General features: G+C 53.6%; 52 protein-coding genes, 2 tRNA genes, 2 rRNA genes and 1 riboswitch (1 of these 57 running past the window's edge). Of the genes, 36 read left to right on the forward strand and 20 right to left on the reverse strand.

Annotation, left to right across the window (positions count from 1 at the left end; genetic code table 11):
- The 12 genes from VFA_RS01970 to thiH all read left to right on the forward strand — a co-directional run.
- Positions 1-901 (forward strand): 23S ribosomal RNA (locus VFA_RS01970); the annotation flags it as partial.
- A gap of 93 nt (positions 902-994) precedes the next feature.
- Positions 995-1,110, forward strand: a 5S ribosomal RNA gene (gene rrf / locus VFA_RS01975).
- A gap of 32 nt (positions 1,111-1,142) precedes the next feature.
- Positions 1,143-1,219, forward strand: a tRNA-Asp gene (locus VFA_RS01980).
- Between the two features lie 57 nt (positions 1,220-1,276).
- Positions 1,277-1,353 (forward strand) — tRNA-Trp (locus tag VFA_RS01985).
- 278 nt (positions 1,354-1,631) lie between these two features.
- Entirely contained in the window at positions 1,632-3,014 is a 1,383-nt protein-coding gene (locus VFA_RS01990) for a multicopper oxidase family protein (protein ID WP_004724279.1), read from the forward strand.
- 138 nt (positions 3,015-3,152) lie between these two features.
- Positions 3,153-3,536 carry a fluoride efflux transporter CrcB gene (crcB, locus tag VFA_RS01995; RefSeq protein WP_004724280.1) on the forward strand — a complete coding sequence of 128 codons (384 nt, stop codon included), beginning with the start codon at positions 3,153-3,155 and terminating at the stop codon, positions 3,534-3,536.
- 51 nt (positions 3,537-3,587) lie between these two features.
- A riboswitch (TPP riboswitch) is annotated at positions 3,588-3,686 on the forward strand.
- Positions 3,687-3,796: 110 nt separating this feature from the next.
- Positions 3,797-5,746, forward strand: a complete 1,950-nt coding sequence (thiC, locus tag VFA_RS02000) for a phosphomethylpyrimidine synthase ThiC (RefSeq protein ID WP_004724281.1) — start codon at positions 3,797-3,799, stop codon at positions 5,744-5,746.
- A gap of 3 nt (positions 5,747-5,749) precedes the next feature.
- The gene (locus VFA_RS02005; RefSeq protein WP_004724282.1) at positions 5,750-6,952 is read left to right on the forward strand and encodes a thiamine phosphate synthase; all 1,203 of its coding nucleotides are present in this window, start codon (positions 5,750-5,752) and stop codon (positions 6,950-6,952) included.
- Entirely contained in the window at positions 6,939-7,748 is an 810-nt protein-coding gene (locus VFA_RS02010) for a HesA/MoeB/ThiF family protein (protein WP_004724283.1), read from the forward strand. Before VFA_RS02005 ends, VFA_RS02010 begins: the two co-directional genes overlap by 14 nt.
- A complete protein-coding gene (gene thiS / locus VFA_RS02015) occupies positions 7,745-7,951 on the forward strand; it encodes a sulfur carrier protein ThiS (protein ID WP_004724284.1) in 207 nt (68 codons plus the stop codon). Before VFA_RS02010 ends, thiS begins: the two co-directional genes overlap by 4 nt.
- Positions 7,952-7,956: 5 nt before the next feature.
- Positions 7,957-8,727 (forward strand): thiazole synthase, encoded by a 771-nt coding sequence (locus tag VFA_RS02020; RefSeq protein ID WP_004724285.1) that lies wholly within the window; start codon positions 7,957-7,959, stop codon positions 8,725-8,727.
- On the forward strand, positions 8,724-9,836 hold the full coding sequence (thiH, locus tag VFA_RS02025) for a 2-iminoacetate synthase ThiH (protein ID WP_004724286.1): 1,113 nt from the start codon (positions 8,724-8,726) through the stop codon (positions 9,834-9,836). Before VFA_RS02020 ends, thiH begins: the two co-directional genes overlap by 4 nt.
- A 122-nt stretch (positions 9,837-9,958) precedes the next feature.
- Here the strand turns inward: thiH and choV are convergent, their stop codons facing one another.
- From choV to VFA_RS02065, 8 genes are all read right to left on the reverse strand, one after another.
- Positions 9,959-11,143 carry a choline ABC transporter ATP-binding protein gene (gene choV / locus VFA_RS02030; protein WP_004724287.1) on the reverse strand — a complete coding sequence of 395 codons (1,185 nt, stop codon included), beginning with the start codon at positions 11,141-11,143 and terminating at the stop codon, positions 9,959-9,961.
- A complete protein-coding gene (choW, locus tag VFA_RS02035; protein ID WP_004724288.1) occupies positions 11,140-11,982 on the reverse strand; it encodes a choline ABC transporter permease subunit in 843 nt (280 codons plus the stop codon). Before choW ends, choV begins: the two co-directional genes overlap by 4 nt.
- A 51-nt stretch (positions 11,983-12,033) precedes the next feature.
- Positions 12,034-12,963 (reverse strand): choline ABC transporter substrate-binding protein, encoded by a 930-nt coding sequence (locus tag VFA_RS02040; RefSeq protein WP_004724289.1) that lies wholly within the window; start codon positions 12,961-12,963, stop codon positions 12,034-12,036.
- Positions 12,964-12,973: 10 nt separating this feature from the next.
- On the reverse strand, positions 12,974-14,695 hold the full coding sequence (betA, locus tag VFA_RS02045) for a choline dehydrogenase (protein WP_004724290.1): 1,722 nt from the start codon (positions 14,693-14,695) through the stop codon (positions 12,974-12,976).
- 9 nt (positions 14,696-14,704) lie between these two features.
- Positions 14,705-16,165 (reverse strand): betaine-aldehyde dehydrogenase, encoded by a 1,461-nt coding sequence (gene betB, locus VFA_RS02050; protein ID WP_004724291.1) that lies wholly within the window; start codon positions 16,163-16,165, stop codon positions 14,705-14,707.
- Between the two features lie 8 nt (positions 16,166-16,173).
- Positions 16,174-16,776 (reverse strand): transcriptional regulator BetI, encoded by a 603-nt coding sequence (gene betI / locus VFA_RS02055; protein WP_004724292.1) that lies wholly within the window; start codon positions 16,774-16,776, stop codon positions 16,174-16,176.
- A gap of 267 nt (positions 16,777-17,043) precedes the next feature.
- The gene (locus VFA_RS02060) at positions 17,044-18,834 is read right to left on the reverse strand and encodes an aminopeptidase P family protein (RefSeq protein WP_004724293.1); all 1,791 of its coding nucleotides are present in this window, start codon (positions 18,832-18,834) and stop codon (positions 17,044-17,046) included.
- A 116-nt stretch (positions 18,835-18,950) separates the two neighbouring features.
- Positions 18,951-19,892 carry a LysR family transcriptional regulator gene (locus tag VFA_RS02065; RefSeq protein WP_004724294.1) on the reverse strand — a complete coding sequence of 314 codons (942 nt, stop codon included), beginning with the start codon at positions 19,890-19,892 and terminating at the stop codon, positions 18,951-18,953.
- A gap of 144 nt (positions 19,893-20,036) precedes the next feature.
- Between VFA_RS02065 and VFA_RS02070 the strand changes: the two genes are divergently transcribed.
- Together VFA_RS02070 and tsrA are read left to right on the forward strand one after the other, a co-directional pair.
- A complete protein-coding gene (locus VFA_RS02070) occupies positions 20,037-21,197 on the forward strand; it encodes a multidrug effflux MFS transporter (protein ID WP_004724295.1) in 1,161 nt (386 codons plus the stop codon).
- A 106-nt stretch (positions 21,198-21,303) separates the two neighbouring features.
- Entirely contained in the window at positions 21,304-21,585 is a 282-nt protein-coding gene (gene tsrA, locus VFA_RS02075) for an H-NS-like global regulator TsrA (RefSeq protein WP_004724296.1), read from the forward strand.
- Between the two features lie 42 nt (positions 21,586-21,627).
- Here tsrA and asnC read toward each other — a convergent pair whose 3' ends face one another.
- Positions 21,628-22,092 (reverse strand): transcriptional regulator AsnC, encoded by a 465-nt coding sequence (gene asnC / locus VFA_RS02080; RefSeq protein WP_004724297.1) that lies wholly within the window; start codon positions 22,090-22,092, stop codon positions 21,628-21,630.
- A gap of 121 nt (positions 22,093-22,213) precedes the next feature.
- Here asnC and VFA_RS02085 point away from each other — a divergent pair, with 121 nt between their 5' ends.
- The 3 genes from VFA_RS02085 (at position 22,214) to VFA_RS02095 (ending at position 25,817) form a co-directional block, all read left to right on the forward strand.
- Entirely contained in the window at positions 22,214-24,478 is a 2,265-nt protein-coding gene (locus VFA_RS02085) for an EAL domain-containing protein (RefSeq protein WP_274613713.1), read from the forward strand.
- 65 nt (positions 24,479-24,543) lie between these two features.
- Positions 24,544-25,332 carry a class I SAM-dependent methyltransferase gene (locus VFA_RS02090; protein WP_004724299.1) on the forward strand — a complete coding sequence of 263 codons (789 nt, stop codon included), beginning with the start codon at positions 24,544-24,546 and terminating at the stop codon, positions 25,330-25,332.
- Between the two features lie 77 nt (positions 25,333-25,409).
- The gene (locus VFA_RS02095; protein ID WP_004724300.1) at positions 25,410-25,817 is read left to right on the forward strand and encodes a hypothetical protein; all 408 of its coding nucleotides are present in this window, start codon (positions 25,410-25,412) and stop codon (positions 25,815-25,817) included.
- An 81-nt stretch (positions 25,818-25,898) separates the two neighbouring features.
- Here VFA_RS02095 and VFA_RS02100 read toward each other — a convergent pair whose 3' ends face one another.
- Positions 25,899-26,783 carry a carboxylate/amino acid/amine transporter gene (locus tag VFA_RS02100; protein WP_004724301.1) on the reverse strand — a complete coding sequence of 295 codons (885 nt, stop codon included), beginning with the start codon at positions 26,781-26,783 and terminating at the stop codon, positions 25,899-25,901.
- Positions 26,784-26,839: 56 nt separating this feature from the next.
- Complete coding sequence (gene uspA, locus VFA_RS02105; RefSeq protein WP_004724302.1) at positions 26,840-27,265, reverse strand: universal stress protein UspA; 426 nt, start codon at positions 27,263-27,265, stop codon at positions 26,840-26,842.
- Between the two features lie 162 nt (positions 27,266-27,427).
- Between uspA and ftnA the strand changes: the two genes are divergently transcribed.
- From ftnA to VFA_RS02120, 3 genes are all read left to right on the forward strand, one after another.
- On the forward strand, positions 27,428-27,955 hold the full coding sequence (gene ftnA / locus VFA_RS02110) for a non-heme ferritin (RefSeq protein WP_004724303.1): 528 nt from the start codon (positions 27,428-27,430) through the stop codon (positions 27,953-27,955).
- Between the two features lie 74 nt (positions 27,956-28,029).
- A complete protein-coding gene (uspB, locus tag VFA_RS02115) occupies positions 28,030-28,353 on the forward strand; it encodes a universal stress protein UspB (protein ID WP_004724304.1) in 324 nt (107 codons plus the stop codon).
- A gap of 105 nt (positions 28,354-28,458) precedes the next feature.
- A complete protein-coding gene (locus VFA_RS02120) occupies positions 28,459-29,646 on the forward strand; it encodes a BaiN/RdsA family NAD(P)/FAD-dependent oxidoreductase (RefSeq protein WP_004724305.1) in 1,188 nt (395 codons plus the stop codon).
- 13 nt (positions 29,647-29,659) lie between these two features.
- On the opposite strand, the gene yjfF is transcribed toward VFA_RS02120, so the two are convergent.
- From yjfF to VFA_RS02155, 7 genes are all read right to left on the reverse strand, one after another.
- The gene (gene yjfF / locus VFA_RS02125) at positions 29,660-30,658 is read right to left on the reverse strand and encodes a galactofuranose ABC transporter, permease protein YjfF (protein WP_004724306.1); all 999 of its coding nucleotides are present in this window, start codon (positions 30,656-30,658) and stop codon (positions 29,660-29,662) included.
- Positions 30,645-31,673 (reverse strand): galactofuranose ABC transporter, ATP-binding protein YtfT, encoded by a 1,029-nt coding sequence (gene ytfT / locus VFA_RS02130; RefSeq protein WP_038150715.1) that lies wholly within the window; start codon positions 31,671-31,673, stop codon positions 30,645-30,647. The genes yjfF and ytfT overlap by 14 nt, the downstream gene beginning before the upstream one ends.
- 10 nt (positions 31,674-31,683) lie before the next feature.
- Complete coding sequence (gene ytfR, locus VFA_RS02135) at positions 31,684-33,189, reverse strand: galactofuranose ABC transporter, ATP-binding protein YtfR (protein WP_004724308.1); 1,506 nt, start codon at positions 33,187-33,189, stop codon at positions 31,684-31,686.
- 64 nt (positions 33,190-33,253) lie between these two features.
- Positions 33,254-34,213, reverse strand: coding sequence for a galactofuranose ABC transporter, galactofuranose-binding protein YtfQ (gene ytfQ / locus VFA_RS02140; protein ID WP_004724309.1), 960 nt, complete (start codon positions 34,211-34,213; stop codon positions 33,254-33,256).
- A 335-nt stretch (positions 34,214-34,548) separates the two neighbouring features.
- Positions 34,549-35,535: an L-arabinose ABC transporter permease AraH gene (araH, locus tag VFA_RS02145; protein WP_004724310.1), complete on the reverse strand. Its 987-nt coding sequence runs from the start codon at positions 35,533-35,535 to the stop codon at positions 34,549-34,551.
- 17 nt (positions 35,536-35,552) lie between these two features.
- Complete coding sequence (gene araG, locus VFA_RS02150; RefSeq protein WP_004724311.1) at positions 35,553-37,067, reverse strand: L-arabinose ABC transporter ATP-binding protein AraG; 1,515 nt, start codon at positions 37,065-37,067, stop codon at positions 35,553-35,555.
- A gap of 60 nt (positions 37,068-37,127) precedes the next feature.
- Positions 37,128-38,129 (reverse strand): arabinose ABC transporter substrate-binding protein, encoded by a 1,002-nt coding sequence (locus VFA_RS02155; protein ID WP_004724312.1) that lies wholly within the window; start codon positions 38,127-38,129, stop codon positions 37,128-37,130.
- Positions 38,130-38,491: 362 nt separating this feature from the next.
- Between VFA_RS02155 and VFA_RS02160 the strand changes: the two genes are divergently transcribed.
- The 6 genes from VFA_RS02160 (at position 38,492) to VFA_RS02185 (ending at position 44,843) form a co-directional block, all read left to right on the forward strand.
- Positions 38,492-40,204, forward strand: a complete 1,713-nt coding sequence (locus VFA_RS02160; protein WP_004724313.1) for a ribulokinase — start codon at positions 38,492-38,494, stop codon at positions 40,202-40,204.
- Complete coding sequence (gene araD, locus VFA_RS02165) at positions 40,201-40,950, forward strand: L-ribulose-5-phosphate 4-epimerase (protein ID WP_004724314.1); 750 nt, start codon at positions 40,201-40,203, stop codon at positions 40,948-40,950. The genes VFA_RS02160 and araD overlap by 4 nt, the downstream gene beginning before the upstream one ends.
- A 13-nt stretch (positions 40,951-40,963) precedes the next feature.
- The gene (gene araA / locus VFA_RS02170; protein WP_004724315.1) at positions 40,964-42,466 is read left to right on the forward strand and encodes an L-arabinose isomerase; all 1,503 of its coding nucleotides are present in this window, start codon (positions 40,964-40,966) and stop codon (positions 42,464-42,466) included.
- A 45-nt stretch (positions 42,467-42,511) separates the two neighbouring features.
- Complete coding sequence (locus VFA_RS02175) at positions 42,512-43,027, forward strand: hypothetical protein (protein ID WP_004724316.1); 516 nt, start codon at positions 42,512-42,514, stop codon at positions 43,025-43,027.
- Positions 43,028-43,092: 65 nt separating this feature from the next.
- Positions 43,093-43,932, forward strand: coding sequence for an arabinose operon transcriptional regulator AraC (araC, locus tag VFA_RS02180; protein ID WP_004724317.1), 840 nt, complete (start codon positions 43,093-43,095; stop codon positions 43,930-43,932).
- 80 nt (positions 43,933-44,012) lie between these two features.
- On the forward strand, positions 44,013-44,843 hold the full coding sequence (locus VFA_RS02185; protein ID WP_004724318.1) for an HDOD domain-containing protein: 831 nt from the start codon (positions 44,013-44,015) through the stop codon (positions 44,841-44,843).
- A gap of 62 nt (positions 44,844-44,905) precedes the next feature.
- Here VFA_RS02185 and VFA_RS02190 read toward each other — a convergent pair whose 3' ends face one another.
- The gene (locus VFA_RS02190; protein WP_004724319.1) at positions 44,906-45,811 is read right to left on the reverse strand and encodes a DMT family transporter; all 906 of its coding nucleotides are present in this window, start codon (positions 45,809-45,811) and stop codon (positions 44,906-44,908) included.
- Positions 45,812-45,958: 147 nt separating this feature from the next.
- On the opposite strand from VFA_RS02190, the gene rmuC reads away from it, so the two are divergent.
- The 7 genes from rmuC to tatC all read left to right on the forward strand — a co-directional run bounded on the left by rmuC (position 45,959) and on the right by tatC (position 52,107).
- A complete protein-coding gene (gene rmuC / locus VFA_RS02195; RefSeq protein ID WP_004724320.1) occupies positions 45,959-47,491 on the forward strand; it encodes a DNA recombination protein RmuC in 1,533 nt (510 codons plus the stop codon).
- Between the two features lie 49 nt (positions 47,492-47,540).
- Positions 47,541-48,323, forward strand: a complete 783-nt coding sequence (gene ubiE, locus VFA_RS02200) for a bifunctional demethylmenaquinone methyltransferase/2-methoxy-6-polyprenyl-1,4-benzoquinol methylase UbiE (protein WP_004724321.1) — start codon at positions 47,541-47,543, stop codon at positions 48,321-48,323.
- Positions 48,324-48,333: 10 nt separating this feature from the next.
- Positions 48,334-48,972 carry a ubiquinone biosynthesis accessory factor UbiJ gene (locus tag VFA_RS02205; RefSeq protein ID WP_004724322.1) on the forward strand — a complete coding sequence of 213 codons (639 nt, stop codon included), beginning with the start codon at positions 48,334-48,336 and terminating at the stop codon, positions 48,970-48,972.
- Positions 48,969-50,603, forward strand: a complete 1,635-nt coding sequence (ubiB, locus tag VFA_RS02210; protein WP_004724323.1) for a ubiquinone biosynthesis regulatory protein kinase UbiB — start codon at positions 48,969-48,971, stop codon at positions 50,601-50,603. The genes VFA_RS02205 and ubiB overlap by 4 nt, the downstream gene beginning before the upstream one ends.
- Before the next feature lie 50 nt (positions 50,604-50,653).
- Positions 50,654-50,896, forward strand: coding sequence for a Sec-independent protein translocase subunit TatA (gene tatA / locus VFA_RS02215; RefSeq protein WP_004724324.1), 243 nt, complete (start codon positions 50,654-50,656; stop codon positions 50,894-50,896).
- Between the two features lie 3 nt (positions 50,897-50,899).
- Positions 50,900-51,301 carry a Sec-independent protein translocase protein TatB gene (tatB, locus tag VFA_RS02220; protein ID WP_004724325.1) on the forward strand — a complete coding sequence of 134 codons (402 nt, stop codon included), beginning with the start codon at positions 50,900-50,902 and terminating at the stop codon, positions 51,299-51,301.
- A gap of 62 nt (positions 51,302-51,363) precedes the next feature.
- The gene (gene tatC / locus VFA_RS02225; RefSeq protein WP_004724326.1) at positions 51,364-52,107 is read left to right on the forward strand and encodes a twin-arginine translocase subunit TatC; all 744 of its coding nucleotides are present in this window, start codon (positions 51,364-51,366) and stop codon (positions 52,105-52,107) included.
- A 345-nt stretch (positions 52,108-52,452) separates the two neighbouring features.
- Here the strand turns inward: tatC and VFA_RS02230 are convergent, their stop codons facing one another.
- Complete coding sequence (locus VFA_RS02230; RefSeq protein ID WP_004724328.1) at positions 52,453-53,214, reverse strand: TatD family hydrolase; 762 nt, start codon at positions 53,212-53,214, stop codon at positions 52,453-52,455.
- 184 nt (positions 53,215-53,398) lie between these two features.
- On the opposite strand from VFA_RS02230, the gene hemB reads away from it, so the two are divergent.
- From hemB to polA, 3 genes are all read left to right on the forward strand, one after another.
- Positions 53,399-54,442: a porphobilinogen synthase gene (gene hemB, locus VFA_RS02235; RefSeq protein WP_004724330.1), complete on the forward strand. Its 1,044-nt coding sequence runs from the start codon at positions 53,399-53,401 to the stop codon at positions 54,440-54,442.
- Between the two features lie 128 nt (positions 54,443-54,570).
- Positions 54,571-54,999: a GNAT family N-acetyltransferase gene (locus tag VFA_RS02240; protein ID WP_004724331.1), complete on the forward strand. Its 429-nt coding sequence runs from the start codon at positions 54,571-54,573 to the stop codon at positions 54,997-54,999.
- Positions 55,000-55,694: 695 nt separating this feature from the next.
- Positions 55,695-57,671, forward strand: partial view of a DNA polymerase I gene (polA, locus tag VFA_RS02245; RefSeq protein ID WP_004724332.1) — the 5' portion only. It continues 822 nt past the right edge of the window; the window shows 1,977 of its 2,799 coding nt (coding positions 1-1,977); the start codon lies at positions 55,695-55,697; the stop codon falls past the right edge of the window.

Genomic DNA, 57,671 nt, shown 5'->3' on the forward strand with positions numbered 1-57,671 from the left:
GACTCAGTGAAATTGAAATCGCTGTGAAGATGCAGTGTACCCGCGGCTAGACGGAAAGACCCCGTGAACCTTTACTACAGCTTGGCACTGAACATTGAACCTACATGTGTAGGATAGGTGGGAGGCTTTGAAGACGTGACGCCAGTTGCGTTGGAGCCGACCTTGAAATACCACCCTTGTATGTTTGATGTTCTAACTTAGACCCGTTATCCGGGTTGAGGACAGTGCCTGGTGGGTAGTTTGACTGGGGCGGTCTCCTCCCAAAGAGTAACGGAGGAGCACGAAGGTGGGCTAATCACGGTTGGACATCGTGAGGTTAGTGCAATGGCATAAGCCCGCTTAACTGCGAGAATGACGGTTCGAGCAGGTGCGAAAGCAGGTCATAGTGATCCGGTGGTTCTGAATGGAAGGGCCATCGCTCAACGGATAAAAGGTACTCCGGGGATAACAGGCTGATACCGCCCAAGAGTTCATATCGACGGCGGTGTTTGGCACCTCGATGTCGGCTCATCACATCCTGGGGCTGAAGTCGGTCCCAAGGGTATGGCTGTTCGCCATTTAAAGTGGTACGCGAGCTGGGTTTAGAACGTCGTGAGACAGTTCGGTCCCTATCTGCCGTGGGCGTTGGAAGATTGAAGGGGGCTGCTCCTAGTACGAGAGGACCGGAGTGGACGAACCTCTGGTGTTCGGGTTGTGTCGCCAGACGCATTGCCCGGTAGCTAAGTTCGGAATCGATAACCGCTGAAAGCATCTAAGCGGGAAGCGAGCCCTGAGATGAGTCTTCCCTGACAGTTTAACTGTCCTAAAGGGTTGTTCGAGACTAGAACGTTGATAGGCAGGGTGTGTAAGCGTTGTGAGGCGTTGAGCTAACCTGTACTAATTGCCCGTGAGGCTTAACCATACAACACCCAAGGGGTTTTGTACTGGACTCAAAGCTAAGCGCATAAGAATGTGTTGAGAGAACGAAAACAGCTTTCCGAATTTTAAGAATTTGCTTGGCGACCATAGCGTTTTGGACCCACCTGATTCCATTCCGAACTCAGAAGTGAAACGAAACAGCGTCGATGGTAGTGTGGGGTCTCCCCATGTGAGAGTAGAACATCGCCAGGCTTTAAATTTAGACTCTTGAGTCTAACCAGTGCGGAGCGGTAGTTCAGTTGGTTAGAATACCGGCCTGTCACGCCGGGGGTCGCGGGTTCGAGTCCCGTCCGCTCCGCCACTTATTTAGACCTCAGCAGCAATGCTGGGGTTTTCTTCAATCTGGAAGACTAAATTTAGGGGTGTAGCTCCAATTGGCAGAGCAGCGGATTCCAAATCCGCGTGTTGGGAGTTCGAATCTCTCCACCCCTGCCATCATTATAAAGCCTCAGCGAAAGCTGGGGCTTTTTTGTTTGTGGCTTTTGAAACAACTCGTATTGGGTGTTGCCGCGTCAGCTCAGTCGTTTCTTTTACCCCAGCCATTCATCGCTTCCTGTATCGATTGACTCCTTGGAGTTACCCACCACCTTAAAACCTCGCAGTGAATCTGAATTTGCTCAATTTTTCTTTCAGATTTCAACGGCTCATCATTTACATTTTGTTGCGAATCAGTTTTATTACCAATCCAGAAAACATTGTTATTAGGACTGGTTATGGATATCTCGCGTCGTCACTTTTTAAAAATTGGGTCAGCTTTCGGTCTCACCGCTGCATTACCAGCGTGTTCGTTGATTCGATTGGTCTCAAGCCCGGACGAATATGTTTATCAACTGACCGCTGAACCGGCGAACGCCACGTTAGTACCAGATTATTCGACACCCGTTCTCGGGTTCAACGGTTCCATCCCAGCTCCTATCATTCGTTGTCGCCAAGGACAGAAGGTGACGATCCACTTTACCAACAAGTTGGATGAACCGACGACTATACATTGGCACGGTCTACGCATTCCCATTGCCATGGATGGGGTGCCTTTTCTGAGTCAGCCTCCCATTCTACCCGGTGAGACGTTTACCTATGAGTTTACACCGCCGGATGCGGGTACGTTTTGGTACCACCCACACATGAATAGTGTCAAACAGCTCGGGATGGGCTTAGTGGGCTTGATCATTGTTGATGAGGCCGAACCTGTGGCCTTTGATCATGAATACCCACTCATGCTGAAACATTGGCATTTGGACAAAAAAGGTCAGTGGAAAGATTTAATGATCCCACGCTACAGTGCGCGGATGGGAACGCCCGGCGAGTGGGGGACTGTGAACGGTAAACACAATCCGCAATACACGATTAAACAGAATGCGACGGTGAGAGCTCGTATTGCCAACGTGGATAACACGATCACTTATCCAATCGCTGTCGAAGGTGCAGAGGCGTGGATCATTGCGATTGATGGCAACCCGGTCGAAACGCCATATCTGCTAACGCAACATAAAATTGGCCCTGGCATGCGTTTAGACATTGCCTTTATCGCGCCCAAAGTGGGTGAAACGGTTTATGTTCGGCAAATGAAAGGGAAGTTCGCTTTTCCGTTGTGTGAGTTCCTCTGTGAGGAGTCTTGGCTGGCCAATGGGAAATCCATCCCTCGATTACCATTGAATCCGATCGCCCCTGTAAAGCTGTATCAAGCGCAAGAAATCGATTTTGTATTTGAATGGGAAGGTGCAGTGACACCTGCGGATAAGCGTGGTCACGCTGTGCCCAACTTCTGGTTGGTGAATAAACGTGCGTGGGAAGGGATGAGTGCCGAGCACATTCCTGAACCCTTGGCAAAACTGGAATTGGGAAAAACCTATATTTTCAATTTACGCAATGTCACGCAGTACCATCATCCTATTCACCTACATGGTCACACGTTTACAGTGTTGGAGCTTGATGGTCAAGTTCTGGAAAAACCGTTTCATACCGATACCGTACTGCTAGGCAAAAATGGCAGTGCCAAGGCAGCGTTTGTTGCCGACAACCCTGGACGATGGATGTATCACTGCCACGTGATCGAGCATATGAAAACCGGATTGATGGGGTTTATCGAAGTTGCTTAAATAAGTGACTCCTGTAACTTTTGTATTTCTTCGCACTTTGGCTATCTAGTGCTGTTATTGAAAACTATTTTTTTACCCGTACTGGCTCATTTTTCATCAATGAACCAGTACAATGATGGCAATACATTTGGAGGGCACATGGGACAATTTGCAATTTTAGGTTTGATTGCCATCGGTGGTGCAGTGGGTGCCTGTTCGCGTTATTTGGTTTCGGAATGGTGTGTAACACTCTTTGGGCGCAATTTCCCCTACGGCACGTTAACCGTCAACATCGTCGGTTCGTTCATTATGGGATTGCTCATTGCATCTTTTGAAAATGAATGGTTAGCGCCATACCCTTGGCGTCAGATCATCGGGTTGGGCTTTTTGGGCGCATTGACCACATTTTCCACCTTTTCGATGGATAACGTACTACTTATGCAACAAGGAGCGTTTTTTAAAATGGGTTTAAACGTGCTGCTCAACGTGTTGCTGAGTATCTCGGCCGCTTGGGTCGCGTACCAGTGGCTGGTCCGTGGTTGATTAAAAACTCTACTTTTCTGCTTGTTTAGCAATATCACTGCTCTATAATGATTTCACTTGTCGGAGTGCCATAAGGCTGAGACCGTTTATTCGGGATCCGTTGAACCTGATCAGGTTAGAACCTGCGAAGGGAACAAGAGAAGACAATCTCTGGCGATCTGTGGATCGTCGTATCTTCAGTTCCAAGATCTGTCTGATCACCTCTTGTCGCATCTTTCCGCCAAGCATTTATCCCTAAAATCCTCATCAAGGAAAATGCTATGTCGAGTCGCAAACAAGCGAGACTGGAAGCCAAACAGTTTATTGAAACCCTCTCGGTACAGCCGTACCCCAATTCAAAGAAAACCTATCTGACTGGGTCGCGTGACGATATCCGCGTACCAATGCGCGAAATTTCGCTCGCCGACAGCTTGATCGGTGGTACGAAAGACGCACCCGTCTATGAACCGAACGAAGCGGTGTGTGTGTACGATACTTCAGGTGTATACACCGACCCAAATTACACTATCGATCTCTATCAGGGGTTGCCCAAACTGCGTGAACACTGGGTTATGGAGCGCGAGGATACCGAAGTTCTCGAGGGCATGAGTTCAGCGTACGCGCGTGAACGCCTCGCCGACCAGACTCTGGATGAATTGCGTTATGGCAACCTTCCTGTAATTCGCCGTGCGAAAGCTGGTCGTCGTGTGACGCAGCTGCATTACGCCCGTCAGGGGATCATTACACCGGAAATGGAATACATTGCGCTGCGTGAAAATATGGGGCGCCACCACTATCAAGATGAGCAGTTAAACCGCCAACATCCGGGGCAACACTTTGGTGCTCATTTGCCAAAAACAATCACCCCTGAATTTGTTCGTCAGGAAGTGGCGGAAGGCCGTGCCATCATTCCATGTAACATTAACCACCCCGAATCGGAACCGATGATTATTGGCCGCAATTTCCTCGTGAAGGTCAATGCGAACATTGGTAACTCCTCCGTGAGTTCGTCGATTGAAGAAGAAGTTGAAAAGCTGGTGTGGGCCACCCGTTGGGGCGGCGATACCGTGATGGATCTGTCGACCGGACGGAATATTCACGAAACACGAGAATGGATTCTACGCAATAGTCCGGTACCGATTGGGACCGTGCCGATGTATCAAGCGCTGGAAAAAGTGAACGGTATTGCAGAGAACCTGACTTGGGAAGTGATGCGCGATACGTTGTTAGAACAGGCAGAGCAGGGGGTGGATTACTTCACCATTCATGCCGGTTTGCTATTGCGTTATGTGCCGATGACCGCGAAGCGTGTCACTGGCATTGTGTCACGCGGTGGCTCGATCATTGCCAAATGGTGTCTGGCTCATCATCAGGAAAACTTCCTTTATACGAACTTCCGCGAGATCTGTGAGATTTGTGCTAAGTACGATGTGGCGCTGTCATTGGGCGATGGTTTGCGTCCGGGTTCGATTGCTGATGCCAACGATGAAGCGCAGTTTGCTGAATTGAGAACATTGGGCGAGCTGACTCAAGTGGCGTGGGAATACGACGTGCAAGTGATGATTGAAGGCCCAGGACACGTGCCCATGCATCTGATCAAAGCCAATATGGACGAGCAGTTGGAACATTGTCATGAAGCGCCGTTTTACACCTTGGGTCCACTGACGACCGATGTCGCGCCGGGTTATGACCATATCACCTCGGGCATTGGTGCTGCGATGATCGGTTGGTTTGGTTGTGCCATGTTGTGTTACGTGACGCCCAAAGAGCACCTGGGATTGCCGAATAAAGAAGATGTCAAAACCGGTCTGATTACCTACAAGCTGGCTGCCCATGCGGCTGATTTGGCCAAAGGGCATCCTGGCGCGCAGATTCGCGACAACGCGTTATCGAAAGCGCGTTTTGAATTCCGTTGGGAAGACCAATTCAACCTGTCGCTGGATCCAGTCACGGCGCGCGCATTCCACGATGAAACGTTGCCGCAGGAGTCAGGCAAGGTCGCGCACTTCTGTTCGATGTGTGGCCCGAAATTCTGTTCAATGAAAATCTCGCAGGAAGTGCGCCGTACATACGCCAATGCTGACAAGATGACTGGTGAACAATCGGTTGAGGTGAAAGTTATCGACGATCCGCTGGAAGGCATGCGTCAGAAATCTGAGGAGTTCTTAGCCACGGGATCGGAACTGTATCACCCCGCGGTTGCGTCTGCCGAGACGGTGACAGAGGAATAAATCGTGAAATTACTTATCCCATCTCAATGCATTGAACTGACGGGAGACGTGCAGCGGGTGCTATTGCTCGCTGAACAACAAGGTTTTGCGATTGGACATATCGAGTTGGGCGTGAGCCCAACGCCTGATTTGCAACTTGTTGGTGACACGACTCTCCGTTTGTCTTGCAATTGGTTCCCCCATGTTCAGCCAGATGCTGATTGGGTGTTGCACTATGGTGCTGTGGCTGATGATTATGCGTCCACAGCAATGCATGACCGTTGGATTTTTATTGGCGACGAGCATCAGGGGCGCGTGACCGACCATTGGCAACATTCTGATGAAGTCCGTTACTTGCTTCAAGTCACCCCCTTGGAACCTCGTGACTATGGGCGTCATTTGGCATGGGTGCTGGCGTGTCTGAGTCTCGATTTTCCCATCGAAGATGCGTTGGTTTTGAGCAGAGCGGCATTGAATGTTTCACGTGAAACATGGCCAAGCGACTACCGACACTTTCCTCAACCACGCACCCAAGCTGAATTTTCTGCGTTTCCAACCCTGAAGCCGGCGTCATTGGGTGTGTACCCAGTGGTGGATGATGTCCGTTGGATTGCGCAATTATTGCCGCTGGGGATCTCCACCATTCAACTGCGCATCAAAGACTCGCATCAAGCTGATTTGGAACAGCAGGTGATGGAAGCCATTCGTCTTGGTCGCCAGTTCGGGGCGCAGGTGTTTATTAATGACTACTGGCAGCTGGCGGTAAAGCATGGCGCTTATGGCGTGCACCTTGGGCAGGAAGATCTGCAGGCGGTCGATTTGAAGGTGCTATCGGACAATAACCTTCGTCTGGGTTTATCCACTCACGGTTATTTTGAATTGCTGCGCATTCACCAATTGGCGCCGAGTTACATTGCCTTGGGGCATATTTTTCCGACCACCACCAAACAAATGCCGTCCAAACCGCAGGGGCTGGTGCGCTTGGCGTTGTATCAACAACTGCTTGATTCGATGCCTTATGGTGACACCACGGGGGTGCCCAGTGTGGCGATAGGCGGGATTGATGCGCTTAACGCCGAGCACGTTCTGGCGTGCGGCGTCACCAGTATTGCCGTGGTGAGAGCCATTACTGAGGCAAAGGATGTGGCTGTTGCTACCCACACGTTGCAGCAGATTTTCACGCTGTCGCTGGCATCGACGAAGGAGCGCAACCATGTTGTCGGATGAACAATTTGTTCGCTATCAACGCCAAGTCGCGTTGCCTGATGTAGGTGAATGTGGTCAACACAAGCTCCTCAATGGCCGAATCTTGATCGTCGGTTGCGGCGGTTTAGGTACGGCTGCAGCGCAATATTTGGCGGCAGCCGGTGTCGGTTCTCTGGTGATTGCCGATGACGATTGTGTCGAGTTGTCCAACTTGCATCGCCAATTGGCATATCGCATGACGCAGTTGACGCTGCCGAAAGTCGCAGCCTTGGCACAAACACTGGCAAGCATCAATCCTGACTGCCGGGTCCGCACTGTGCAGCGCAAAATGGCGGGCAGCGTGCTGGACTTGGAAGTTGCGCACGCCGATATCGTACTCGATTGCAGTGACAATCTAGAGACACGTCATGCGATCAACGCAGCGTGTTTTGCTGCGCGCAAGCCTCTGATCGCCGGTTCGGCGATTGGCTGGGAAGGCCAATTGGTGGCGTTTGATTTTGCCAATCAGCCCCAAGGCTGTTATCGCTGCTTGGTGCCGGATGATGTCACTCCTACCTCGGGACGTTGCACCGATCTCGGTGTGATGGGGCCTGTGGTGGGTTCCATCGGTAACCTGCAAGCATTGATGGCGATGCAGTGGTTGCTGCAACTCAACCATTTCCAATCCCATCAGGTGATGCGGTTTGACGGACTGAACATGCAGTGGCAAAAATGGCACTTGCTGAATGATCCCGATTGTTCGGTATGCTGCGCGTCTCCGTCCAAACCTCATTCAACCACCAATCTAGCATCCCCAATCAACGAGGACGAGTCATGACGATGACGATTCACATCAACGCGCAACCGCACATCACCCAAATTGGCAGCACCTTGGCGAGCGTGCAAGCGCAACTTGAACTGCCAGTACAAGGCTGCGTGTTTGCCATCAATGATCAGGTGATTCCGCGTGGTTTATGGCACCAAACGGTGCTCAACGACGGTGACCACATTTCTCTCTTTCAGGCGATTGCAGGAGGCTAAACGCCATGTTTACCATAGCTGATAAAACTTTTCGCTCCCGGCTTTTAACCGGGACAGGCAAATTTGCCAATCGTCATGTGATGGCCGATGCCATTCGCGATAGTGAATCTGAACTGGTCACCATGGCGCTGAAGCGCGTTGACTTGGCCGAACGTGATGATGACATTCTGGCGCCGTTGATTGCGGCGGGAATTCATTTACTACCCAATACCTCGGGTGCCAAAACAGCGCGTGATGCGGTGTTTGCCGCGCATTTAGCGCGTGAAGCGTTGGGGACGTCGTGGCTCAAACTGGAAATCCACCCAGATCCGAAATACCTGATGCCTGACCCGATTGAAACGCTGAAAGCAGCGGAGCAGTTGGTGAAGGACGGCTTTACGGTGTTGCCGTATTGCCATGCCGATCCGGTGCTGTGTAAACGGTTGGAGGAAGTGGGCTGCGCTGCGGTCATGCCGCTCGGTGCGCCGATTGGTACCAATCAGGGGTTGAGTTCAAAGACCTTTCTGGAAATCATCATCGATCAAGCGAACGTGCCGGTCATTGTCGATGCGGGCATTGGCGCACCTTCGGATGCAGCGCTGGCGATGGAGATGGGGGCCGACGCCGTGCTGGTGAATACCGCCATTGCCACTGCAAGCGATCCGATTGCGATGGCACGCGCTTTCAAACTCGCGGTGGAAGCGGGGCGACTGGCGTATGAATCTGGCTTGGCGGCACAACACCAACACGCTGCCGCATCGAGTCCGTTCACTGCATTTCTGGATGGTTCACGATGAGCTTTGTACAACGATTCAACCAACTGGATTGGGATGACATTAAGTTGTCGGTGTACGGCAAAACCGCGGCTGACGTTGAGCGAGCACTGGCAAAAAGCAAACGCGACGTGGAGGATTTCAAAGCCCTGATTTCTCCCGCTGGAGAAGCGTACTTGGAACAGATGGCACAACTGTCTTATCAGGCGACTCGGCGCCGCTTTGGCAATACCATGTCGTTTTACATTCCACTCTACTTATCGAACTTGTGTGCCAACGCCTGCACGTATTGCGGTTTTTCTATGGAGAACCGCATCAAGCGTAAAACGTTATCTCAAGATGAAGTGGCGCAGGAGATTGCGGCGATCAAGCAGATGAAGTTTGACAGCGTACTGCTCGTCACCGGTGAGCACGAAACCAAAGTTGGCATGAATTACTTTCGTCAAATGCTGCCGATGATTAAGCAGTCGTTCCATTATCTGGCAATGGAAGTGCAACCGCTGAAGCTGGAAGAGTATGCCGAGTTGAAAACCTTGGGGCTCGACGCGGTGATGGTGTATCAGGAAACGTACCATCCATCGACATATGCGCAGCATCACTTGCGCGGCAATAAGATGGATTTTAATTTTCGTCTCGACACGCCTGACCGATTGGCCAAAGCCGGGATTGATAAAATTGGTTTGGGCGCGCTGATTGGTCTGGAAGATTGGCGTACCGATTGTGTCTACGTCGCCGAACATCTTCACTATTTGGAGAAGACGTATTGGCAGTCACGTTACTCGATTTCGTTTCCGCGCTTGCGACCCTGTGAAGGGGCGTTGCAACCCAAGTCGGTGATGAGTGACAAGCAATTGGTGCAACTGATCTGTGCGTTTCGTTTGTTGAACTCGGAAGTAGAGTTGTCTTTGTCGACGCGTGAGACGCCAGCGTTTCGCGACAATGTGGCCATGTTGGGCATCACCAGTATGTCGGCGGCATCGAAGACCCAGCCGGGAGGATATGCCGATCCCAAAGCGGAATTGGAGCAGTTCGCGACCAGCGATGAACGGCCGGCTTGGCAAGTGGAACAGGCCATGAAAGCCAAAGGGTTGGAAGCGGTGTGGCATGATTGGCATGCCGTTTACTCTGGCTAAACGATGATCATGTTTCACGTGAAACACAAAAAGGCGACCTGATGGTCGCCTTTCTTCTATCGATTCCATTTTTCAGCGATTCTATTGAGGACGCCTCAAGCGGCTCACTGGGTTGACCTCATTTAAGCCGCATCCGCTTGGTGATATTTGCCGAGCAGTGCATGGTAGAAATCATGATCGCTTAACGTGCCGATCAACTGGTTTTCCTCCATCAGCAAAATCGGGTTGCCGGTGTGGTAGCGGATTTCAATCGCATCGCGCATGTCGATGTCTGGGCTGGCCATCACCAAGGTGTCGGGGGTGAGGTGCTGGTGTGACATCTCGTCATGCCATTCAATCAGTTTTAACGGGGAATCGCCAGACACCACCCAGCGCTGCGCTTGCTGTTCCACCCATACATCTGACTGCTGACAAATCTGCCAGCGACCGTTGTCTTGAATCAGGTCGTCGCAACTGTTCATCAACGAACGGCCTTTGAGCACATTCAGTGGGTTAGTATGAGCCACGAAGTCCTGGACATATTGTGTTTTAGGCGTCAGGACGATCGCTTCTGGCTTGCCATACTGAATCAGTTTGCCGGATTCTAAGATGGCGATGCGTGAGCCAATCTTCAGGGCTTCGTCCAAATCATGGCTCACAAAAATGATGGTTTTGTTGAGCTGTTTTTGCAGGCTCAGCAACTCATCTTGCAGTTGGCTGCGAATCAGCGGGTCGAGGGCGGAGAACGGTTCGTCCATCAACAAAATGTCACTGTCCATTGCAAAGGCGCGAGCCAGACCGACACGCTGTTGCATGCCGCCAGAGAGTTCATGAGGGAATTTCGTTTCCCACTCCGACAAGCCAACCATGGCCAGTTTTTCGCGCGCCCGCTGACGGCGTTCGCCCTTGCCGATACCTTGCATCTCTAAACCAAACGCCACGTTATCCAGCACATTTAGCCACGGCATCAAGGCGAACGTTTGAAACACCATCGAGACTTTATGAGTGCGTAGGTGACGCAGGGTGGCATCGTCGCAGTGGGCTAAATCGATGCACTGATCGCCATCTTGAATTTTTAGGGCGCCGCGCGTAATTGGATTCAAGCCATTCACGGCACGTAACAGGCTGGATTTTCCGGAACCCGACAAGCCCATCAACACGCAGATTTCACCTTGTTGAACATCCAAGCTGACGTTATCCACGCCTACCACGAGGCCCGTTTCATCGATGATTTGCTGACGACTTTTGCCTTGGTCTAGTAAGTCGAGAGCGGGTGCGGTATGAGAACCAAACACCACATCCAGATTTTCAATACTGATGGCGTTCATGATGACACCTCCTTGCTGTTGGGCGCTTTGCACAAGCGATCGAGAATAATCGCAACCAGCACAATGGCGAGACCGGCTTCAAAGCCCTGCGAAATGTTCACCGTGTTGAGTGCGCGAATGACCGGTTTTCCTAACCCATCTGCGCCAACCAGCGCGGCAATCACCACCATCGACAGTGACAGCATGATGCATTGTGTGATGCCCGCCATGATGCTGGGTAACGCCGCCGGCAGCTCGACCTTAAACAGCAATTTCATCTTGCTGGCCCCGAATGCTTTTCCTGCCTCAATTAGTGCTTCCGGCACTCGTGTGACACCCAAATAGGTCAGACGAATGGGCGCCGCAATGGCAAAGATAATCGTCGAGATCAGCCCCGGTACGATTCCCAGACCAAACAACACCAGCGTCGGAATCAGGTACACAAACGTCGGTACGGTTTGCATCAAATCGAGGATCGGTCGCATCACGGTGTACATCCACGGACGGTGCGCCGCCATGATGCCAAGGGGCACGCCAATTAATACGGAAATCGTTGTCGCGGCAAACACCAAAACAAAAGTTTCCAGCATTTCCTGCCAGTAGCCCAAATTCAGAATCAGCAGCAGTGCAGCGATGATGAAAATCACCAACGACAGGCTGCGGTGCAGCCACCACGCGAGAGCGGCGGTGACGATAATCGGCACGGCGGGCGGGAACCATTTGAACACGTCGACCAGCACCATGATGATGCTTTCGAGCAGAAATGAAATGGCATCGAAAAAGCCGGACGCATGCAGGGTCAGCCAGTCGACTCCGGCTTCCATCCAATGGCCTAACGGAATTTTGTGATCGCTAATCATAAGTTGAGAAGTCCTTGAAGTGCGGTGGAGATGGACTCCACCGGCGCTGAATTAAATATCGGAGTTAAGGTAGTCTTGGATGGCTTGCTCAGCAGGTTTGCCATTGAGTGTGGTGACCTTGCTGAGCCACTTTGACAATACTTCCGGGTGCTCACGCAACCACGCTTTGGCCGCCTTCGATGGTTGTTGACCTTGGTTGAGGATCGCTTCCATCAATGCATTTTCCATCTCCAGATTGAAAGAGAGGTTGTTGAGCAACTGGCCGACATTCGGACACTGCGAAACGTAGCCCTGACGCACGTTGGTATACACGTTGGCCCCGCCATAGTTCGGACCGAAGTAATCATCGCCACCGCTGAGGTAGGCCATCTTGACATTGCTATTCATGGGGTGTGGCGCCCAACCCAAAAAGGCAATCCACTGTTTGCGGCGCACGGCTCGTTTGACTTGCGATACCATGCCAGCTTCGCTCGACTCAACCAGATCGAAGGTGTTGAGATCAAAGGCGTTGTTATCGATCATGGATTGAATCAGACGGTTGCCATCGTTGCCCGGTTCGATGCCGTAAATGCGGTGCTTGAATGCGTCTGCGTGCTGGGCGAGATCCGCGAACGAGTGCACGCCGGCGTCATACACGTATTGAGGAACGGCCAGTGTGTATTTGGCGCCTTCGAGGTTGGCGCGGAGCGTTTCCACGGTGCCGGCATCGCGATACTTGGCGATGTCGCCTTCCATGGTTGGCATCCAGTTGCCAAGGAAGACATCAATATCGCCATTGGCCATCGATGAATAGGTGACGGGGACCGACAGCAAATCGATTTTGGTTTGATAGCCCAAACCATGCAGCAGTTCAGTGGTGACGGCGGTGGTTGCCGTGATGTCCGTCCAACCCACATCGGCAAAACGTACCGTGTTGCAGTTGTCGGCATAGGCGTTGAGAGAAAGCAGCGTGGCTGCGGTGAAAGTCATGAGGTGACGCATGGGGATTTCCTTATTGTGTGTCCAGTGCCACGGACGGTTGAGCATCCAGCGCGCGTTGCGGCGCGGTTTGACGTTGTTGGGTCTGCCACTGCGGCGCGATCCAAACGGGGGCGTCGCTGGGGGCCAGAGGCGTTTTACCCAGCAGCAGATCGGCGGCGCGCTCGGCGACCATGATGGTCGGCGCGTTTAAGTTGCCGTTGGGAATGGTGGGAAAGACGGACGAATCCACGACGCGCAGCCCGTCAATGCCACGGACTCGGCAAGCGCTGTCGAGCACGGCCATGTCATCATCATCGGCGCCCATTTTACAGGTGCACGACGGGTGGTAGGCACTCTCGACATTTTGCTTCACCCACGCATCAATCTCGGCATCGCTGCTGACCGCAAGACTAGGCTGAATTTCATCGCCGCGGTAATCATCCAGCGCCGGCTGCGCCAGAATTTCACGTGTGAGGCGAATGCAATCGCGCCAGTCCTGAATGTCCTGCGGTTCGGACAGGTAACGAAACAGAATCGCCGGTTTTTGTTTGGGATCGCTAGAACGAAGCCACACGCGACCGCGACTCATCGGTTTATTGGGGCCCACGTGAACTTGAAACCCGTGACCGTCGAACGCGGTGCGTCCATCATAGCGCATGGCGGCTGGTAAAAAGTGGTATTGCAGGTTAGGCCACTTGAGTCCGGCACGTGAGCGAATAAACGCGCACGATTCAAAATGGTTGGTGGCCCCCAAACCGCGTTTGGTCAGTATCCATTCGGCACCGATCATGCCTTTACTGATCAACCCCAGCTTACTGTTGAGTGTGATGGGTTGTTGGCAACGATACTGAAAGTAAATTTCCAGATGATCTTGCAAGTTTTCGCCCACACCGGGCAGTTCGTGGTGCACGTCAATCCCTGCGTGTTCTAACACGTCGCGCGGGCCGATACCGGACAATTGCAGCAGGTGCGGCGAACCGATCGAGCCTGCGCTGGAGACCACTTCACGATTGGCAAACGCGACTTGAATTTGGCCGTTGCGTTCAAACTCGACACCGATTGCCCGTTTGTTTTTCAGCACCACTTTGCGCGTCAACACGCCTTTTAGCAGCGTCAGGTTGCTGCGCTTAAGTGCGCGGCGCAAGTACGCATTGGCGGTGGAGGCGCGCACGCCACTATCGACGGTCATGTGCATCGGGCCAAAGCCTTCTTGCTGATAGCCATTGTAATCGTCGGTTTTGGGGTAACCGGCCTGCTGACCGGCATCGATAAAGGCTTGATAGAGCGGGTTGAGCGTCATGTCGTTGCCGTTGCAAGTCGCGAGTGGACCTTCGCCGCCACGGTAGTCATCCGCGCCGCCGCGCCAGCGTTCCGCGCGTTTGAAATACGGTAAACACGACGCGTAATCCCAGCCTGTCGCGCCGTGTTGTTGCCACTCATCAAAGTCACACGCGTGGCCTCGCACGTACACCATGCCGTTGATCGACGAGCTACCGCCGAGCACTTTGCCACGCGGGCAGTGCAGGGCGCGGCCATCGAGACCCGGCTCGGGCAGCGATTCAAACTGCCAGGCGTATTTGTCGCTGTTCATCGGGTATGAGAGCGCGGTGGGCATCTGAATGAAGATGCTCTTGTCGCTGCCGCCGGCTTCCAGCAGCAGCACGGAGTGTTCACCGCTTTCGGTTAAACGATCGGCCAGCACGCAGCCAGCGGAACCCGCACCGATGACGATGTAGTCAAAGTGTTGTTTCATGCTGTCTCCTTACGCATATGGCCCGACGAAATCATCCAGTTCCACCAATACACTTTTGGTTTGGGTGTAATGGCTGAGCGTTTCGATGCCGTTTTCACGTCCCACGCCCGAGAGCTTGTAGCCACCAACGGGCATTGGCGCTGGCGAGTCACCCCAGGTGTTGATCCAGCAAATACCCGCTTCAAACTGGTGGATGACACGGTGCGCGCGCGACAGGTTCTGCGTGAAGACACCTGCGGCCAAGCCGTAGTGGGTGTTGTTGGCGCGTTGAATGACCTCTTGTTCGTCATCGAACTTCATGACGGCCATCACTGGGCCAAAGATTTCTTGCTGCACAAAATCCATGTTGTCGTCGCAGTCGACAAACACCGTCGGCGCAACGAAATTGCCATTGGCCAAGCCGTTGTCTGTCACTTGGTAGCCGCCGGTCAGCAGCTTGGCACCGCACGCTTTGGCGCTGTCGATGGCGGCCAAAACCTTGTGCATATGATCGTTGGAGATCAGCGCGCCGATTTGAGTGCGCGGATCTTGCGGATCGCCCACGATCAGTTGTTCGGTGCGGGATTTCAGCTGATCGATGAATGCGTCGTACAAATGCGCATGCACATACACGCGGGTGCCGTTCGTGCACACTTCGCCTTGGGTGTAGAAGTTGGCGACCATCGCCGCAGAAACCGCCTGATCAAGCTTGGCATCCTCAAACACCAGCAGCGGGGATTTACCACCCAGTTCCATGGTGACGGATTTAAGGCTGCGCGCGCTGTCTGCCATCACCGCTTTACCGGTGCCGGTTTCGCCTGTGAAGGAGACTTTGGCAATCGCCGGATGCGCGGTCAGCATCTGGCCGACTCGGCCATCGCCCTGCACGACGTTAAACACGCCCGCAGGCATGCCCGCTTCGGTAAAGATGTCCGCCAGTTTCAACACGCTGAGCGGCGTCTCTTCCGACGGTTTGAAGATCATCGCATTACCCGCGGCGAGCGCAGGCGCTGATTTCCACATCGCGATTTGAATCGGGTAGTTCCACGCGCCAATGCCAGCGCAAATCCCTAACGGCTCTTTGCGGGTGTAGAAAAACTGGCTGGCGGAGAGTGGTTGTTGCTCGCCTTGCAGCGCGGGTGCGAGGCCGGCGAAGTATTCAATCACGTCGGCGCCGGTGGCGATGTCCACACAGTCTGCCTCTTGAATCGGTTTGCCGGTATCAAGCACTTCGAGCAGGGCCAGTTCGTCGTTGCGTTCGCGCAAAATCGCCACGGCTTTGAGCAGAATGCGGCTGCGCTCTACGGCGGTCATTGCCGACCAAATTGCGAAACCGCGCTGCGCAGAATCCACCGCTGCCTGCACGTCTGCGGCGCTGGCGTGGCCCAATACAGCGAGCGGTTCGCCTGTGGCGGGGTTGTATGAGGTAAAGGTTTCCCCGGATGTCGCGTGAGTTAACGCGCCATCGATGTAAAGTGATGCATGTTCCATGTGAAGACCTAGTCGGTTGTCAGCGCATGTTGCGCCAGTTGTATGTCTAAGTAGTCGTTGATCAAAACGCGCGCTTGCTGGGCGTTGATCCCGTCGGGGTTCAGTGCGCCGCGTAGCCAAATGCCATCGATCAGGGCGGCGATGCCGTGGGCCACCGATTGAACGTGGTGGCGTGGTAGCAGGGCGTTCAGTTCAATTTTGAGGTGAGAGAGCAGGCGCTGTTCGTTCACGCGCTGCAAACGATGCAGTTGAGCGTCGTGCATCGAGTAAGACCAAAACGCCAGCCAGGTTTTGACCACCTGACTTTCGGCTTGGAAGCCTTCGAAGTTGGCATTGACGATGGCGTTGATGCGTGCCTGATGCGCATCGCGAGGCAATTTCGCCAACGCCTGTGTGACGGTGACCGAATGCTCGCGCAAAATCGCGCGCATGGTCTCTTCCAGCAATCCGTGTTTGCCGCCGAAGTAGTGGTTGATGATGCCGGTTGAGACGCCGGCTTCACGGCTGATCAGCGCGATACTGGCCGCATGTAACCCCACGCGTTCGATCACCGCCATGGTGGCTTGAACCAACTGTGGCTTGCGTATATCTGGCATCCCAACTTTCGGCATCACGAGTCCTTATCATTTTTAATTGAACGATTAGTTAAATATACGTTAAACAAAAAATCATTAGATCTCAAACTAAAATATGGGCGTGACTTGGGTGGCTTTGGATGATTTTGGTGAGTTAGTTGATTAAAAACAGGTATTTAATGGATAAATAAAAAATTAATTTGATGCGTAACGTTTAGTGGTAAATGTAATTGTTGCGGGGTGTAAACGAAAAAAATCCCTTAACGACAACGTCGTTAAGGGATTGATCGTGGCCTGAGGCCCTTAAGCGTGATGGATGGGCTGCGTTGCTTGGCGCAACCAAGCGAGAACATCCCCATCGACCAACGGACTGACTTCATCCCATACCGTGGCGTGGTAGGCGTTCAACCAGTTGAGTTCCGGTTTGGTCAGTAGGTTGACGTTGATGGCGCGCACATCAATCGGGCAGCGGGTGAGTGATTCAAACCCGAGCACATTGAAATCACCTTGGGTGGCGACTTCCGTAACCAATTCCAAGTTTTCAATACGAATACCAAAGCCGTCGGCACGGTAGTAACCCGGCTCGTTTGACAGCACCATGCCCGGACGCAGCGCAACGTTGTTGAACACTTTGCTGATACGTTGCGGGCCTTCATGCACGCTCAGGAAATGGCCGACGCCGTGGCCGGTGCCGTGATCGTAATCATAGCCATTGGCCCACAGGTATTGGCGTGCCAACACGTCCAACTGATGGCCGCAGGTGCCTTGAGGGAACCGCGCTTTGGCGAGTGCGATGTGGCCTTTGAGCACCAGCGTAAATTGCTGTTTCATCTCGTCACTCACATCACCAATGGCGATGGTTCGAGTGATGTCGGTGGTGCCGTCGATGTACTGACCGCCGGAGTCGACCAGATACAGTGTATTCATTTCCAACTGGCCCGGTTGCGGCTGGTTCAAGTGGTTGTAGTGGCACATGGCGGCGTTGCTGCATGCGGCCGAAATGGTATCAAAGCTCAGATCGGCCAGCGTTGGGTCGAGTTCGCGGAACGCTTGCAGTTGATCGGCCAATTCAGCCTCATTGTGCAACCGGCCGGTCGCCACTTCGCTATCCAGCCAGGCGAGGAACTTGGTCATCGCTGCGCCATCGCGCACATGGCACGCTTTCATGCCGGCAATTTCGGTGGCGTTTTTCGCCGCTTTAGGCAGCAGGCACGGATCGGCATCGTTGAGCAGTTCAACGCCCGCGTTTTGCAGTACCAAGGTAAACCAAGCATTGCTGGTGGCAGGATCAACCATCACGCGTGTGCCGCGCAGTTGCACCAAGTGGGATTCCAAGGTGTCGGGCTGATGAACGCGAACACCGGCGCCGACATGGGCATCAAAGCCCGGCGCTAACCGTGCGGGATCGAGGAAGAAGTCAACGCTGGCATCGGCATGCACAATCGCGTGCGACAGCAGAACTGGCAGGCGAGAGACATCCAAGCCGCGAATGTTGAGCAGCCAGCAGATGGAATCAAGTTCGGTCAAAATGGCGCTGTCGACGTTTTTGCTGACCAGAATCTCTGCGATGGTGCGGCGCTTGGTTGCGCTGTCGACGCCCACCAGATCATTGCCCATCAGGCGCATGTCCGAAACGACAGGCGCTGGGCGATCGTGCCACAGTTGGTCAATGGCGTTGCCGCGGGTGGCGACCAACGGCAGCGTGGTTCCCAGTGTCGCTTGCGCGGCGTTGAGCCAACTGGCGCGGTGCATGCGTGGGTCGTAAGCCACTTTGCCACCGTTGGGGAGCGCGTTTTTCAGCCACGCCAAGTAGGGTTCTTCAATCAAGTGGTGATACGCAAACAGGTCACTTGGAACTTGTTTGCGAACTTGCACGGTATACCGACCATCGACGAAGATCGCGGCTTGTTCGCGGGTGATCACTGCCGCACCCGCTGAACCGGTAAACCCGGTCAGCCAATGCAGACGTTCGTTGTGTTCGGGCACGTATTCGCCCAGATATTCATCTTCGTGAGGCACAATGAGTGCATCGAAATCGTGTTGTGCCAGCCAGTGACGCAGCTCGGTAACACGTTGTGAAATGGAGTGTGGCATCGGTGATTATCCTTTTTTGAACAGTCCTTTGTGACGGCACATGCGGTGGTTTGCTGGCCCGGGACAAGTGCGACTAAGCTACTCCTTTTGCCCAAGGCGTGCAAATCGTCGTCTGCTCAGCGCAAATGGAGTGTTTTGGTTTGAATGATCTGGCGCAGCCAGTTCAACGCCGGGTCATTTTCTCGATCGCGATGCCAAAACAGCGTGTAGGCCATCGGCGGAAATTCCAGTGGCAGCGGCAGTACCACCAAATCCATTTGATGTGCGACCAAATGGGTGAAATGGCTCGGCGCGGTAAACACAAAATCGGTGTAGGTACACAAGCTGGCTGCGCTATTGAAGTCGGGCACCGTGATGGCGATGTCGCGCTCATGGCCCATATCGGCCAAGCGATAGTCCAACAACCAGCGGTCGTTGCCATCGCAACGCACTTGCACATGGCGCAGTGCCAGATACTGCTCGAGATTCCACGGTCGGCTTAGCGCCGGGTGGTTTTTTCGCACCACGCACATTTGGGTGTCGCGGTAAATTTCCTGCTCGCAGATGTCACTCGGCGGCATCATGGTCAGCCGTGCGTCATTGATGTCGATGTCTTTCCCCGTCAAGCCAAAATCAAGTTCACCCAGTTGCAGCTTTTTGAACGTTTGCTCGGTCCACGCGTGCGTACTGATGTTGAGGTTCGGACCCTGACTGAAAATAGCAGGCAAAAAATGGGGCAAGATCAACGGATAGACACTTTCAACCGTGGCGATGTGGAAACGGTACTCACTCGATTGCGGTGAAAACTGCTCCGGCTGAGTGATGAGTTCAAGTTGATTGACCAGAATGTCGAGCTTGGGCTTGAGAAACACCACTTTGGGGGTCGGTTTTAGGCCGTGTGACGTGCGAATAAACAGCGGGTCATCAAATTGCTCGCGTAGTTTGGCCAGCGATTTACTCACCGCCGATTGGCTGAGGTAGAGGCGGTTGGCGGTGCGCGTGACACTCAACTCTTCGCTGAGGACTTTGAGGCACACCAACAAGTTGAGATCGATGCGGGCTAACTTTTCAATCTTCATCTGATTTTCCTTAGAGGAATATTACTGATGATTATAAGCCATTTTTACGCATATCAGGATTACTCTATGATGCGCGAAGTCTCATTAATTTAGTTGGAGAAGCACGTGAGCGTGACGCATTCGAGCGGACCGAGTAAACAGCAAATGGTATTGCTGACGCTGTTGGTCCTGTTTAGCCCTTTGGCGATTGATATTTATTTGCCGGCTTTGCCGCAAATTGCGCAGACGTTTCACGTGGAACACGCTCTGGCTCAAGACACGATTACTTGGTTTCTGTTTGCGATGGGGGTCGGCCAGTTGTTTGCCGGTCCTCTGGCAGACAAACTCGGTCGTCGAACTGTTGCATTGGGTGGCATCAGCATTTATGCAGTGAGCGCTTTATTGGCGTGGAGCGCGCAAAGCATTGAATGGATGCTGACGGCCCGTCTGCTACAAGGCTTCGGTGCATGTGCGACATCGGTAGCAGCCTTTGCGACAGTTCGCGATATTTTCGGCCCGCAACGCAGCGGTAAAATGATCAGTTACCTCAATGGCGCCATCTGTTTTATTCCTGCGCTCGCGCCCATTCTGGGCAGTTGGCTCACGCAGCAGTTTGGCTGGCGCGCGAACTTCAGCTTTATGGCGGGGTTTGCCGTGACCGTTGGATTACTGTTGCTGGTGCGAATGCAAGAGACCAACCCCGTCACCGAAAAACAAGCGGTGTTTAAGTTATCGCGTTACTGGTCGGTGCTGAAAACCCCGTCGTTCCTGTTCCATGCCTCGCTGTGCTTGCTCGCAATGGCGGTGATTCTGGCGTACGTGACGTCGGCCCCGGTGGTATTGATGGAACATTTGGGCCTGACCATGAACCAGTTTACGTTCTGGTTTGGGATCAACGCGGTGGTGAATATTGTCGCTTGTATGACGGCGCCGCGCATCATGGATCGCTTTGGCACTCACACCACCTTGGTGATGGGCATCAGCGCGCTGCTGGTGGCTGGGGTGACCATGGTGATGCTGGCCGATGTGGCGACGGCATTTGCGTTCATGCTGCCGATTTTCGTGTCATCGATTGGTTTTGCCTGGATTCTGGGCGCAGCGGCAGGCAAAGCGTTGGCGCCATTTGGTGATAAAGCGGGCACCGCAGCAGCACTGTTAGGTTTATTCCAAATGAGTGGTTCCGGTCTGGTGGTTGGCACGTTGCAACGTTTACACTTGGAGCCGCAAATGCTGATTGCATTGCATATGTGGCTTATCGCGCCGGCCCTGATCATTCTGTTTTCAAAAGCGGGCCGTGCTTGGCACCAATGGGCTTTGGAATCGTAGCGTAAGCTTTGGTAAATTCACTCAAACGGCTATTTTCTAAATTCGATTAGGCGTGTATATTGTGGCCTCTTCATTCATTAGAAAAATGCTTTGGAATCACGATACGATGTCTATGACAACCTATGAAATGGCTCGCATCTGGGAACAACTCGACGAGTCTCCAGAAAAGGTTATGTTTGGCAAATTGCTCGCAGAGCTGGGCAACCAAAGTAGTGAACGTGTTCGTAGTGCCGCCAAGCAGGTACCACTGCCGGTGTTGCGTGATCTGGTCTTTCAATTCCAACAAGTGATTGATTCACGCAAGAACGAACAAGTTGATTTGCTAGCGAAAGAGCTCGCCAAACAAGGTATCTCACCCGATGAGCTGTTGAAATACCTGAACAAATAAACAAAATTTACAAGAAAAGCCCGGGCTGAGTCCCGGGCTTTTCTATGGGTTGACGTTGCGGTTGATCGGGTTTTGCAGCGAAATCAGTGTTTCGGTCGATTGCACTTCGTCGATCGCCTGCAACTTGTCGATCAGCACGTATTGCAGCTCTTCAATCGATTTACACATCAGTTTGACGAATATGTTGTACGCGCCAGTGGTGTAATAGGCTTCGACCACTTCATCTAGCGCATTGAGCTTGGCCAGCGCGGAATGGTAATCGCGCGCGGCGTTAAGGTTGATGCCGATAAAGCAGCACACGTCGTATCCGAGCTTTTTGGTGTTCACCACCACTTCGGTGCCTTGAATGACATCCGCGGCTTTCATCTTCTCGATACGCACGTGAATGGTGGCGGGGCTGACATTGAACTGCTTGGCCATTTCTGCGTAAGGGGTCCGAGCGTCATCCATCAAAATTTTCAGAATCGCGCGATCCAATTCGTCCAGTTTTGCTGTGGCTACTTGCATATTAAATCCTGCGTTTTGTGCAATTGGTCAGAATATCACACGGATAATCTATGATTTGGAGTGATATCATTAATCATCGACTCTGCCAAGGAATCCGTTTGTGGCTCGCTTATTTTTCGCCATGTCATCGCTGTTATTGAGCGTCATGGTGGCGCCGCTTCATGCGGCCCCTCTCACCACGTCAGCGGCGCCGACGTTCTTTGAACGTATCGGGCTGAGCAATCATCAACATTGGGACATCGCCACGGTGTTGACAGGGCTGGTGCTAGTGGTTGGCGTCCTCGCCTTGTTACTTTACTACCTCGTACGGCTGCGCAACAGTGAACGCCAGATCCGCGATCATCAGCGCCTGTTGGAGTCGGTGTTTGAACAGAGTAACCACTATATCGGTATTTTTGATCATCAGGGCGGGCTTATTTCCTGCAATCATAAATTTCAGGAACTGTTGTACCGCCAAGGTGTGAGCCTCGAACAGCCGTTGTGGCAGCATCCGCACTGGGAAGATGCTTCTGCCGAACGCATCAAAGCGTACTTTGAAGAAGTCTCCACCCAACCGCGGCAGTTTGAAGCGGAAATCTGGCACGCCGATCAGGGCGCCATTGTATTGGAATGGGCATTCAAACCCATGTTCAATATGCCGGGTGAACCGATTCAATATCTGTGTGAAGCGCAAGATATTACCTGGCGGAAAATCACCGAAGACAAACTGTTTCAGCGTGAAGCCAGCCTCAGTCACTATTACGACCTGCAACCGGTGATGATGCTGACGCTCGATGAGCAGAACCGCATTCAACAAGTGAACCGGTTTGCCGAACAGATGCTCGGGTTTGATGCTTCGCAGATGCTTGGTCATCGTTTGAAAGAGTTTTACCTCAGCGAGCAAGCGCTCAGCGCGCGTCAAATGTTGCTGCAACCCAATCAATCGCTGCAAGGCGTGTGGCAGCGTGAAATTGAATATCGCCATGCTGATGGCCACGCCATTTGGGTGCGTGAAAATATTCGTGCGCTGGTGGAAACGGGCCACCTGCTGATTGTGGGAGAAGACGTGACGCCCACGCGCAAACTGGCTGACGAACTGGCCTATCAAGCCAAATTTGACCTGCTGACCAACACCTACAACCGCAACCAGTTTGAGCTGGAACTGGCGCAAGCGCTGCAAGAGACGGAAACCGAACTGCGCACGCACGCCATGTTGTACCTCGACCTCGACCAACTCAAAGTCCTCAACGACACCGCCGGCCACGATGCCGGAGACGGCGCGATTCAGTTTTGCGCCAGCATGTTGGAAGAGGTGTTGCCGTACAACGCGGTTTTGGCGCGCATGGGCGGCGATGAGTTTGCTATTTTGCTCAAAGACTGCACCGAGCGAGATGCGATTCAGGTGGCGAAAATCATCGTCGCGACCTTGGCTGAGCACGCGTTTTGGTGGGATGACATTCGCCTCAATTTGACGTGTTCGATCGGGATTCGTTTGATTGACCACACTGCGACATCACCGCAGATGGTGCATGCGCAGGCGGACACCGCGTGTCACGCTGCCAAAGAAGAGGGACGCAACCGCTACAACTTGTATCGTCAGGATGATGCAGATCTGTGCCGCCGCCAGTTGGAGATGGAGAGCGTCAATCTGGTGCATGATGCGCTGGCAAAAGATCGCGTCGAGCTGTTTGCACAGCAGATTCTGGCGTTGAGCGGGGATGACGCGGGCATGCACTTTGAGATTTTGGTGCGCATCAAGAATGCGGCGGGCGAGTACGTGTCGCCGGGTATCTTCGTGCCTGCCTCTGAACGCTATAACGTGGCACACCTGCTGGATAAACAAGTGGTGGAACAGACGCTGCGCTGGTTTGAAACCCGCCCGCAGGTGCTGGCTCACTTGGGCTTGTGTTCCATCAACCTGTCCGGTCACTCGATGGGCAATGCGGAATTCATCGACACGCTGCTGGCGCGGCTGCAACGCAGTGATGTGCCATGCGAAAAAATCTGTTTTGAAATCACCGAAACCGCCGCGATGCGCAACCTTAATCAGGCGATTGATCTGTTTAGTCGCCTGAAACAGCTCGGCTGTCGCATCGCGTTGGACGATTTTGGATCGGGGCTCTCTTCGTTCGGCTACCTGAAAAAGTTGCCGATCGACATCGTTAAAATCGATGGCCTGTTTGTGCGCGACATTGATGTGAATGAGACGGACCATTTGATGGTGCGTTCAATCCACGATTTGGCCCGCCAGATGGGAAAACAGACCGTGGCCGAGTTCGTCGAAAATGAGGCGATTTTGCAGCGTTTACGCGAGATTGGCGTCCATTTTGCGCAGGGTTATCAGATTGGCAAACCACAGCCGATTGACGAGCTGGTTGAACAACTGCTGACCGCGCAGAAGGCTTAGCCGCCACGCTGAAAATCGGCTACACTGGCCGCCGATTTGACCCCCTCGATTCTGGAGTGAGACCTTTGCAGCTACAACTGATTTGTGAAGTCCGCGAACGTGCTGAAGAACTGCAACGTATCGCCAAGCGCTGGCATTTAAGCCACGATGCCAGCAGCCCGTTTGCGCTGGTGCTGACGGCGGAACGCTTGGAACTGCGTAAAACCGATGAGCCCAAACTGGGTGCGATTTACGTTGACTGGGTCAGCGGCGCGGTGGCGCATCGCCGTAAATTTGGTGGCGGCAAAGGTCAGGCGATCGCCAAAGCTGCAGGGTTGAACAAAGGCGTGACGCCGACGGTGCTTGATGGCACGGCAGGTTTGGGACGTGATGCGTTTGTGCTGGCGTCATTGGGCTGCAAGGTGCAGATGGTGGAACGTCATCCGGTGGTTGCGGCGTTGCTCGACGATGGCCTGATGCGCGCGCAACTCGATGCAGAAATCGGTCCGTGGGTCAGTGAACGAGTCACGTTGCTGCATGCGTCCAGCCATGCTGCGCTGGATCAGCTGGCGCAGGATGCAACGTTTGAACGCCCAGACGTGGTCTATCTCGATCCCATGTATCCGCACTCGGAAAACAAAAAGAAAACCGCGTTGGTCAAAAAAGAGATGCGTGTATTTCAATCCTTGGTCGGGGCCGACAACGACGCAGATGCGTTGCTGGCACCGGCATTGTCGCTGGCGACCAAACGTGTGGTGGTGAAGCGTCCGGATTACGCCGAATGGTTGAATGAACACAAACCGAGCATGGCGATTGAAACCAAGAAGAACCGCTTTGATGTATACGTGATTGCCGCGATGGGCGACAGCCAATAAATCAGCACTTGCGTTTCCGCGGGGGGACGGTTATATCTAACTAAGAATTATTCCTATTCTTAGCTGGAGCCTCGACCATGACGAAACGATTGTGTAAGTTAAATCGTCGTGACATCACCACCTCCCTGGGTGAGATTCATCGCTTGGTGGCGCAACCGGCCTTTATGTGCCGTGCTTGTGCCCGTTCATCCGCCGACAAAAATGCGCTGTGTAAGCCCGAAGCCTTGCCCACGCTCAAACGTGCAAGCAAAGCCCAAGGGGCTGTTGATGTGCGTGCGACGCGCAGCAAGTCCGCAGAAAAAGCGGCGCTGAAACTGGCGAAGAAGACGCTGAAAAAGCAGAAAAAATATCAGAAGAAGCTGGCCAAAGTACTCAAACAGCAACAGAAAGTGATGAAAAAGCAGCAAGCGCTGCAAGCCAAATTCGATGCGTTGACCCCCAGCGTGGTGTTAACCGACAGCCGCGTGCTGACGCACGTGCACTGATGCTAATGCCATGAAAAAGCCCACCAATCGGTGGGCTTTTTTGTGTGTCGCTTTCGGCTCATTTGTTGACGGCGCATTCGCTTATTGGTCAAAGGTGCGGTAGTGCAATTCCACACGGCGTTTGACCCAGGTTTCATTGACCCACAGCGAGAGCAAAATGACCAATCCGCCCAGCGACAGGCGCAGTACATCCACGTCGCGGTTCCAGATCAGAATATTGACCACCAGACCCGCCGGCACCAGCACGTTGTTCATGATCGCCAGCGCGCCCGCGTTGACCATGCACGCGCCTTTGTTCCAGGCAAAATAGCCAAATCCCGACGCAATCACGCCAAGATAAATCAGAATGCTCCATTGCAGCGAAGTGGTGGGCAGTTTGCTCGGATTGCCAAGCAGCAGAAACGCGACACTGGCGACCACCAGCGCACCGAGATAGAAGTAGCCAAACACCGTGTGTTGCGGCAGCGTCACGGTTTCGCGTTCCATCACGTATTTGTAGCCCACCTGACCGATGGCAAAGCAGAGGTTGGCGCCTTGTACCACCATAAAGCCAAGGAAGAAGTTGTCGTTGATGCCGGCGAATTTAATCACGGCTGCGCCCGCCACGGCAATCACGGCGGTGACCAGATACCACGGCGAGAACCGCCCTTTGAGCAAGTCATAAATCAGGGTGACATAAATCGGCGTAAACACGGTAAACAGCAGCACTTCCGGCACTGAAAGTAGCAAAAATGATTGGTAGTAGAAGCAGTACATCAAGCCAAGTTGAATGCCGCCAATTGCCATCAGTTTGCCAATCAGCTGACCGGGGACGTGTTTGAACTTAAGAAAGGGAAGGAACACGAGGCTGGCGAGGGCCACCCGCATTAGCACCGAAAACCAAGAATCGACCTGACCGGCGAGGTACACGCCGATCAGGCTGAATGAGAAGGCCCAAAGTAGGGTCACTGCAGATAAATAAATCATAACGAGAATGGTTTAATGAAAATTTATCTGCAGTCTAACTGAGTTTTTCTTCGTCGTCAGTCGTTGAGTGGTACAACCAACAGGTCGACAGGTGAGCAATTAATGAGCTGGCGGGTTGAGGACAGCAGTTTGCTCCAGAAATCTTGGTGGTGACCGCACACCACTAAATCAATGTTGAACTCATTGATGGTGTCGCACAGCTCGTTACTCAAATCGCCGCTGCCCACCAAGGTGTGGCGAATCGGGTAGTTGGCGTAGTTGGCCATCTCTTGCAGCTGTTTCTGAGATGCTTCCATCGCGTGGTGTTGCGTTTCTGCCAGGTTGATGTCGATCAGCCCGGTGTAGAGCTCGGCATAGTTCACATCAATGTGAATAAAAGAGATCTCGGCATTCAGAGGCTTAGCCAGCGCAACCGCTTTGTCGATCAAAAGTTTGCTGTCTTCTGAGAGATCGACGGCAACTAAAATGTGTTGATAACTCATAATGCTATCTCCTTGTAGGTGACTCACTACAGATTAGCACCTCACTGAGAAGTTTTTTGCCGTCGCGATCAAATATCCATCGTGTATGGTCACGGTGTTCTAACAATAGCCAACGAACATGTTATAGTGGCTTCAGTGATTTATGATGAATAGGAACCCTCGATGCTAGCTCAAGCCATGGTCGATCAATTGAATGATCAAATTAATCTCGAATTTTTTTCATCCAATCTATACTTACAAATGAGTGCTTGGTGTGAAGACAAAGGATTTGATGGTGCCGCAGAGTTTCTACGCGCTCATGCCGTAGAAGAGATGCAGCACATGCAACGACTGTTTACTTATGTCAGTGAAACCGGCTCGATGCCAATCCTGGGGGCGATCGCAGCGCCAAAACATGATTTCGCAAGCTTAGGCGAAGTATTTCGCGAAACGTATGAACATGAGCAGATGATTACGCAGAAAATCAACAAACTGGCTCATCTGGCGTTCACATCTCAAGATTACTCAACATTTAACTTCCTTCAGTGGTACGTTGCGGAGCAACATGAAGAAGAGAAGTTGTTTAAAGGGATTTTAGATAAGCTGGAACTGGTCGGCGAAGATGGTAAGGCGTTGTTCTTCATCGATAAAGATCTGGCTGCATTGGCAAAAGCAGGCTCATCTTCGGTAATGGATGCCCCCGCTGAGTAATCTCGGCAAAAAGACCAATTGAAGCGATCGTCTTTTTCTCTGGGCATTCTTACGCAAGATGTAGGGAGGAAAAGATGATCAGTGGAGATACCATTCTTTTAGCGCTAATGATCGTAACCGGTGTGAACGTGCTCCGTTACCTCACCGCATTACGCTCTCTTATTTACATCATGCGCGAAGCTCACCCGTTGCTCTATCAGCAAGTCGATGGCGGTGGCTTTTTTACCACCCACGGCAATGTCACCAAACAGGTGCGCTTGTACCACTACATCAAAAGCAAAGAGTATCACCACCATCACGACCCGGTGTTTACCGGCAAGTGTGACCGCGTGCGTGAGCTGTTTATCCTCTCGACGTCACTGGTGCTCCTGACGACGGTGGCCGCCTTTATGCTGTGATTTCGCGGTCAATTGGCAAGCAATGGTTTTACCGTTAGAATACCGCCCCAAGTGAGTAAGGATGTGCGCTGCACATCCTTTTTTATTGCAGTTGAGTGAGCCGAAATGAGTGAAAAAGTCGATGTTGTCGTGATGGGCGCGGGTGCCGCTGGCCTGATGTGTGCCGCGGAAGCGGGGAAGCGGGGTCGCAGCGTCTTGATCCTCGATCACGCCAAAAAACCGGGTCGTAAAATCCTCATCTCTGGCGGCGGCCGTTGTAATTTCACCAACTACGATGTGTCGGCAGCCAACTACCTGTGTGGCAACCCGCACTTCGTCAAATCGGCGCTGTCGCAGTACACCAACTGGGATTTCATTGCCATGGTCAGCAAGTACGACATTGCGTACGAAGAGCGTGACCACGGCCAGTTATTCTGTCTCGATTCGGCCAAAGACATTGTCACCATGCTGCTGGCAGAGTGCGATCAGCCGACCATTCGCCAGCGCTACCAAGTGGAAACGCTGGCCATCGCCAAAACCGAGCAGGGCTTTCACCTCACGACCTCAACGGGCGATATTGAATGCCAGTCGCTGGTGGTCGCGACCGGTGGTTTGTCGATGCCCAAACTGGGCGCGACGCCATTTGGTTACAAGATTGCCGAGCAGTTTGGTTTGCCCGTGCTTCCGACCACCGCGGGTTTGGTGCCGTTTACGCTGCATGTGGAAGACAAAGACGCGCTGGCTGAATTGTCGGGCATTGCGGTGCCCTCTGAAATTCAGGCGGAATGCGGCAAAGTATTTAAAGAAGCGCTGCTGTTTACCCATCGCGGTTTATCCGGCCCTGCGGTATTGCAAATTTCCTCTTACTGGAAGCCGGGGCAAGCGCTCAGCATCAATCTAGTGCCGAATGTGGACATCGACGAGCTACTGACTCGTTCGCGTGAAAAGCACCCGAACCAAAGCCTGAAAAACACTCTGGCGCGCGTGCTGCCAAAACGCTTGGTGGAAGTGCTGATCGAGCGCCAACTGCTGAGCGACAAACCGCTCAAACAACTCAACCCGAAAGAGCTGAGCGCGGTCTCCGACACGCTGCAACAGTGGCGTATTGTGCCCAACGGCACCGAAGGTTATCGTACTGCTGAAGTGACACTGGGCGGCGTCGATACCGATTCGCTTTCATCGAAAACCATGGCGTGCAAAACCGTGCCGGGGCTCTATTTTGTCGGCGAAGTGATGGACGTCACCGGTTGGCTGGGGGGCTACAACTTCCAGTGGGCGTGGTCGAGCGGCTACGTGGCTGGGCAATGGGCGTAACCGCTCTGGTGTCTTAATCGCGCGCGAACCCACCAACGCGTGAGGTGTTCACCACCTTGCGCCGTTCACTCATGATGATCAGCAAACGCTGCAGGGCAATGAAGCTGAACAGCAGAATGCCGACAATGATTTTGGTCCACCATGAACTGAGCGTGCCATCAAAGGTGATGTAGGTTTGGATGAGGCCCTGAATCAGCACGCCAAACAGGGACCCAAAAACCGTGCCCACACCGCCGGATAGCAAGGTGCCTCCAATCACCACCGCCGCAATCGCATCCAATTCCACACCGACGGCGGCCAGCGGATATCCTGCGGATGTGTAAATTGAAAACACAATCCCCGCGCAGGTGGCCAGAAAGGTCGAGAGCATATAAATGCCGATGGTGGTGCGTTTGACGGGCACTCCCATCAGCGCTGCCGAGGCAGGATTGCCCCCCACAGCATAGACATTGTTGCCAAAGCGCGTGCGATGCGCCAGCAGCATACCCAGTGCGACCACCACCAGCATCACGACCGCCATCAGGCTCAAACGCCCGCCGCCGATGATATGCCAAGCGCTGCGCGACAAGTCGCGATACAGCGGATGTTCAATCGGAATCGACTGTTCGGAGATCAGAAAACTGACCCCGCGCAGAAAGAACATGCCGGCCAAAGTGACGATAAACGCGGGAATCTTCAGGGTGTCGATGACCCAGCCCATCAGGCCGCCAAACAGGGCGCCCATCACCAGCGCCACGCCAATCGCCATCCAAGGGTGCCACCCCCAGTCGCCAATCAAGGTTGCTAGCAGGACGCCCGTAAATGCCACCACGGAACCAACCGACAAGTCGATGCCGCCGGAGAGGATCACAAACGTCATGCCCACCGCCAGAATGCCGAGAAAGGCGTTGTCTGTCAGAATGTTGCAAATCACGCGGGTGCTGAGGAACGCCGGGAATTCGGCCATGCAAAACGCGTAACCGAGCAAAAACACACTGATGGTGATAAACAGCGGGAAATTACGTTTTAGCATGAGAACGCCCCTTGTTGATGAGTTGAATCACGGCGGGTGATTGCAGGATCAGCACCGTCAGCACCACCACCGATTTCACAATGTGGTTCCATTGCGGCTGATAGCCCGACAGCAAAATACCGGTGTTGATGCTTTGAATGATGAACGCGCCCACCAACGCCAGCAGCAAATTGAAGCGTCCACCCAGCAGCGAAGTGCCGCCAATCACCACCGCGAGAATGGCGTCCATTTCCAGCCACAGCCCGGCATTGTTGGCGTCGGCGCCTTTGATGTCTGCCGCGACGATGATCCCCGCCAGCGCCGCCATCAGCCCGCTGACCACATACACCGACATCACGATCGCGGGCGTATGAATACCGGCGTTTTTAGCCGCGCGAATGTTGATCCCGACCGATTCGATGAACAGGCCGAGCGCAGTTTTTTTGGTCAATGCCCACACGGCCAGTGCCGCCAGAGCCAATACAATGATTGGCGTTGGCAAATAGAACAGCGAGCCGCTGCCAAACCACGACAAGGTGGCGTTGTTGAAGGTAATGATTTGCCCCTCGGTGATGAGCTGCGCTACGCCGCGCCCGGCCACCATCAGGATTAACGTGGCGACAATCGGCTGGATTTTGCAGACGGCGACTAAAAAGCCGTTCCACACGCCGCACACCACGCCCGATAGCAGGGCGCAGAGCAGAATGGTGCCCGGTGCATAACCATGCTGAGCGAGGCTCGCCGTTACAGCACCGCTGATGGCCATCACCGCGCCCACGGACAAGTCGATGCCGCCGGTGGCGATGACCAACGTCATGCCCAGTGTCAGCAGGGCGACAGGCGCGCCGCGGTTAAAGATGTCGATGACGCTGCCAAACAGGCGACCCTCTTGAATGTGAATCGAAAAAAAGTTATCCGCAATCAGCGCGTTGACCACAAACAGCAGCAACAAGGCCGCCACCTGCGGTGTGCCTTTGGGTAACGTGCGCCGGCGTGTGCTCGGCGTGTGCAGAGCAGAGGAATTCAAAGTACTCATCGCTGCCTCCTTACATCGCGATGGCTTGCATAATGGCTGGCACTGACAGCGCTTCGGTGGCAATCTCCGCCACCTGCTTGCGGTCACGCAGCACAATTACTCGGTCGGCATAGCCGACCAACTCTTCCAGCTCGGACGAGATCACCAGCAACGCCAACCCGTTGGCGCACAGGCTTTCGATCAGACGAATGATTTCTGCATGCGCGCCGACATCAATGCCGCGCGTCGGTTCATCCAGAATGAGGAATTTCGGTTTGGTCAGCAGCCAGCGTGCCAACAACACTTTTTGCTGGTTGCCACCCGAGAGGAACTCGATCGGCTGTTCGATGCTGGGCGTTTTGATGTCGAGCTGTTGCACAAAGCGTTTCGCGACGGCGTCTTGCTCGCTGCGAGACAGCGGTTTGAACCAGCCGCGTTGGGCCTGCAAGGCGAGGATGATGTTTTCACGCACCGAGGCCGCGCCGATGATGCCATCGGTTTTTCTGTCTTCCGGGCAATAGCCAAAGCCAAGGTGTGAGGCTTGACGCGCAGAGCGCACCTGCACCGGACGACCTTTGAGGCGGCATTCACCGGAATCATGGCCTTCAATGCCAAAAATCACCTGCGCAGTTTCCGTGCGTCCTGAGCCAAGCAAACCCGCCAGCCCAACGATTTCACCCGCGTGCACGTTGAGATCAAACGGCGCGATGGTGCCTTTTTTGCCGTAGTTGGCAAACTGCACCACCGGTTCGTTGCTGAGCTTGGTTTTGCCCGCTCGGTGCAGGGCGGCATCGTCGAGTTCGCGGCCGAGCATCATTTTGACCAGTTCAATCTGCGGCAGATCGCACGTGTTGCGGGTGCCGACGAGCTGGCCGTTGCGCAGCACGGTGATGCGATCGCTGACGGCGTAAACTTGGTCGAGAAAGTGGGTGATGAAAATCAGGCTGACCCCTTGCTGTTTCAGGTCGAGCATGATGTTAAACAGCATCTTCACCTCATTGCTGTCGAGGCTGGCGGTCGGTTCGTCGAGAATTAAAATCTTGGCCGACATCGAAATCGCGCGTGCGATGGCAATCACTTGCTGAATCGCGACCGAGAAATGATTGAGGGGTTCTGTGACGTCAATGTCGAGCCCGTAACGGCTGACGATGTGTTGCGCCTGCTGCGCCATGGTTTTGCGGTCAACGAAGCCCCATTTTTTCGGCTCGTTGCCAATAAACAGGTTATCCATCACCGACATGTTGGGCAGCAGGTTCACTTCTTGATATACGGTACCGATGCCAAGTTGCTGGGCATGTGCGGTATTTTGCGGCGAGATCAGGTTGCCATCGAGGCGAATATCGCCGCTGTCGCGTTGATACACGCCCGTCAGCGTTTTCACCAGTGTGGATTTACCCGCGCCATTTTCGCCCAACAAGGCCATGATTTCGCCTCGCCGGAGGGTGAAATCGACCTGATGCAACGCTTTCACGCCGGGGAAATATTTGCAGATCCCGCTTGCGGTCAGCACGGTTGTCGCGTCCGAAGCTAAAGACATAATCGCTCCTTGAATCAGCGCTCACCCACAGCACCGTGGGTGAGGCGTTATTGAACCATTCAGGTTAGTAACCGAGATCTTTTTTCATATCCAATTGTGCTGGCGCATCATCGGGTAAATACAAGGTCGATTCAGTCACGATTTTCTTCGGCGGCAGGGTGCCGTTGTCTTTCATGGCCATCAGCGCATCAAAGGCTGGGCCGGCCATATTGGGGGTTAACTCGACCGTGGCATTGGCTTCGCCATTCATCATCGCTTTGAAAATATCGGGTACGGCATCAATCGAGACAATGAAAATATCGCTGCCCGGTTTTAAACCGGCTTCTTTAATCGCCTGAATGGCGCCGATGGCCATGTCATCGTTGTGCGCGAACACCGCGCAAATATTCTTGCCGTTGTTTTCCGCTTTGATGAAACTCTCCATCACCTCTTTGCCTTTACTGCGCGTGAATTCGCCCGACTGAGTACGTACGATGCGGATGTTGTCGACCGCGCTGATGGCGTTGCTAAAGCCCTGTTTGCGATCAATTGCCACGCTGGCCCCCACGGTGCCTTGCAGTTCCACTACATTGCACGGTTTGCCTTGCACTTGGTCGATCAGCCATTGACCCGCCACATTGCCTTCGAGCACGTTGTCGGCGGTGATGGCGGTGGTGTAGAGCGAGTCGTCATCGACCGTGATGCCGCGGTCTAGCAGGAACACCGGAATGCCGTCATCTTTGGCTTCTTCCAGCACCGGTCCCCAGCCTGTTTGCACCACGGGCGCGATAAAAATGGCATCCACGCCTTGGGCGATGAAGGAGCGCACCGCTTTGATTTGGTTTTCCTGCTTTTGCTGCGCATCGGAGATTTTCAGCGTGATGCCGCGTTTTTCTGCTTCCACTTTCGACACTGCGGTTTCCGCAGCGCGCCAACCCGATTCCGAACCGATTTGTGAAAAGCCAACGGTGAGTGTTTTCGCCATCAGTGAGCTGGACATCAAAACCGTGCCCACGGCGACCGCTAAGGAGAGTTTTTTGAACATGATGTAATTCCCTATCTTGTTGATATCTTTGTTTTTGTTTCACTCTCGGTTTAAAAATAATGTTATCGAAATGTGTGAGAGTGATTAAATCATAGGGGCGGGAATGACGCGTTGGTTAGAGTTTAATCACATAAAGTTTGGGGTAGCAGAAATATCCATTTTATTAGCATGATCGACAATGTTTCTTACGACCTAAGTAGAACGAAATGTTTATTTAATTATTGCTAATATAAACAGTGGCTTGGTTATCTTCGTAAGAAAGTTAATTTTGAATAAGAACGAGAAAAGCTCTCTTATTGATGGGAAATAAGAGAGCTATTTGGAGCGGAATGTACTTAACGTGATTTTTGTTTGTAGCGGTCAAAAATAACGGCCGCCAGCAAGATCACGCCACGGACAACGTATTGTGCAAAAGGGGACATGTTCAGCAGGTTCATGGCGTTTTCCACGGTGCCCAAAATCAGCACCCCGGCAATCACGTAAGAGACTTTACCGATCCCGCCTTTGAGCGACACGCCGCCCAACACACACGCCGAGATCACCACCATTTCAAACCCGACCGATGTCATCGGCTGGCCACTGGTCATGCGCGCCGCCAAAATGACCCCTGCCAAGGCGGAGATAAAGCCGGAGATGGTGAAAATCATCATCTTGGTTTTCACCACGTTGACGCCAGCCAAACGTGCCGCTTCTTCGTTGCCGCCGATGGCCAAGGTGTTGCGGCCATACACGGTGCGGTTGAGCAAAAAGCCAAACACGATGAAGGTGATGATGGTCAGCCAAATCGGCGTTGGAATGCCAAGTAGCGACGAGTTACCGAGCGCAAAGAAGCTCTCTTCTGTGATGCCGACCGCTTTACCGTCTGAGATGATGTAACCCAGACCGCGGGCAATTTGCATCGTCGCGAGGGTGGTGATCAGCGCGTTAATTTGCAGTTTGGCAATCACAAAGCCGTTGAGCAGGCCAAACAGCACGCCCGAGAGCAGCCCCGCGCCGATACCCAGCACCACACTGCTGGTGGCGTTGATGGCCACGGCGGTGACCACGCCAGAGCAGGCAATTACGGAGGCCACCGACAAGTCGAGGTCGCCACAGGCCAAACAGAACAACGTGGCACAGGCGACCATGCCGCTCATGGAAATCGCCAAGCCCAAGCCTTTCATGTTGATCAGGGTGGCGAAGTAGGGCACGAACAAACTACACAGCAAAAACAGACCGGCAAACACCATCAGCATGCCGAATCGATCCCAGATCTGGGCGAAGTTCACGCCGCTCGGCTTTTGGTCGGCAGCAACCACTTTGGTAGAACTTGATAGAGACATAATGCAATTCCTTCTTCTTATGCAGCGGCGTGTTCGTTGTCTAACATGGCGAGGCGCAGCGCGGTCTGTTCTTTAAATTCATCGCGTTGCAGTTCACCGGCGATGGCGCCATCTTTCATCACCAGCAGGCGATCCGAGATGCCGAGCACCTCGGGCAAATCGCTCGATACCACCAACACGGTGACGCCGTTTTCCGCCAGCTTAAAGATCAGTTCATAGATTTCCGACTTGGCACCGACGTCGATGCCGCGCGTTGGCTCATCGAGCAAAATCACACTCATGGCGGTGGAGAGCCAGCGACCAAGAATCACTTTTTGCTGGTTGCCGCCCGAGAGTTTGCCGATCGGCTGCTCCAACGAGGTGGTTTTGACGTTGAGCGCCTGACGTTGGGTGTCGGCGTTTTTCGCTTCCCAGTGAAAGTCGATCAGGCTGCCGAGTTTGAGGTGCCACGGACGCGCGCTGATGTTGGTGTTTTCTGCCACCGACATGATCGGCACGATGCCGTCGGTTTTGCGATCTTCCGGACACAAGGTGATGCCCGCTTTGATGGCATCGCCCGGTTTGCGCACTTGGATATTGACGTCGTGCAGGTACAAGTCGCCGGCGGTGCGTTTTTCGGCGCCGAAGATCAGCCGGGTGAGTTCGGTGCGTCCGGCGCCGACCAAACCAAACAGGCCGAGGATCTCGCCTTGGCGAATATCCAGCGACACTGGCGCGGTTAGCCCGGGGCCTTCAAAGTTCTCTAAGCGCAGGCCGCTAAGCCCCAGTTTGCGCGCGCGGTAGTTGTAGATGTCGTTGATTTCGCGTCCGACCATCAGTTCCACCAAGCGATCGTGAGTCAGCTGCGTTAGGTCATCAAACGTCTGCACATGAGTACCATCTTTGAAAATGGTGATCGCATCGCACAGGGTAAAAATCTCTTCCATGCGGTGTGACACATACAGAATGATTTTGCCGTCATCACGCAGTTCGCGAATGACGTTGAATAGGTTTTGAATTTCACGTTGCGACAAGCTGCTGGTCGGTTCATCAAAGGCGATGATTTGCGCGTTGCGGCTCAGCGCTTTGGCAATTTCCACCATCTGCCACTGGCCGATGGAAAACTCTTTCAGCGGACGTGAGGGGTCGAAATCCTCGCCCAAACGCAGCAATTGCTCGCGGGCCTGACGATTGAGGGTTTCGGTATCCACGCGGCCGTTTTTGGTCGGGAATTGCCCCAGAAAAATATTTTCCGCCACACTCAGTTCTGGCACCAGATTGAGTTCTTGGTAAATGATGGCGATGCCTTGATTGAGGGCATCGGTGGTGTTGGTGAGCGACAGCTCTTGGCCGTCAATCGCAATGTGACCTTCCGTGGGTTGGTGGAGTCCGCTGAGCGTTTTGAGCAGCGTGGACTTACCGGCACCGTTTTCTCCCATCAGGGCGTGAATGCTGCCTGCGTTGGCGCGAAAACTGATGTTGCTCAGCGCCTTTACACCGGGAAAGTGCTTTGAAATGTTGCGAAACTCAAGGGATGAGGGGGACTTCGCCATAACATTCTCTCCGTTCCAATAGCGGGCGGCCGCGTCAATCTGCTGCCGCCCAAACCGGACTTACAGTCCTTTTTTCTCGAGTTCTTTTTTGTAGTTGTCACGGGTGATGAGGACAACATCGGTCACTTCGACAAACTTGGTCGGTTCCACGCCGTCTTGGACCCATTTGTACAGCGACTCAATCGATTTGTAGCCATGAACGTCGGGGCTTGGCAGTAGGGAGCCGTAGAAGCCAGTCGCCTGTGATTTCGCCAGTTCGTTCACCGCATCCACACCGTTGATGCCAATGCCGATCACTTTGTCCGCGGCAAAGCCTTGGCCTTCTGTGGCACGCACGCCACCCAGCACGGTGTTGTCATTCATGCCGACCACTAGCCACTGGGTCACGTTCGGGTATTGCACCAGCAGAGAGTTGGCCGCATCGAGTGCGCCGGGAATGTCATTGGTTTTGGTGGGTACGCGATAGATTTGGTTGGCGGGGAAGCCAGCCGCTTTCAGCGCTTTGATTGAACCGTCCACACGGCGGCGCGCGGTATCGAGTTCATCGGCGGTAATCGCCATCACGCCAGTGGTAGCGACATCAAAGCCGCGTTTTTGCATTTCGTTGTACAGCTCCTGACCTTGGCGTTCGCCAATCGCGCTGGCGGCCATCATCACCAGCGGCACGTCTTTCATCGGCTCGCCTTTGGCGTTGAGGAACTGGTCATCCACGGTGATCACTTTCAGATCGTAACTTTTGGCTTTGGCCATGATCGCCGGCCCCAATTTCGGGTCGGGGGTACAGATCACGAAGCCCTTGGCGCCACTGGCCGCCAGGGTGTCGATCGCGTTCAGGGTTTTTTCGCCGTCCGGCACCGCCATTTTGATCACTTTAAAGCCCATGTCTTTGCCCGCTTGTTCGGCAAACGACCATTCGGTCTGGAACCAAGGCTCTTCGGGCTGTTTCACCAGATAGCCCAGTTTCAGGGTGTCATCACTGGATCCAAAGAAAGCGTTGGCAGAAGCACTGAGCAGCGTCAGCCCGGAGAGGGCTGCGGTCGAGAGTAAGGTTTTTAGTTTCATTATAAGTCCATCCGCTGGTAGGGGGTTGTTTCGCTATCCATAGTTGTTGATTCGACTCGCCGTTGGAGTGAGCAAAATCACACCAAAAAAATGTAGCAGAAAAGTCCATTCATTTAGCGCGAGTAGCCATGATGTGGATCCCATTTGCTATTTTTTGGTGCGTTGTTGCATAAAAATAGACCCAATGTAAACGGTTAACTGAGGTTTTTAAGGCCATTTCAAACGTGATGCACTTTTTTTAAACAACTGCACGGTTTTGTTCATGTGGCGTTTTTATCCATGAATCTAGCGGTGCGGTTCATGGTTGAAATGGGGTTCGAGCGTTATAACAAATAGAAAATATCACCCGAATTGGAGTTGTTATGGAGCATTTTGCTACTCAACCTGCGCATGTCATCGGCCTCGACTTTGGATCCGATTCCGTGCGTGCCTTATTGGTGAATGCGGTTAGCGGGGAAGAAGTCGCCTCCGGTGTCACTTACTATCCGCGCTGGATGCAGGGGCTGTACAACCAGCCGGAGCAATCGCAATTTCGCCACCACCCGAAAGACTACATTGAAGCGATGACCCAAGCGGTGCGTGAGGCGCTGGCCGCCGTGCCGGCTGAGGTCGCGCAATCGGTGGTGGGCATTGGCGTTGACACCACCGGCTCGACGCCGGCACCGATCGATGCTGAAGGCAATGTGTTGGCACTGCTGCCGGAATTTGAACACAACCCACACGCGATGTTCATTTTGTGGAAAGACCATACCTCGGTCGCCAAAGCCGAACGCATTAACCAACTGGCGCACAGCGGCGACTTTACTGACTACACCAAATTCATCGGCGGCATTTATTCGTCGGAATGGTTCTGGGCCAAAGCCGCGTGGGTCAGCGAACAAGATGCCGATGTGGCCAAACATGCCTACAGCTGGGTGGAGTTGTGTGACTGGATTCCAGCGCTCTTGAGCGGCAATCAGCACCCACACCACCTGCGCCGCGGCATCTGCGCGGCCGGCCACAAAGCGATGTGGCACGAAAGCTGGGGCGGTTTGCCGGATCAAGCGTTTTTGTCGGCGATTTCCCCCACCTTGGATGGCATGCGCGAGCGCATGTTCAGCGAGGTCTACACCGCTGAGCAGCAAGCGGGCACCTTGTCGGCGGCCTGGGCACAAACGCTGGGCTTGCCAGAGGGCATCGCGGTCGCAGTCGGTGAGTTTGACTGCCACATGGGCGCTGTCGGCGCAGGCGCAGGCGCGCACGATTTGGTCAAAGTGATTGGCACGTCCACCTGCGACATTTTGATGGTGGACGCCGACAACGTGGGCGAGCGCACCATTCACGGCATTTGCGGCCAGGTCAAAGGCAGCGCACTGCCGAATTTGATGGCGCTTGAAGCGGGTCAATCGGCGTTTGGTGACATTTATGCTTGGTACAAACGCGTGCTGTTGTGGCCGGTGCAAGCCTTGGCTGCGCAGCAGCCCGAAGCGCAAGCCACATTAGACGCCTTAGATAAAGCCTTGATTCCGATGCTGTCTCAAGCGGCGGAAAGCTACGAGTTTAACGCCCATTCGCCGCTGGCAATGGACTGGCACAATGGCCGCCGCACCCCTTACGCCAACCAACGCCTGAAAGGTTCGCTGTCGGATCTGAATTTGGGCTCAACCGCGCCTGCGCTGTTTGCCGCGTTGGTGGAATCGAGTGCGCACGGCGCCAAAGCGATTGTCGATTGTTTTGTCGACCAAGGCATGGCGGTGGATCGCGTGATCGCGATTGGCGGCATTTCGCAAAAATCGCCTTATGTGATGCAGATGTGCGCCGATGTGATTGGCCGCGACATTGCGGTGGTGCGCTCAGAGCAGTGTTGCGCATTGGGCGCGGCGATTTTCGCCGCTGTAGCAGCAGGTGTGTATGACAACGCCCAGCAAGCGCAGGCAGCGATGGCGAGCCCCATCAGTGCGGTGTATTCGCCCAATGCCGACACGCAAGCGCTGCGCCGTGAACGTTACGCGGGCTATCGTGAGCTGGGTCAACACCTAGAACAGTTGGCCGAATTTCATCAAGCGAAATCATCAAGCCAAGGAGTGCAATCATGAGTGAACACACCTTGATGCAACCCGTATCGACTCAAACTGAACGGCTGCGCCAACTGCGTCATGACGTGTGGCAAGCCAATCTCGATCTGCAACGTCACAATCTGGTGACGTTTACTTGGGGCAACGTCTCAGCCATCGACCGTGAATCAGGGTTGGTGGTGATCAAACCAAGCGGCGTGGCTTACGAAGATCTCTCGGCCGACAACATGGTGGTGGTGGATTTGGCGGGGCACGTGGTGGAGGGCGACCTCAATCCGTCGTCTGATACCGCAACCCATTTGGTGATGTATCGCACCTATCCACACATTGGCGGCGTGGTGCACACCCATTCGCCGCACGCCACCTCGTGGGCGCAAGCGGGCAAAGCCATTCCGGCGCTTGGCACCACCCATGCCGATTACTTCTACGGCAGCATTCCGTGCACGCGCCCGCTGACTAATGACGAAATCGCCCATGATTACGAACTCAATACCGGACGCGTGATTGTCGAAACCATCGCAGCGCAAGACCCGATGGCCATTCCCGGCATCATCGTCAATGAACACGGCCCGTTCAGCTGGGGGAAAGATGCCCATCAAGCGGTGCACAACGCGGTGGTGATGGAAGTGGTGGCGTCGATGGCGCTGCAAACGCTGCAAATCAACCCGGCGGTGCAATTTATCAATCAGGCTCTGCTCGATAAGCATTACCTGCGCAAACACGGCGCGAACGCTTATTACGGTCAGACTGCGACGAACAAAAAATAATCAAGGGAAAGTTATGAAAGTATTCGACAACAAACACGTGTGGTTCGTAACCGGTTCGCAAACCCTGTACGGCCCAAAAGTGCTCGAGCAAGTGGCGCAAGACAGCGCACAAATCGTGGCCAGCTTTAACCAAACCGACGCGATTTCCGTGCCGATGGTCGACAAAGGCACGGTGAAATCACCGGACGAAATTCTGCAAGTGTGCCGCGCGGCCAACAACGATCCGGCGTGTATTGGTCTGGTGCTGTGGATGCACACCTTCTCGCCAGCAAAAATGTGGATCGCGGGTTTGTCGCAGCTCAACAAACCGTTCCTGCATCTGCATACCCAGTTCAACGCGGCGCTGCCATGGGACAGCATCGACATGAACTACATGAACACGCACCAGAGTGCGCATGGTTGTCGTGAATTTGGCTTTATCGGCACACGTCTTGATTTGGACCGCAAAGTGGTGGTCGGTCATTGGCAGAACCCGAACGTGCATCAAGAAATCGACGCGTGGTGCCGCGCTGCGATCGGCATTGATGCTGGTCAGAACCTGAAAGTGGCGCGCTTTGGCGACAACATGCGCCAAGTGGCGGTGACCGAAGGCAACAAAGTGTCGGCGCAAATTCAATTTGGCTATGAAGTGAATGCGTATGGCTTGGGTGAACTGAGCGAGGTGGTGCAATCGGTGTCGGATGCGGATGTCGCGCGTCTGCTCGATGAATACGCCTCCACTTATGACATGAGCCCGCAATTGCTGAGCGATCCGGCGCTGCTCAAACTGATGCAGCACGAAGCGCGTTTGGAAATGGGGATGGAACGTTTCCTGACCGACGTGGGCGCGCATGCGTTTACCAACACCTTTGAAAACTTGACCGGTCTGGATTCATTGCCCGGTTTGGCGACTCAGCGTTTGATGGCCAAAGGCTTTGGTTACGGCGGTGAAGGCGACTGGAAAACCTCGGCCATGGTGCACATCATGAAACAGATGGGCAAAGGGCGTCAGGGCGGCACTTCGTTTATGGAAGACTACACCTATAACTTCGGCGCCACCGACCAAGTGCTGGGCGCGCACATGCTGGAAGTGTGTCCATCGATTGCTGCGGCGAAACCAAAACTCGAAGTGCATTTGCACACCATCGGCTTGCGCTGCGACGTGCCTCGCCTGCTGTTTAGCGGTCGTGAAGGCCCGGCGGTGAACGTGTCGGTGATCGATTTGGGCAACCGCTTCCGCATGGTGGTGAACCGAGTGAACACCGTGGCACCGCCGCAAAGCATGCCGCATTTGCCGGTGGCGCATGCGTTGTGGGAACCGATGCCGAATCTGCAAGTTGCGGCGGCGAGCTGGATTCACGCCGGGGCGGCGCACCACAGTGCGTACAGCCAACAAGTGAGTGTCGACACCTTGGCCGATTATGCCGATATTCTTGGCATGGAAATGGTGGTGATTGATGAACACACCGAGACGCGCACCTTCAAACATGAGTTGAAAACCAATAGCGTGTACTATCGCTTAACGTCTGGGGTGTAACGAAATCAGCCCCCTCAGCGATGAGGGGGCGTTGTAGAGGTACTTATGACGGTTGACGAATCGAAGCGAGTGTCGCACTTTGACATTCATCATCAACGTTGGACGCTGCGGGTCGCCAGCGCGAGCCCGACACAGTTCCAACTGCTGCATGGCAATCAACTGATGTACGAAGGGGCGTTGGAGCTGATCAACAACGGCGAAGCGCTGGATGTGTCGCACGCGCAGTGGAACTTTCGCCATCGCGCGGACAAGATTGAGCAATGGTGCCAGTGGCATCACAGCGATCGGTTGTCGCTCAATATGAATTACTACTTTCAGCACAATGCGGTGGTGATTGAGTATCTGGCGCGCAACAGCATTCCGACTCGGCTCGACATTCGTCACGTCATTCAGCCGCTCAACGCGGCGCTGGTGGTGCCCCCATCCACCGACACCGTCCAGCCGGACTGGCAACGCGCCAGACACGGGCTACCGAGCGATTTTATTCGCCAATCGGCCAAAACCGATTGGTTTCGTGAGGCGTTTTCCGCCACCCAATGGATCGTATTAGGAAAAGTGTGAACTCGAAAATCGCAATGCGACAAGGCGCAACATACACTAGGCAAAAACTTAGCGACTGTTGGTCTATGCAAACAACCGATCCTCTCAAACCGGGCTATAACTTTGATGCGCATTTGGTGGCCGGTTTAACGCCGATCATCGAAGGCGATGAGCTCGATTACCCGATCGACCGCCCTCATGGCATGAAAGGCTACATCATCAACTACACCAGCAAAGGCGAGGGCACCATTTTTTCCGGCGAGCAGATGTTTCATGTGAAACCGGGTGACTTGTTGCTGTTTCCGCCCAGTGCGGCGCACTTTTATCATCGTCGGACCGACAGTGCGTCCTGGTTCCATCGCTGGGTCTATTTCCGTCCGCGCGCGTTCTGGAATGACTGGCTGAGCTGGCAGGAAGAGCGCAACGGGGTCTATCTGACTCGTGGGTTAGACGCGCAAACCATGGCACACATCGAAAACCTGTTTGTCGATATCGAATACACCGCCAAATCCGACATGCCATATCGCGATGACTTGGCGATTAACCTGCTCGAGCAGTTGCTGATCCGCTGTAAAACGGTGCAACCGGATGTGGTGAGCAAGCCGCTCGACCCGCGCATCATTCAGGCCATCAACTACATGACGCAGAACCTCAATCAAGACTTCACCTTGGAAGAGATTGCCGCGTACACCTGTTTGTCGCCGTCGCGCTTAGGGCACCTGTTTCGTGATGAGATGAAGATGACCATCACCCAGTGGCGGGATGATCAGCGCATCAGTCGTGCCAAACAGTTGTTAGTGACCACTCACTACTCAGTCAACCACATTGGCCGGATTGTCGGCTACTCGGATCCGCTCTATTTCTCGCGCGTCTTCAAACGCAAAGCCGGGGTCAGTCCGAAGCTCTATCGCGAACAAATTACCTGATAAATTGCTCAGCATTTGCCATTCCAAAGCGGGATTTCTGTCCTATAGTAAATCTGTTGGTTGCTAGAAGGAGTGAACGAATGAATCAAGAAGCCCTGATCTCCCGCCTGAATGAACTGCCCCGCATTGAAAGTATCCAGCAAGAACTCCTGAATATGGTGAATCGCGACAACGTCGACTTCAGCGAACTGTCGCGCAAAATGTCGATGGATCAGGTCCTCAGTGCGCGCGTGTTGCGAATGGCCAATTCCGCGCAATTTGGCGGCGTCAACGGCAAGGGCGTCTCCACCATCAGCGATGCCATCATTCGTGTCGGCAGCGGCGCGGTGCGCACGCTGATCTCCTCATCGGTCGTGTCGGGGGTGTTTCCCCAATTGCGAACGCTCAACATCAAAGATTACTGGTCGAACACATTTGAAATCGCGATGATCGCCAGCAAGCTTGCCAAACCGCTCAAGCTTGATCCCAACGAAGTGTTCACCACCGGCGTCTTGCACAACATCGGCGAGCTGATGATTCATGCGCTCGAACCGAATCTCGCCGAGCAGATTGAACAGCGCGTCAAGCAGGGCGAAAAGCGGGCAGATGTGCAGCAGGATTTACTGGGCGTTGACGCGCAGCAACTCGGCGCGCAATTGGCCAAAGCGTGGAATTTTCCGGTCGACATGGCCGATGCGATTGAACACGTCAATCACCCCGGTCAAGCGGGCGAAGCCAAGCGTTTGGCGTGCGTGCTCTATCTGGCGCGTGACATTCATAAGCGCTGGGATTCGCTGTTTGATGTGCACGAAAAGCAGGCGTTTCTCGCCCGTCATCCGGCGGCCAAAGCGCTGGCCTTAGCGCCGGAGAGTCATGGCTTGATTGATCAGGTACGCGGCCAAGGCGCCGAATTGGCGCATCAATTGTTCTGACGCGCTTCGATGTTTAGATGCACTTCAGCGTGCTGACGCATTGTGGCGAGTCGAAGCGCCGCTCACGCTTTTTCGGTGGCAAGCGGTTTGCTGCGACGTTTCACTTGTTGCACCACCAAACCGGCGATGATCAGCACCAATCCAATCAGGGTGGTGGGGTGAATCGCTTCCCCAATGATGGTGGACAGCAGGATGAGTGAAATAAATGGCGAGGCGAAAATCAAGTTGCTGATGCGCGCGGTGTTGCGAGTGTTTTTCAGCGCGCTGAGCCACAACACAAAGGTAATGCCCATCTCAAATAAGCCGACGTAGGTCACCGCCGCCCAACCTTGCGGGCTGATGTGCTGCCACGGCGCTCCTTCATACACGCTGAGCGCAATGGCAAACGGAATTGCAATCACAAACCCCAACAGCACCCCGACCACCGGATCGGCTTGATTTTTGGTATTGAGAATCCAGTATCCGGCCCACAACAGGGTCGACAGCAGCGCCAGCCCAACGCCGAGTGGGCTCTCGAACTGCATGCCGAGTACATCGCCTTGCGTGGCGATCACCACCACGCCGAAATAACTCAGCGCGCAGGCGATCCAATCTTGTTTGCGAATGGTTTGGCCAAGAAACACCGCCGCCATGAGCGTCAGGGTGATCGCCCAGCTGTAGTTGATCGCCTGCGCTTGCGAGGCGGGCAGCAGGGCGTAGGCTTTGAACAGGATCAGGTAATAGGCGAGCGGGTTAATCAGCCCCAGCAGCAGGTAATACCACGGGTTAGCGAGAAAGGTGCTGATCACCAAAGGCAGCTTGCCTTGCAGCGTGCAGATGACCAATAGCGCCAAGGCTGAAACCATGCTGGCGATGGTCAGCATTTGAATGGGGGAAAACTCTGCCAACGTCAGTTTGAACGCGGTGGCCACCGTCGACCACAACAACACAGCAGACAAGCCCAATCCCAGAGCGCGGCGTTCATTCATTCCCAATTTCCCCATATCCATGTTAGGTAAACCTGTGTTCAGGTGAATCGCTAGTCTATCGGCTGAATAATTGCCCGGCAAACTGGACATTTATCCAGTATCGAAATACTCTTTTTATCAACAACCAACATCAAGTAACTCATTATTATGCAATGGATTCTCGAGAACCCCGCCGTGTGGATCAGTACGCTGTCTGGCGCCGTGGTATCCGCCGTGGCCGCCGGTTGGTGGGTGAAACAGAAATATCAACTGCAAGCGCAGCTGTTAGAACAGCAATTGACGAGCGACGCCCGCTGGCATGAACAGCAGCTTGAGCAGCTCAAACAGCAGTTGCAGGCGGCGCAGCAAGAGCTGGATGAACTCGACCAAGAGCGCGACAAAGCGGAGTTTGAGCTCAAGCAATCGCACGGCAAAGTGATGGCCGTGATGGAAAAATTACGTTATTTCGATGCGATTAAACAAGAGCGCCAGCAATACGCCGACGAACTCAACCGCATGCGGGAACAAAAAGCGCAACTCGACGTGCAACTGCGTGAGCAAGAAGCGCGTCATCAGCAGCAACTCGAAGCCAGCCAAGACAAACTGCAACTGCTCGAACGTGCTGAAGAGCGCCTCAAGCAGCAGTTTGAGCACCTCGCCAATCAGGTGTTTGAAGCCAAAACCGCCAAAGTGGATCAGCAAAACCGCCAAAGTTTGGATGGTTTGCTGTCGCCGCTGCGTGAGCAGTTAGATGGTTTTAAGAAACAGGTCAACGACAGCTTCAACCAAGAAGCCAAAGAGCGTCACACGTTGGTGCATGAGCTGCGTAATTTGCAGCGCCTCAACGAACAGATGGCCAAAGAAGCACTCAACCTGACGCAAGCGCTGAAAGGCGACAACAAGCAGCAGGGCAACTGGGGCGAAGTGGTGTTGGCACGCGTACTGGCCGAATCGGGTCTGCGAGAAGGGCACGAATACCAAACCCAAGTGAGCCTGCAAAACGAAGCGGGCAAGCGCTATCAGCCGGATGTGATCGTGCATCTGCCGCACAACAAACAGGTGGTGATTGACTCCAAAATGGCGCTGGTGGCGTATGAGCGGTATTACCATGCCGACACCGATGCCGAGCGCGACGTCGCGCTGCGCGATCACTTGCTGGCGCTGCGCAGTCACATCAAAGGTTTGGGGCAGAAAGATTACCATCAGCTCAAAGGCATTCAGTCGCTCGATTACGTGCTGATGTTTATTCCGGTCGAGCCTGCGTTTCAGGTTGCGATTCAGGCCGATCCGAGCTTGGTGAAAGACGCGATGGAGCAGAACATCATTCTGGTCAGCCCGACCACGTTACTGGTGGCGCTGCGCACCATTGATAACCTGTGGCGCAACGAACGCCAGAACCAGAATGCGCAATTGATTGCTGAGCGGGCGAGCCGTTTGTACGACAAACTGCGTCTGTTCGTGGAAGACATGGAAGGCTTGGGCGGCGCGCTCGACCGCGCCAACCAATCGTATCAAGGCGCGATGAACAAACTCGCCACCGGGCGCGGTAATGCCATTCGTCAGGCCGAAAGCTTTAAGCAACTGGGCGTGGAGATTAAGCGTTCTATCAACACCGAGTGGGTGGAAAAGGCACAGCGTGAGGCAGATTCGGAAATTGGCCCTTTAGTAGAAAGACATCCCGCTGAGGATAAAGTAAACTAATCGCCCGCAGTCGCAGTTTGGTCGTGAAAACTGCCTAAGAGGAAACACAATGACGGATACCAGCGTGCAAACGAAAACAGCAGTAGAGAATCAAGACACCACCCATTTCGGCTTTGAAACCGTACGTAAAGAAGAAAAAGTAGCCAAGGTCGCGGAAGTGTTCCACTCGGTTGCGGCGAAATACGACATCATGAACGATTTGATGTCGGGCGGGATTCATCGTCTGTGGAAGCGTTTCACCATCGATTGTGCCGGCGCGCGTCCGGGGCAACGTATTCTCGATTTGGGCGGCGGTACCGGTGACCTGACGGCAAAATTCTCTCGCATCGTGGGCGACAAAGGCCACGTGGTGCTGGCAGACATCAACAACTCCATGCTCAATGTCGGCCGCGATAAACTGCGCGACATCGGCATTGTCGGCAACGTGCATTACGTGCAAGCGAATGCAGAAGAACTGCCGTTCCCAGACAACTATTTTGATTGCATCACCATCAGTTTCTGTCTGCGTAACGTCACCGACAAAGACAAAGCGCTGCGTTCGATGTTCCGTGTGTTGAAGCCGGGTGGCCGTCTGCTGGTGCTGGAATTTTCAAAACCGGTGCTGGAACCGTTATCCAAAGTGTACGACGCGTACTCGTTCCACATTCTGCCGAAAATGGGTCAACTGATCGCCAACGACGCTGACAGTTACCGTTACCTGGCGGAATCGATTCGCATGCACCCAGATCAAGAAACGCTGAAAGGCATGATGATCGATGCGGGCTTCGATCAGGCCAGCTACTACAACCTGACTGGCGGTATCGTGGCGTTGCACCGCGGCTACAAGTTCTGAGGACTTGCGTATGCCGTTTGAACCGTTAATCACCGCGGTGATTGAATCATCGCTCAATGCCCTGATCAAAGACGACCCGGAGCTGGGTCGTCGTTTGGCACGCCTTAAAGGCCAAGTGATTCAGGTCCATCTCAAAGAACTCAATCAAACCCTGACCTTCATTTTCAGCCAGCAGATCGACGTGCTGGCTCACTACGAAGGGGCGCCGGATTGTTATCTGTCGCTCAATTTGTCGGTGTTGCCGGAACTGCGTGAGCAGGCCAACATCACGCAGTTGATCAAACAAGACAAATTGGTGCTGGAAGGCGACATTCAACTGGCGCAGAAATTTTCTCAGCTCATGACGGACTGTAAACCCGACATCGAAGAGTGGTTGTCACGCGTGACCGGTGATGTGGTCGCACACACCGTGGTGCAAGGTGCCAAAAACTTCGGCGCGCTGCTGAGCGCGCAAGTGAGTAAACACCAGAACCATTTGGCGCAAGTGCTGACCGAAGAGTGGCGCGTGGCTCCGGGGCCGCTGGAAATTGCTCATTTTTGCGATCAAGTGGACGAGGTGAATAGCCAAGCTGCACGCCTAGAAAGCCGCCTGAATCAGTTGCTTGAGCGTGGGCAACCGACAGAACAAGGGTGCGTGGACACTGTATGACCCCAGCCGAACTCAAACGTTTATACCGCATTATCAAAGTTCAGCTCGAATATGGGCTGGACGAGTTGTTACCCGAACATCAACTGACCAAAGCGCCGCGACTGGCGCGCAAATCCATCTTCTGGATTCGCAATCAACACGCCGACAAACCGCTCGGTGAGCGGCTGCGTTTGGCGTTGCAAGAACTTGGCCCGGTGTGGATCAAGTTCGGCCAGATGATGTCGACCCGCCGCGACCTCTTCCCACCGCACATTGCCGATCAGCTCGCGCTGCTGCAAGACAAAGTGGCGCCGTTTGACGGCAACCTCGCCAAAGCGCAGATCGAAAGCGCACTCGGCGGCCCACTGGAAACGTGGTTCAACGACTTTGATCTCCAGCCGCTGGCTTCTGCGTCGATCGCTCAGGTGCATACTGCGACGCTCAAATCCAACGGCCGCGAAGTGGTGTTAAAAGTCATTCGCCCAGATATTCGTCCGGTGATTGATGCAGATCTAAAACTGATGCATCGACTCGCGCGTATAGTCGCACGAGCGACGCCTGAAGCACGTCGTTTGAAACCGCTTGAAGTGGTGCGTGATTACGAAAAAACGCTGCTTGATGAGCTGGACTTGCGCCGTGAAGCGGCCAATGCGATTCAACTGCGCCGCAACTTTGAAGACAGCGAAGAATTGTATGTTCCTGAAGTCATTACTGATTTCAGTAATAAAACTGTCATGGTTTCTGAGCGAATATATGGCATTCAGGTGTCCGATGTTGAACGCTTGCAGGCCAATGGCACCAACATGAAGCTCTTGGCTGAGCGCGGCGTGAGTGTGTTTTTCACGCAGGTGTTCCGCGACAGTTTCTTCCATGCAGACATGCACCCGGGCAATGTGTTTGTGAATCCGGAGCATCCGGACAACCCGCAATGGATTGGTCTCGACTGTGGCATTGTCGGCACGCTGAATGCAGACGACAAACGTTATCTGGCGGAAAACTTCCTGGCGTTCTTCAACCGTGATTATCGCAAAGTGGCGCAATTGCACGTCGATTCAGGGTGGGTGCCGCAAGACACCAACATCGATGAATTCGAAGTGGCGATTCGTATTGTGTGCGAACCGATATTCGCCAAACCGCTGTGCGATATCTCCTTTGGCCATGTGCTGTTGAACCTGTTCAACACCGCACGTCGCTTCAACATGGAAGTGCAGCCGCAACTGGTGTTGCTCCAAAAGACGCTGCTGTACGTAGAAGGGTTAGGGCGTCAGCTGTATCCACAACTGGATTTATGGCAGACGGCGAAACCCTTTCTGGAAAAATGGATGATGAATCAGGTTGGCCCGCAAGCGGTGGTGAATGCCATCAAAGAGCGTGCGCCGTTCTGGGCCGAAAAATTGCCGGAACTACCGGAATTGCTGTACGACAGTTTGAAACAAGGTCGTCACCTGAATCTGCGCATGGAGCAGTTTTATCAGGGCTACCGCGACAGCAAGCGCCAGCAGGCGACCGGTAAGTTTTTGTTTGGTGTTGGCGCCACTTTAGTCGTATGCTCGGCTATATTGGTGGCCAGTCACTACGAACCGTGGGCCGCGGGCAGTGCAATCGCAGGCGTCACATTTTGGTTGTTTAGTTGGCGAGCTTATCGTCAATAAACGTTAAACTCTTGAACTGTTTTTGTAACACATAACCCGAGGTAGAAAGAATGGGTGGTATCAGTATTTGGCAACTTCTTATCATTGCGGTCATCGTTGTATTGCTGTTCGGTACGAAGAAACTTCGTGGTATCGGCGGCGATCTCGGTAGCGCAGTGAAAGGCTTCAAGAAAGCCATGGCAGACGAAGATCAGTCTGCGGCGAAGAAAGATGCCGATTTCGAACAGAAAAATCTGGAACAGCAGAAGACCGACGCAACTGCTGAAACAAAGAAAGACAAAGAGCAGGCTTAAATCGTGTTTGATATCGGTTTTTGGGAACTGGTATTAATTTCTGTCGTGGCACTGGTGGTGCTGGGTCCAGAGCGGCTGCCGCATGCGATTCGCAGTGTGGCGAAGTTTGTCTCGGCGGCCAAAAACATGGCCAACAGTGTTAAAGATGAGCTGGCGCACGAGCTGAAAGTGCAGGAGCTGCAGGAAAACCTGCGCAAAGCCGAGCAGATGGGGATGCAAAACTTGTCGCCTGAGCTGCAAGAATCGGTCGATAAGCTCAAGCAGGCAGCGCAGGACGTGCAACGTCCGTACGCCACTCCAGCCACCAGCCCGACAGAGGATGACCAGCCGCAACCCTCGGCAGAATCCCTCCACGTTGTGGCTGAACCCGCTCAGCCGAAGACGGCAGAAAAGAAAGCCGACTAATAGTCTTTGTAAAGAGTTACCCCTGAGCGGTAACTCTTTTTGATCGGTTACATGAGGTGTCAATGTCAGTCGAACAGACTCAACCGTTGATCAGCCACTTATTGGAACTTCGTGATCGCTTGCTGCGTAGTATTGCGGCGGTGATCGTGGTGTTTCTTGGGTTGATTTATTTCTCCAATCACATCTACGAATTTGTCTCTCGCCCGCTGGTGGATCGCCTGCCGGAAGGGGCAACGATGATCGCCACCGATGTGGCTTCACCGTTTTTCACTCCACTCAAGCTGACGCTGATTGTGGCGGTATTTGTGTCGGTGCCGTTTATTCTTTATCAAGTGTGGGCGTTTGTGGCGCCGGGCCTGTATAAGCATGAGCGTCGCCTGATTTTTCCGCTGTTGGTGTCGAGTTCGCTGCTGTTTTATTGCGGTGTGGCGTTTGCTTACTACGTGGTTTTTCCACTGGTGTTTGGCTTCTTTACCGCGATATCGCTCGGCGGGGTGGAGTTTGCCACCGACATTGCCAGTTATCTTGATTTCGTCTTGGCGCTGTTTATGGCGTTTGGCATCGCGTTTGAAGTGCCGGTGGCCATCATTCTGCTGTGCTGGACGGGCGCGACCACGCCGACAGAGTTAAGCCAAAAACGTCCGTACATCATCGTGGGCGCGTTTGTGGTTGGCATGCTGCTGACACCGCCTGATATGATTTCACAAACACTGTTGGCGATTCCCATGTGTTTGCTGTTTGAAATCGGTCTATTCTTCGCACGTTTCTACACGCGCAAAGATGAGGCGCAAGACGGGGAAGCGTAGTCGCCACGTGATGGGGCAAACCATGAATAAAAAAAAGCGGCCAGTGGCCGCTTTTTCCGTTGTAGATGGGGTGTCTTCTCGTCAAAATTATTTAATTTTTACGATTTGTCCGCAATGCTTGCAGACGTAGACTTCTTTCACTCCCAGCATTTTCTGCCAGAAGGTACGACGTAGTCGTTGCAGTTGGTTGGTGTGATTACAGCTAGCCATGACGTTTGTATATGTAGATCGTTATAAAAATTTGGCCACGAATAGTACATTGCATGCATAGCGATTAATGTGATCTTTATCCCATTTAAAAAATGTGATCTTAATCTATAAATTAGTAATCAACATATCCCTAAACTATAGATTAAACAGTGATTTAGCATTCACTGATGTAATGCAATCGATCGCTTCGATGGTCGTCATTCTCAGGTCCGCAACACGTTGTGCAACCAGTTGAGTGTAGGCCGGTTCGTTACGCTTTCCACGATGGGGCACCGGGGCCAAATACGGGCAGTCGGTTTCCAAAATCACGTAGTTCATGTCGAGGTGTGGAATCACCTGATCCATGCCGCCGTTCTTAAATGTCGACACGCCGCCCAAGCCGAGATGAAAGCCAAGGTCGTTGATTGCTTTGGCTTCGTCTACGCTGCCCCCAAAGCAGTGGAACACGCCACGCAGTTGGCCATTTTGCTCTTGTTTGAGCAGGGTGAGCGTCTCGTCAATCGAATCGCGGGTGTGGATCACCACCGGCAGGTTCATCTCTTTAGCCCAGTTGAGCTGGGTCACAAACGCCATTTCTTGTTCGGCGCGAAATGTTTTGTCCCAATAGAGGTCGATGCCGATTTCGCCCACCGCAATAAAATCGTGTTGGGCAAACCAGCGGTGGATCGTGTCGAGTGTTTGCGTGACGTTGCCATCGACATAACACGGGTGCAGGCCCATCATGGCGCGGCAGACTGTGGGGTAAGCCGCTTCGGTTGCCAGCATCGGCTCAATCGATTCCAGATCGATGTTGGGGAGCAGAATGCGTTCAATGCCTTGCGCCAATGCCCGGCTGACCACCTCATCGCGGTCGTGGTCAAATTCACTGGCATAAATGTGGGCGTGGGTATCAATCATGGCAACGTCTCATTTTCGGTAAGCTTGGCGGCAGTATACGTGAGTGTGAGCTTGGGGTCATTTTTTGTATTTTTCCGCCCAGAGCCTAGCGCCGGGCCATCAGAATGATATGATTTCGCCAACACAAAACGCCTGACGGGGCGCGTCAGCGCCGTGGTTCAGGTAGACAAATAAGGAGAGTCGAGTGTCTGTATCCATCCAAGGTCAGTTTCCTGGGCGTCGTATGCGCCGTCTGCGTAAGCATGATTTCAGCCGTCGTCTGGTGGCGGAAAACCAGTTGTCTGTGAGTGACTTGATCTACCCGATGTTTATTCTGATGGGCAAAGATCGTCGTGAAGCTGTGGAATCGATGCCGGGCGTTGAACGTCTGTCGATTGACCTGATGCTGGAAGAGGCGCTGTATTTGGCCAACCTTGGCGTGCCGGCCATCGCGCTGTTTCCTGTGGTCAATCAGGATGCGAAAAGCCTGTGTGCGACCGAAGCCTACAACCCGGACGGTTTGGTGCAGCGCGCGGTGCGTTTGCTGAAAGAACACGTGCCGCAAATGGGAGTGATCACCGATGTGGCGTTGGACCCGTTCACCACCCACGGCCAGGACGGCATCATCGACGAAGCGGGTTACGTCCTCAATGAAGAAACCACGGAAGTGCTGATCAAGCAAGCGTTGTCCCATGCGGCGGCGGGTGCGGATGTGGTGGCGCCATCTGACATGATGGATGGCCGCATCGGCAAGATTCGTGACGCGCTGGAAGAAGCGGGACACATTCATACGCAGATCATGGCGTACTCGGCTAAATACGCGTCATGCTATTACGGCCCGTTCCGCGATGCAGTCGGCTCGGCGAGCAACCTCAAAGGTGGCAACAAGAAAAACTACCAGATGGATCCGGCCAACAGTGATGAAGCGCTGCATGAAGTGGCGATGGACATCAACGAAGGCGCGGACATGGTGATGGTGAAACCGGGCATGCCTTATTTGGACGTAGTGCGCCGCGTGAAGAGCGAGCTGCAAGTCCCGACGTTTGCGTATCAAGTGTCGGGAGAGTACGCGATGCACAAAGCCGCGATCATGAACGGTTGGCTCAAAGAACGCGACACCGTGCTGGAATCGCTGCTGTGCTTTAAGCGCGCGGGTGCCGATGGCATTCTGACTTACTTTGCCAAAGATGTGGCTGAGTGGCTGGCAGAAGAAAACGCACAAGCGGCGCAGCATCTGCGCGCGGACTAACGACGGCAACATCGATTGAGAAGGCTGGCACCGTTGCCGGCCTTTTTGTTTTTTCGGGGTTAAGAATGCATTCGGTGAACGCGGGTGGGTGAGTACCGGCTTGCTTCGAATGCCATGAGGAGGTGGGGATGCAGATCCGCTTAGGTACATTGGCAGAAGCCGTACAGGTGGTCCAAGAGATTGATGAATTTGCGCACAAAGAAACGGTGGCGAGTATGGCGCAGCGTTTAGCGGGCAAGCACGATTTAATTCTGATCGCAGAAGAACACGGCCAGTTACTCGGATTCAAAATTGGCTATGAACTCGATAGTGAGACCTTCTATAGCTGGTTTGGCGGTGTTTCCGCGTTGGCGCGCAATCGCGGCGTGGCGCAGCATTTATTGAACGCACAAGAGCGTTGGGTGGCCAAGCATGGTTATCGCCAGCTCAAAGTGAAATCGCGCAACCAATTTCCGGCCATGTTGCGCCTGTTGCTAAGGAATGGTTATCTCATTGAAAATTTTGAAAAAGTAGAACCATTGTTGGAAAGTCGCATTCACTTCGTGAAACATTTCTAAAATTAAATGAGATTTTTTCTCATTTAATGCTTGATCATTAAATGAGAATCATTATTATTAACCATGTCTTAGGGAATGAGTGAAGTTCACCAGGACGTTGAATTATCGACCTGAATGGTTCTTTAGGTTGGCAGATAATCTAACTGACGCTTGAACTTGCACACGTTCTTTTTGACACGACATTGCTCACATTGCTTCCAGTGTAATATTTAAGCTTTATGGTAAGGCTGAACAATCGGTATTGGCTTTGACCTGTTATTGCTAGGCGACATCCTCGGATGTCGCTTTTTTTATGCCGGTTATCCACCGCACTTGATTCTCCCACGGTAAAACGTCCAACTTTCGAACCTGATCTGTGCAAATCTGCAGCAGCGTGTCGGGATCAAGATCTCAGGTTGAGTAAAAGGGCAGCGAGTGTCTTTTCCACAATGCATGATCGCAAAAGGATCGTGATAGGAATGATCGATCTTTGTAAAAATCAAATAAAAACAAATAATTAAAAACACAAAACACGACTTTATTCGCGCTTTAATAACCGGTGGATAAATTCTATAAACAGAGTTATCCACAGATGGTGAGGCTGGGCGTTGAATTATTCACCGCTGTGAGTACCGCCGCATGCGGTCGTGAGCATGGAAACCAATCAGCAGTCATGGCATCCTTAGCGCCATTGTTTCTTGTTGGATAGCAAAACTATGGCTCGCATCCCTGATAACCCGTTAATTCTGATCGACGGCTCTTCTTATTTATACCGTGCATTTCATGCCTACCCGGGCACCATGAGCAACGGTGAGATCCCGACTAACGCTGTGTATGGCGTGATCAACATGGTTCGCGCCATGATGCGTCAATTTGCCAGTGATCGAATGGCGGTCGTCTTTGATGCCAAAGGCAAAACCTTTCGCGATGAACTGTATCCGGAATACAAGGCGCAGCGTCCGCCGATGCCGGATGATCTGCGTTGTCAGATCGAACCGCTCCATAACGTGATTCGTGCCATGGGGCTGCCATTGCTGTCGATTGAAGGGGTCGAAGCGGACGACGTGATCGGGACACTGGCGCATCAAGCGTCTCAAGCGGGTATTCCGGTGCTGATCAGTACCGGCGACAAGGACATGGCGCAGTTGGTTGACGACAACGTGACCTTGATCAACACCATGACCAATGTGGTGATGGATCGCGACGGCGTGATTGAAAAATTCGGTATTCCGCCGGAGCTGATCATCGATTACCTCGCGCTGATGGGCGATAAAGTCGATAACATTCCGGGTGTGCCGGGCGTGGGCGACAAAACCGCCACAGCTTTGTTGCAGGGGATCGGTGGCTTGACGGCGCTGTATGACAATCTGGATAAAATTGCCGACCTGGGATTCCGTGGGTCTAAAACCATGGCCAAGAAGCTGGAAGACAACCGCGCCAACGCCGAGCTGTCTTACGAATTGGCGACCATCAAACTCGATGTTGCGCTGGATTGCACGCCGGAAACGCTGCTCAAAGCCACGCCGGATCGTGATGCACTGATTGAACTTTATGGCCAATTGTCGTTTAAATCTTGGTTGAACGAGCTGCTTGAAGGCGGCACCGGTGTGGTCGAAGCGGCAGAGAAAAGTGCTGCTAGCGTTGCCGTCAGTGGCGCGCCGCAAGCGGCACCGATGGCTGACTCGGCGGCGGTGAAAATCGATCGCAGCCAATATGAAACCATTGTGGATGAAGCGGCATTCAACCGTTGGCTCGACAAACTGCGCAGCGCCGAGGTGTTTGCGTTTGATACCGAAACCGACAGCCTGGATTACATGGTGGCGAATCTGGTGGGCGTTTCTTTCGCCGTTGCGGAAGGAGAGGCTGCCTACGTGCCAGTGGCACACGATTATCTGGACGCGCCACAACAACTCGATCGCGATTGGGTGCTGGCGCAACTGAAACCGATTTTAGAAGACGCGCAGCAAGCCAAAGTGGGTCAAAACCTCAAGTACGATGCCAGCATTCTGGCGCGCTACGACATCAACATGCAGGGCATCGCGCACGACACCATGCTCGCATCGTATGTGTACAACAGCGTGGGCGGCAAGCATGACATGGACAGCCTAGCGCTGCGTTTCATGCAACACAGCTGCATTTCGTTTGAACAGGTGGCGGGCAAAGGCAAGAACCAACTCACCTTTAACCAGATTGACCTTGAACAAGCGGCGCCTTACGCCGCAGAAGATGCCGACGTCACGCTACGTTTGCATCATCGTTTGCTGCCGCTGCTGGAACAAGACGACAAACTGCTGAGTGTGTACCGCGACATCGAGATGCCGCTGGTGCCCGTTCTGTCACGCATTGAACGCACCGGCGTGCTGATCAATGACATGCTGCTGGGCGCGCAATCGCAAGAGATTGCGCAGCGTCTGGATGAGCTGGAAAAGAAAGCGTTCGATATCGCGGGCCAAGAATTTAACCTCAGCTCGCCCAAACAGCTGCAAACCATCTTCTTTGATCAGATGAAACTGCCGGTGATCAAGAAAACACCATCGGGTACGCCATCAACCAACGAAGAAGTGCTGCAAGAGCTGGCGCTGGATTATCCATTGCCTGCAGTCATTCTCGAATACCGCGGTCTGGCGAAGCTTAAATCGACCTACACCGATAAACTGCCGAAGATGATCAACCCGACCACGGGTCGCGTACAC

The sequence above is a fragment of the Vibrio furnissii CIP 102972 genome (assembly GCF_000176175.1).
Taxonomy (GTDB): domain Bacteria; phylum Pseudomonadota; class Gammaproteobacteria; order Enterobacterales; family Vibrionaceae; genus Vibrio; species Vibrio furnissii.

Coding starts and splice junctions, on each gene's coding strand:
- VFA_RS02205 (WP_004724322.1), top strand. CDS start 48,334: ATGCCGTTTGAACCGTTAATCACCGCGGTGATTGAATCATCGCTCAAT.
- VFA_RS02095 (WP_004724300.1), top strand. CDS start 25,410: ATGACGAAACGATTGTGTAAGTTAAATCGTCGTGACATCACCACCTCC.
- VFA_RS02085 (WP_274613713.1), top strand. CDS start 22,214: ATGTCATCGCTGTTATTGAGCGTCATGGTGGCGCCGCTTCATGCGGCC.
- thiS (WP_004724284.1), top strand. CDS start 7,745: ATGACGATGACGATTCACATCAACGCGCAACCGCACATCACCCAAATT.
- ytfR (WP_004724308.1), bottom strand. CDS start 33,189: ATGTCTTTAGCTTCGGACGCGACAACCGTGCTGACCGCAAGCGGGATC.
- yjfF (WP_004724306.1), bottom strand. CDS start 30,658: ATGCTAAAACGTAATTTCCCGCTGTTTATCACCATCAGTGTGTTTTTG.
- tatC (WP_004724326.1), top strand. CDS start 51,364: ATGTCAGTCGAACAGACTCAACCGTTGATCAGCCACTTATTGGAACTT.
- thiH (WP_004724286.1), top strand. CDS start 8,724: ATGAGCTTTGTACAACGATTCAACCAACTGGATTGGGATGACATTAAG.
- araC (WP_004724317.1), top strand. CDS start 43,093: ATGCAAACAACCGATCCTCTCAAACCGGGCTATAACTTTGATGCGCAT.
- betI (WP_004724292.1), bottom strand. CDS start 16,776: ATGCCGAAAGTTGGGATGCCAGATATACGCAAGCCACAGTTGGTTCAA.
- VFA_RS02020 (WP_004724285.1), top strand. CDS start 7,957: ATGTTTACCATAGCTGATAAAACTTTTCGCTCCCGGCTTTTAACCGGG.
- VFA_RS02175 (WP_004724316.1), top strand. CDS start 42,512: ATGACGGTTGACGAATCGAAGCGAGTGTCGCACTTTGACATTCATCAT.
- VFA_RS02240 (WP_004724331.1), top strand. CDS start 54,571: ATGCAGATCCGCTTAGGTACATTGGCAGAAGCCGTACAGGTGGTCCAA.
- ytfQ (WP_004724309.1), bottom strand. CDS start 34,213: ATGTTCAAAAAACTCTCCTTAGCGGTCGCCGTGGGCACGGTTTTGATG.
- rmuC (WP_004724320.1), top strand. CDS start 45,959: ATGCAATGGATTCTCGAGAACCCCGCCGTGTGGATCAGTACGCTGTCT.
- VFA_RS02120 (WP_004724305.1), top strand. CDS start 28,459: ATGAGTGAAAAAGTCGATGTTGTCGTGATGGGCGCGGGTGCCGCTGGC.
- tatA (WP_004724324.1), top strand. CDS start 50,654: ATGGGTGGTATCAGTATTTGGCAACTTCTTATCATTGCGGTCATCGTT.
- ytfT (WP_038150715.1), bottom strand. CDS start 31,673: ATGAGTACTTTGAATTCCTCTGCTCTGCACACGCCGAGCACACGCCGG.
- VFA_RS02070 (WP_004724295.1), top strand. CDS start 20,037: ATGGTATTGCTGACGCTGTTGGTCCTGTTTAGCCCTTTGGCGATTGAT.
- VFA_RS02160 (WP_004724313.1), top strand. CDS start 38,492: ATGGAGCATTTTGCTACTCAACCTGCGCATGTCATCGGCCTCGACTTT.
- VFA_RS02155 (WP_004724312.1), bottom strand. CDS start 38,129: ATGAAACTAAAAACCTTACTCTCGACCGCAGCCCTCTCCGGGCTGACG.
- VFA_RS02040 (WP_004724289.1), bottom strand. CDS start 12,963: ATGCGTCACCTCATGACTTTCACCGCAGCCACGCTGCTTTCTCTCAAC.
- tsrA (WP_004724296.1), top strand. CDS start 21,304: ATGTCTATGACAACCTATGAAATGGCTCGCATCTGGGAACAACTCGAC.
- betB (WP_004724291.1), bottom strand. CDS start 16,165: ATGGAACATGCATCACTTTACATCGATGGCGCGTTAACTCACGCGACA.
- VFA_RS02060 (WP_004724293.1), bottom strand. CDS start 18,834: ATGCCACACTCCATTTCACAACGTGTTACCGAGCTGCGTCACTGGCTG.
- VFA_RS02190 (WP_004724319.1), bottom strand. CDS start 45,811: ATGAATGAACGCCGCGCTCTGGGATTGGGCTTGTCTGCTGTGTTGTTG.
- VFA_RS02185 (WP_004724318.1), top strand. CDS start 44,013: ATGAATCAAGAAGCCCTGATCTCCCGCCTGAATGAACTGCCCCGCATT.
- betA (WP_004724290.1), bottom strand. CDS start 14,695: ATGAAACAACACTTTGACTACATCGTCATCGGTGCGGGTTCCGCTGGC.
- asnC (WP_004724297.1), bottom strand. CDS start 22,092: ATGCAAGTAGCCACAGCAAAACTGGACGAATTGGATCGCGCGATTCTG.
- VFA_RS02230 (WP_004724328.1), bottom strand. CDS start 53,214: ATGATTGATACCCACGCCCACATTTATGCCAGTGAATTTGACCACGAC.
- araD (WP_004724314.1), top strand. CDS start 40,201: ATGAGTGAACACACCTTGATGCAACCCGTATCGACTCAAACTGAACGG.
- araG (WP_004724311.1), bottom strand. CDS start 37,067: ATGGCGAAGTCCCCCTCATCCCTTGAGTTTCGCAACATTTCAAAGCAC.
- choV (WP_004724287.1), bottom strand. CDS start 11,143: ATGAACGCCATCAGTATTGAAAATCTGGATGTGGTGTTTGGTTCTCAT.
- ubiE (WP_004724321.1), top strand. CDS start 47,541: ATGACGGATACCAGCGTGCAAACGAAAACAGCAGTAGAGAATCAAGAC.
- VFA_RS02065 (WP_004724294.1), bottom strand. CDS start 19,892: ATGAAGATTGAAAAGTTAGCCCGCATCGATCTCAACTTGTTGGTGTGC.
- thiC (WP_004724281.1), top strand. CDS start 3,797: ATGTCGAGTCGCAAACAAGCGAGACTGGAAGCCAAACAGTTTATTGAA.
- VFA_RS02100 (WP_004724301.1), bottom strand. CDS start 26,783: ATGATTTATTTATCTGCAGTGACCCTACTTTGGGCCTTCTCATTCAGC.
- VFA_RS01990 (WP_004724279.1), top strand. CDS start 1,632: ATGGATATCTCGCGTCGTCACTTTTTAAAAATTGGGTCAGCTTTCGGT.
- araH (WP_004724310.1), bottom strand. CDS start 35,535: ATGTCTCTATCAAGTTCTACCAAAGTGGTTGCTGCCGACCAAAAGCCG.
- choW (WP_004724288.1), bottom strand. CDS start 11,982: ATGATTAGCGATCACAAAATTCCGTTAGGCCATTGGATGGAAGCCGGA.
- ubiB (WP_004724323.1), top strand. CDS start 48,969: ATGACCCCAGCCGAACTCAAACGTTTATACCGCATTATCAAAGTTCAG.
- uspB (WP_004724304.1), top strand. CDS start 28,030: ATGATCAGTGGAGATACCATTCTTTTAGCGCTAATGATCGTAACCGGT.
- crcB (WP_004724280.1), top strand. CDS start 3,153: ATGGGACAATTTGCAATTTTAGGTTTGATTGCCATCGGTGGTGCAGTG.
- araA (WP_004724315.1), top strand. CDS start 40,964: ATGAAAGTATTCGACAACAAACACGTGTGGTTCGTAACCGGTTCGCAA.
- VFA_RS02010 (WP_004724283.1), top strand. CDS start 6,939: ATGTTGTCGGATGAACAATTTGTTCGCTATCAACGCCAAGTCGCGTTG.
- ftnA (WP_004724303.1), top strand. CDS start 27,428: ATGCTAGCTCAAGCCATGGTCGATCAATTGAATGATCAAATTAATCTC.
- uspA (WP_004724302.1), bottom strand. CDS start 27,265: ATGAGTTATCAACACATTTTAGTTGCCGTCGATCTCTCAGAAGACAGC.